This is a genomic window from Streptomyces sp. RLA012, from assembly GCF_056270325.1.
In genome coordinates this window covers 5,549,926-5,607,363 of sequence record NZ_JBWDPA010000002.1, presented here as the reverse complement: position 1 = coordinate 5,607,363, position 57,438 = coordinate 5,549,926, and the positions used below count along the sequence as shown (strand labels likewise).

The 57,438-nt window shown below is 72.4% G+C and carries 47 protein-coding genes and 4 pseudogenes (2 of these 51 cut by a window edge); 28 read left to right on the top strand and 23 right to left on the bottom strand.

Annotated features, from left to right (window positions below; translation table 11 throughout):
• A protein-coding gene (locus RV986_RS25610) for a Cof-type HAD-IIB family hydrolase (protein WP_475919638.1) crosses the window boundary here: on the bottom strand, window positions 1-463 show its 5' portion. The gene continues 374 nt to the left of window position 1, outside the view; only the first 463 of its 837 coding nucleotides appear in the window; the start codon lies at window positions 461-463; its stop codon lies off the left edge, out of view.
• A gap of 93 nt (window positions 464-556) precedes the next feature.
• Window positions 557-2,539, bottom strand: a complete 1,983-nt coding sequence (locus RV986_RS25605; RefSeq protein WP_475919637.1) for a YncE family protein — start codon at window positions 2,537-2,539, stop codon at window positions 557-559.
• 281 nt (window positions 2,540-2,820) lie between these two features.
• Between RV986_RS25605 and RV986_RS25600 the strand changes: the two genes are divergently transcribed.
• The 4 genes from RV986_RS25600 (at window position 2,821) to RV986_RS25585 (ending at window position 6,002) form a co-directional block, all read left to right on the top strand.
• Window positions 2,821-4,044, top strand: a complete 1,224-nt coding sequence (locus RV986_RS25600) for a L,D-transpeptidase (protein ID WP_475919636.1) — start codon at window positions 2,821-2,823, stop codon at window positions 4,042-4,044.
• A gap of 100 nt (window positions 4,045-4,144) precedes the next feature.
• A complete protein-coding gene (locus RV986_RS25595; protein ID WP_475919635.1) occupies window positions 4,145-4,960 on the top strand; it encodes a L,D-transpeptidase family protein in 816 nt (271 codons plus the stop codon).
• A gap of 167 nt (window positions 4,961-5,127) precedes the next feature.
• Window positions 5,128-5,556 (top strand): acyltransferase family protein, encoded by a 429-nt coding sequence (locus RV986_RS25590; protein ID WP_475919634.1) that lies wholly within the window; start codon window positions 5,128-5,130, stop codon window positions 5,554-5,556.
• Complete coding sequence (locus RV986_RS25585) at window positions 5,553-6,002, top strand: hypothetical protein (RefSeq protein WP_475919633.1); 450 nt, start codon at window positions 5,553-5,555, stop codon at window positions 6,000-6,002. Before RV986_RS25590 ends, RV986_RS25585 begins: the two co-directional genes overlap by 4 nt.
• Here the strand turns inward: RV986_RS25585 and RV986_RS25580 are convergent.
• Window positions 5,974-7,311 carry a hypothetical protein gene (locus RV986_RS25580; protein ID WP_475924426.1) on the bottom strand — a complete coding sequence of 446 codons (1,338 nt, stop codon included), beginning with the start codon at window positions 7,309-7,311 and terminating at the stop codon, window positions 5,974-5,976. The genes RV986_RS25585 and RV986_RS25580 overlap by 29 nt on opposite strands.
• A 266-nt stretch (window positions 7,312-7,577) precedes the next feature.
• Between RV986_RS25580 and RV986_RS25575 the strand changes: the two genes are divergently transcribed.
• The gene (locus RV986_RS25575; RefSeq protein ID WP_475919632.1) at window positions 7,578-8,822 is read left to right on the top strand and encodes a molybdopterin-dependent oxidoreductase; all 1,245 of its coding nucleotides are present in this window, start codon (window positions 7,578-7,580) and stop codon (window positions 8,820-8,822) included.
• Window positions 8,823-9,189: 367 nt separating this feature from the next.
• Here RV986_RS25575 and RV986_RS25570 read toward each other — a convergent pair whose 3' ends face one another.
• From RV986_RS25570 to RV986_RS25560, 3 genes are read right to left on the bottom strand one after another with little or no spacing between them, the layout of a single operon-like run.
• A complete protein-coding gene (locus RV986_RS25570) occupies window positions 9,190-10,047 on the bottom strand; it encodes a class I SAM-dependent methyltransferase (protein WP_475919631.1) in 858 nt (285 codons plus the stop codon).
• Window positions 10,044-10,664: a TIGR04282 family arsenosugar biosynthesis glycosyltransferase gene (locus tag RV986_RS25565; RefSeq protein ID WP_475919630.1), complete on the bottom strand. Its 621-nt coding sequence runs from the start codon at window positions 10,662-10,664 to the stop codon at window positions 10,044-10,046. The genes RV986_RS25570 and RV986_RS25565 overlap by 4 nt, the downstream gene beginning before the upstream one ends.
• On the bottom strand, window positions 10,661-11,494 hold the full coding sequence (locus RV986_RS25560; protein ID WP_475919629.1) for a glycosyltransferase family 2 protein: 834 nt from the start codon (window positions 11,492-11,494) through the stop codon (window positions 10,661-10,663). Before RV986_RS25560 ends, RV986_RS25565 begins: the two co-directional genes overlap by 4 nt.
• Window positions 11,495-11,597: 103 nt before the next feature.
• Here RV986_RS25560 and RV986_RS25555 point away from each other — a divergent pair, with 103 nt between their 5' ends.
• The gene (locus RV986_RS25555; protein WP_475919628.1) at window positions 11,598-12,452 is read left to right on the top strand and encodes a response regulator transcription factor; all 855 of its coding nucleotides are present in this window, start codon (window positions 11,598-11,600) and stop codon (window positions 12,450-12,452) included.
• Between the two features lie 20 nt (window positions 12,453-12,472).
• Window positions 12,473-13,585, top strand: a complete 1,113-nt coding sequence (locus tag RV986_RS25550) for a sensor histidine kinase (protein WP_475924425.1) — start codon at window positions 12,473-12,475, stop codon at window positions 13,583-13,585.
• A gap of 21 nt (window positions 13,586-13,606) precedes the next feature.
• On the opposite strand, the gene RV986_RS25545 is transcribed toward RV986_RS25550, so the two are convergent.
• The 7 genes from RV986_RS25545 to RV986_RS25515 all read right to left on the bottom strand — a co-directional run bounded on the left by RV986_RS25545 (window position 13,607) and on the right by RV986_RS25515 (window position 23,601).
• The gene (locus tag RV986_RS25545) at window positions 13,607-14,605 is read right to left on the bottom strand and encodes an NAD-dependent epimerase/dehydratase family protein (RefSeq protein ID WP_475919627.1); all 999 of its coding nucleotides are present in this window, start codon (window positions 14,603-14,605) and stop codon (window positions 13,607-13,609) included.
• Window positions 14,606-14,694: 89 nt separating this feature from the next.
• Complete coding sequence (locus RV986_RS25540; RefSeq protein ID WP_475924424.1) at window positions 14,695-15,174, bottom strand: DUF5990 family protein; 480 nt, start codon at window positions 15,172-15,174, stop codon at window positions 14,695-14,697.
• A 552-nt stretch (window positions 15,175-15,726) separates the two neighbouring features.
• The gene (locus RV986_RS25535) at window positions 15,727-16,278 is read right to left on the bottom strand and encodes an SGNH/GDSL hydrolase family protein (RefSeq protein WP_475924423.1); all 552 of its coding nucleotides are present in this window, start codon (window positions 16,276-16,278) and stop codon (window positions 15,727-15,729) included.
• A gap of 45 nt (window positions 16,279-16,323) precedes the next feature.
• Window positions 16,324-17,115, bottom strand: a complete 792-nt coding sequence (locus RV986_RS25530; protein ID WP_475919626.1) for a class I SAM-dependent methyltransferase — start codon at window positions 17,113-17,115, stop codon at window positions 16,324-16,326.
• Complete coding sequence (locus RV986_RS25525) at window positions 17,112-17,864, bottom strand: thioesterase II family protein (protein ID WP_475919625.1); 753 nt, start codon at window positions 17,862-17,864, stop codon at window positions 17,112-17,114. Before RV986_RS25525 ends, RV986_RS25530 begins: the two co-directional genes overlap by 4 nt.
• The gene (locus tag RV986_RS25520) at window positions 17,864-20,944 is read right to left on the bottom strand and encodes a type I polyketide synthase (protein ID WP_475919624.1); all 3,081 of its coding nucleotides are present in this window, start codon (window positions 20,942-20,944) and stop codon (window positions 17,864-17,866) included. The genes RV986_RS25525 and RV986_RS25520 overlap by 1 nt, the downstream gene beginning before the upstream one ends.
• Window positions 20,941-23,601 (bottom strand): non-ribosomal peptide synthetase, encoded by a 2,661-nt coding sequence (locus RV986_RS25515; RefSeq protein WP_475919623.1) that lies wholly within the window; start codon window positions 23,599-23,601, stop codon window positions 20,941-20,943. Before RV986_RS25515 ends, RV986_RS25520 begins: the two co-directional genes overlap by 4 nt.
• Window positions 23,602-24,037: 436 nt before the next feature.
• On the opposite strand from RV986_RS25515, the gene RV986_RS25510 reads away from it, so the two are divergent.
• Window positions 24,038-25,270 (top strand): helix-turn-helix domain-containing protein, encoded by a 1,233-nt coding sequence (locus RV986_RS25510; RefSeq protein ID WP_475919622.1) that lies wholly within the window; start codon window positions 24,038-24,040, stop codon window positions 25,268-25,270.
• Between the two features lie 66 nt (window positions 25,271-25,336).
• Here RV986_RS25510 and RV986_RS25505 read toward each other — a convergent pair whose 3' ends face one another.
• A complete protein-coding gene (locus RV986_RS25505; RefSeq protein ID WP_475924422.1) occupies window positions 25,337-26,596 on the bottom strand; it encodes an MFS transporter in 1,260 nt (419 codons plus the stop codon).
• Window positions 26,597-26,770: 174 nt separating this feature from the next.
• Here RV986_RS25505 and RV986_RS25500 point away from each other — a divergent pair, with 174 nt between their 5' ends.
• A complete protein-coding gene (locus RV986_RS25500; protein ID WP_475919621.1) occupies window positions 26,771-30,055 on the top strand; it encodes an amino acid adenylation domain-containing protein in 3,285 nt (1,094 codons plus the stop codon).
• A 10-nt stretch (window positions 30,056-30,065) separates the two neighbouring features.
• Window positions 30,066-31,259, top strand: coding sequence for a cytochrome P450 (locus RV986_RS25495; RefSeq protein ID WP_475919620.1), 1,194 nt, complete (start codon window positions 30,066-30,068; stop codon window positions 31,257-31,259).
• A gap of 250 nt (window positions 31,260-31,509) precedes the next feature.
• Here the strand turns inward: RV986_RS25495 and RV986_RS25490 are convergent, their stop codons facing one another.
• Entirely contained in the window at window positions 31,510-32,745 is a 1,236-nt protein-coding gene (locus tag RV986_RS25490) for a helix-turn-helix domain-containing protein (protein ID WP_475919619.1), read from the bottom strand.
• 304 nt (window positions 32,746-33,049) lie between these two features.
• Between RV986_RS25490 and RV986_RS25485 the strand changes: the two genes are divergently transcribed.
• The 12 genes and pseudogenes from RV986_RS25485 to RV986_RS25430 form a co-directional block, all read left to right on the top strand.
• Window positions 33,050-33,271, top strand: coding sequence for a hypothetical protein (locus RV986_RS25485; protein WP_475919618.1), 222 nt, complete (start codon window positions 33,050-33,052; stop codon window positions 33,269-33,271).
• Between the two features lie 44 nt (window positions 33,272-33,315).
• The gene (locus RV986_RS25480) at window positions 33,316-34,203 is read left to right on the top strand and encodes an aminoglycoside phosphotransferase family protein (RefSeq protein ID WP_475919617.1); all 888 of its coding nucleotides are present in this window, start codon (window positions 33,316-33,318) and stop codon (window positions 34,201-34,203) included.
• A gap of 291 nt (window positions 34,204-34,494) precedes the next feature.
• On the top strand, window positions 34,495-35,304 hold the full coding sequence (locus RV986_RS25475; RefSeq protein WP_475919616.1) for a phytanoyl-CoA dioxygenase family protein: 810 nt from the start codon (window positions 34,495-34,497) through the stop codon (window positions 35,302-35,304).
• Between the two features lie 11 nt (window positions 35,305-35,315).
• Window positions 35,316-36,365 (top strand): polysaccharide deacetylase family protein, encoded by a 1,050-nt coding sequence (locus RV986_RS25470; protein ID WP_475919615.1) that lies wholly within the window; start codon window positions 35,316-35,318, stop codon window positions 36,363-36,365.
• A complete protein-coding gene (locus RV986_RS25465) occupies window positions 36,362-37,639 on the top strand; it encodes an FAD-binding protein (protein WP_475919614.1) in 1,278 nt (425 codons plus the stop codon). Before RV986_RS25470 ends, RV986_RS25465 begins: the two co-directional genes overlap by 4 nt.
• On the top strand, window positions 37,621-38,613 hold the full coding sequence (locus RV986_RS25460) for an aldo/keto reductase (protein ID WP_475919613.1): 993 nt from the start codon (window positions 37,621-37,623) through the stop codon (window positions 38,611-38,613). The genes RV986_RS25465 and RV986_RS25460 overlap by 19 nt, the downstream gene beginning before the upstream one ends.
• Window positions 38,614-38,680: 67 nt before the next feature.
• Window positions 38,681-39,472 (top strand): SDR family NAD(P)-dependent oxidoreductase, encoded by a 792-nt coding sequence (locus RV986_RS25455; RefSeq protein WP_475919612.1) that lies wholly within the window; start codon window positions 38,681-38,683, stop codon window positions 39,470-39,472.
• A 64-nt stretch (window positions 39,473-39,536) separates the two neighbouring features.
• Entirely contained in the window at window positions 39,537-40,763 is a 1,227-nt protein-coding gene (locus RV986_RS25450; RefSeq protein WP_475919611.1) for an ATP-grasp domain-containing protein, read from the top strand.
• Window positions 40,764-40,845: 82 nt separating this feature from the next.
• On the top strand, window positions 40,846-42,069 hold the full coding sequence (locus tag RV986_RS25445; protein WP_475919610.1) for a hypothetical protein: 1,224 nt from the start codon (window positions 40,846-40,848) through the stop codon (window positions 42,067-42,069).
• A complete protein-coding gene (locus RV986_RS25440; protein WP_475919609.1) occupies window positions 42,066-43,250 on the top strand; it encodes an ATP-grasp domain-containing protein in 1,185 nt (394 codons plus the stop codon). Before RV986_RS25445 ends, RV986_RS25440 begins: the two co-directional genes overlap by 4 nt.
• Window positions 43,251-43,293: 43 nt before the next feature.
• A complete protein-coding gene (locus RV986_RS25435) occupies window positions 43,294-44,715 on the top strand; it encodes an MFS transporter (protein ID WP_475919608.1) in 1,422 nt (473 codons plus the stop codon).
• 168 nt (window positions 44,716-44,883) lie between these two features.
• Window positions 44,884-45,612 (top strand): annotated as a pseudogene (locus tag RV986_RS25430) (SDR family oxidoreductase); the annotation flags it as partial.
• 18 nt (window positions 45,613-45,630) lie between these two features.
• Here the strand turns inward: RV986_RS25430 and RV986_RS25425 are convergent.
• Together RV986_RS25425 and RV986_RS25420 are read right to left on the bottom strand one after the other, a co-directional pair.
• A pseudogene (locus RV986_RS25425) lies at window positions 45,631-45,738 on the bottom strand (short-chain dehydrogenase); the annotation flags it as partial.
• Between the two features lie 672 nt (window positions 45,739-46,410).
• Window positions 46,411-46,776 carry a helix-turn-helix domain-containing protein gene (locus RV986_RS25420; RefSeq protein WP_475919607.1) on the bottom strand — a complete coding sequence of 122 codons (366 nt, stop codon included), beginning with the start codon at window positions 46,774-46,776 and terminating at the stop codon, window positions 46,411-46,413.
• A gap of 429 nt (window positions 46,777-47,205) precedes the next feature.
• Here RV986_RS25420 and RV986_RS25415 point away from each other — a divergent pair, with 429 nt between their 5' ends.
• Window positions 47,206-47,580, top strand: a complete 375-nt coding sequence (locus RV986_RS25415; protein WP_475919606.1) for a hypothetical protein — start codon at window positions 47,206-47,208, stop codon at window positions 47,578-47,580.
• A 159-nt stretch (window positions 47,581-47,739) separates the two neighbouring features.
• Here the strand turns inward: RV986_RS25415 and RV986_RS25410 are convergent, their stop codons facing one another.
• From RV986_RS25410 to RV986_RS25395, 4 genes are all read right to left on the bottom strand, one after another.
• Window positions 47,740-48,057, bottom strand: coding sequence for an SCO5918 family protein (locus RV986_RS25410; RefSeq protein WP_475919605.1), 318 nt, complete (start codon window positions 48,055-48,057; stop codon window positions 47,740-47,742).
• Between the two features lie 51 nt (window positions 48,058-48,108).
• On the bottom strand, window positions 48,109-48,405 hold the full coding sequence (locus RV986_RS25405) for a CBS domain-containing protein (RefSeq protein WP_475919604.1): 297 nt from the start codon (window positions 48,403-48,405) through the stop codon (window positions 48,109-48,111).
• Window positions 48,406-48,486: 81 nt separating this feature from the next.
• Window positions 48,487-50,013: a DEAD/DEAH box helicase gene (locus RV986_RS25400; RefSeq protein ID WP_475919603.1), complete on the bottom strand. Its 1,527-nt coding sequence runs from the start codon at window positions 50,011-50,013 to the stop codon at window positions 48,487-48,489.
• A 348-nt stretch (window positions 50,014-50,361) separates the two neighbouring features.
• On the bottom strand, window positions 50,362-50,565 hold the full coding sequence (locus RV986_RS25395) for a cold-shock protein (RefSeq protein ID WP_475919602.1): 204 nt from the start codon (window positions 50,563-50,565) through the stop codon (window positions 50,362-50,364).
• 460 nt (window positions 50,566-51,025) lie between these two features.
• Here RV986_RS25395 and RV986_RS25390 point away from each other — a divergent pair, with 460 nt between their 5' ends.
• Both RV986_RS25390 and RV986_RS25385 read left to right on the top strand, forming a co-directional pair.
• Window positions 51,026-52,357, top strand: a complete 1,332-nt coding sequence (locus RV986_RS25390) for a lipase family protein (RefSeq protein ID WP_475919601.1) — start codon at window positions 51,026-51,028, stop codon at window positions 52,355-52,357.
• A gap of 131 nt (window positions 52,358-52,488) precedes the next feature.
• Window positions 52,489-53,679, top strand: a complete 1,191-nt coding sequence (locus RV986_RS25385; RefSeq protein WP_475919600.1) for an MFS transporter — start codon at window positions 52,489-52,491, stop codon at window positions 53,677-53,679.
• 156 nt (window positions 53,680-53,835) lie between these two features.
• Here the strand turns inward: RV986_RS25385 and RV986_RS25380 are convergent, their stop codons facing one another.
• Entirely contained in the window at window positions 53,836-54,549 is a 714-nt protein-coding gene (locus RV986_RS25380) for an LAETG motif-containing sortase-dependent surface protein (RefSeq protein ID WP_475919599.1), read from the bottom strand.
• A 438-nt stretch (window positions 54,550-54,987) separates the two neighbouring features.
• Here RV986_RS25380 and RV986_RS25375 point away from each other — a divergent pair, with 438 nt between their 5' ends.
• The gene (locus RV986_RS25375; protein ID WP_475919598.1) at window positions 54,988-56,103 is read left to right on the top strand and encodes a GNAT family N-acetyltransferase; all 1,116 of its coding nucleotides are present in this window, start codon (window positions 54,988-54,990) and stop codon (window positions 56,101-56,103) included.
• A 203-nt stretch (window positions 56,104-56,306) separates the two neighbouring features.
• Window positions 56,307-57,254, top strand: coding sequence for a hypothetical protein (locus RV986_RS25370; RefSeq protein WP_475919597.1), 948 nt, complete (start codon window positions 56,307-56,309; stop codon window positions 57,252-57,254).
• Here the strand turns inward: RV986_RS25370 and RV986_RS25365 are convergent.
• Window positions 57,226-57,387: pseudogene (locus RV986_RS25365) on the bottom strand (TetR family transcriptional regulator); the annotation flags it as partial. The gene RV986_RS25370 and the pseudogene RV986_RS25365 sit on opposite strands and share 29 nt — an antisense overlap.
• Here RV986_RS25365 and RV986_RS25360 point away from each other — a divergent pair.
• Window positions 57,379-57,438 (top strand): annotated as a pseudogene (locus RV986_RS25360) (aldo/keto reductase) (its annotated part continues 429 nt past the right edge of the window); the annotation flags it as partial. The pseudogenes RV986_RS25365 and RV986_RS25360 overlap by 9 nt on opposite strands.

Sequence of the window (57,438 nt, the reverse complement as noted above, 5' to 3'; positions counted from 1 at the left end):
CGTCGACGGCACTCGCGTCGGCGACGAGCCGCAGCCGTGTGTAGTACTGGCGCACCTCGGCCAGGAAGGGCTGGTCGGTCCGTTCGACGTAGGCGGACCGCTTGCCGCAGACGACCGCGCCGACGTCCACGCCGTCGGCCGCGAGCCGCCGGGTCGTGCTGACGATCCGGGCGGCGACGGACGGGTCCAGGGGATCGGAACTGAGCTCCACGCCGTCCCGTACGACGTAGGTGCCGTTCTCGGCGATGAACACCATGCCCTGCCCCGTGTCGCCGAACTCCTTCTCCAGAGTGGCGTACTGACGCCCGCTCGCGGGGCAGAAGAGCACGTCCCGGCGGCGCAGCTCGGCGAGGACCGGCCACAGGCCGTCGGGTATGCGTTTGGCGTCGTCCAGCAGTGTGCCGTCCATGTCGGTGACGATGAGTCGGATGTCGGCGCCGGTCGCCCTCTGGCGGATCTTCATCCCCGGTACCTTACCCGCGCGGACCAGCGAAGCCCCAGGTCAGAGACCTGGGGCTTCGTCACACTGAGGAGAGAGCTCGGGGAGAGGTACGGACTAGTTCGAGAAGTACAGGTACTTCCAGGGTCCGTACGTCGTCGTGTTCACGTTGTCGCCGGACTTGGTGTCGACGTAGGTCGACCGCATCCGCGCCCTGATCCCGGACTCGCCCGGTGCGCCCAGCCGTACGGCCGACTTGCCGTTCGTGGCGAGCGGGAAGTACTCCGGCGGGTTGTCCGCGTCGACGGTGTCGTACCACGTCCCGGCGTAGTAGACCTGCAGGTCGAAGCGCTGCTTACGGCCCTTGTAGTAGGTCATGGTCGTGGTGAGCACCGGGTCGGTGTTCTTGTGGAACCAGTAGTACGACGTCGAGCCGATCTTGCCCGTCTTGTAGTGCTTGGAGACGGCGGTGGAGATGCTGACCTTGGCGTACGCCGTGGACTTCACGGTCCTGGGCGCGTAGCGGGCGTCTCCCTTGAAGACGGCGGAGACGACCGTGTCCCGGGTCATGTCCACCGTCGCGGAGAGGTTGCCGGCGGAGTTGACCTTGCCGGTCTTCACCAGCTTGTTGGGCTTGTCGGTGCCGTAGGGGTCCACCCAGATCTCGACCGTACGGTTCTTGTACGTCGCGCCGAGGTGGGCGGTGAAGGAGACGTCCTGGCTGTAGGCGTAGATCTTCTTGTGGTTGTTCAGGGTCAGCGTCGGCGTCGCACGGGAGACCTCGACCGTGTCGGAGGCGGTGGCCGGCGTGTGCTCGGCGTCGCCCGCGTAGCTGACCTTGTACGTGACCTTGCTACCGGCCGGCGGGGTGTCGGTGAAGCTGTACGAGCCGTCCGCCTTCACCGTCACGGCGGGCAGCGCCTTGCCGCTCGGGCTGTCCAGGTCGGTGCGGGTGACCTGCAGCTTGACGCCGCTGGGCAGCGGCACCGTCGCGGACAGCTTGCCGGTCACGGTGAGCTGCTTGGCGCGCGTGGCCGTGGCCGGCGCGTTCACGGTCAGGGTCGGGTTGTTCACCGTCGGGTCGGTGAGCACCTTGAGGGTGTAGTCGTTCTCCGGCCCCGAGACCGTGAAGATCCGCGAGGAGTCCGGGGCCCACGTCAGGTCGAGTGTGTCCTGCGTGCCGGCCGTGCCGGTGGTGTAGGTGCGGACCGGCTGGGTGGCGCCGGGCCGGTACACGGCCACCTTGGCGCCGTTGACCTGCGCGATCAGCCCGTTCGCGGCGATGTCGGCGCGCCGCCCGGCGGGGTAGGAGCCGGCGGCGGTGAACGTGCCGCCCGCGTAGGCGTCCCGGTCCTTGCCGTTGACCAGCACCTGCGGGGCGCCGGGCACCAGGTCGATGTCCCCGATGCCCTGGTTCAGCGAGTAGTCGCCGAAGTACCAGGCGGTCAGTCCCGGCGTGGCGCCCGAGACGTCGACGACGGCCATCGAGTCCGTGGAGATGCCGGTCTGGCCGACGGCCAGCGTGTTCGGCGTGGACGGGTCGGTGTCGAGCAGCGCCGGACCCCAGAGCCCCGGGTACGGCTGCGGGAACTGCGCGAGCGTCACCGGGTCGGTGCCGCTCGCCGGGTCCACGGCCGGGTCGACCGAGCCCAGGTCGCCGTCCCACTGGTCGCCGTAGGTGAACCAGACCTTGCCGCCGGCGAAGGCGACGGAGCGGGGTCCGGTGTTGGTGGCCACGGTGTAACGGGTCTTGATGTCGAGGGTGGCCGCGTCGAGCGCCACGATCTCGTGGGTGTCCTGGACGGCCGCGTACAGGGTGGCGCCGTCCTCGGACACCGCGAGGTCGGTGACCTGGCCGAGGCCGCTCACCGAGTCGACGAGCACGCCGTTGAAGTCGGCGGCCTGGATGCTGCCGGCCCTAAGGTCGCCGACGAACACCCGCTGCAGGGCGGCGTCCGCCACGATGCCGCCGGGTGCGGCGACGCGGGCGGTCGCGGCCGAGGCGGACCCGGCCGCGACGACGCTCAGCGCCGCCGAGCTGAAGAGAACCGCGAGCGCCGTTGCCGTCGCTGTCGCGGTCGAGAATCTGCGCGTACGCACAGTCTGATACCCCCACAAAGAATCCCGGTGGTTGACCGGGAGTTGAGTGGCGCCGCGCAACGCCCGTGCGTGACCGCGGGTTCGCGGTGACGCGCGGGGCGCGGCTGCCATCCGGCAGCGTATGGCATGCCGGTGACAATTGAGGAGGGGGTTTTCCGCGGGCTCCGTCCCGTGCGTGCCCGGTGCGCGTCCCGACCCTGACAACTTCCTCATATCCGCACGCCAGCCTGGGCGCACGACTCGGTGGGACATGCCACCCGACGCGCACGACGGAGACGCCCATGCACCGCACCCGCCCGGTTCCGGCCCTCGTGGCCCTGTCGATCTCGGCCTGCCTGCTGGCCGCCTGCAGCACCGGGCCGGAGGCCGGGAACGCCGCTACGACGGGGAACGCCGGTGCGAAGGGAGCGTCGGCCGACCGGGCCGCCGTGGCCACGCCGCGCATCCTGCTGAACGCCACCGACGGCCAGCGGCACGTCTCGGTCGAACGCGGCGGCCGTGTCACGGTCGACACGGGCAGGATCACCGAGGTGTCCCTCACCACCGCGGACGGCCGGGCCGTACCCGGCGAACGCTCCTCGGACGGGCGGACCTGGACCCCGGCCGCGGCCCTCGACCACGGCACCGCCTACCGGCTCGGCGTGGTGGCGGCGGGTGAGGGCGGACGCGAGGTGAAGAAGAACGTCGCGTTCACGACCCTCGCCACGAGCGACCGTTTCACCGGTACGTCCACCGCGGTCGACGGATCCACGGTGGGGGTGGGGATGCCGGTCTCGTTCACCTTCGACAAGGACATCACCGACAAGAAGGCCGTCGAGTCGGCCATCGGGATCAGCTCCAGCAGCGGACAGGCCGTGGTCGGACACTGGTTCGGCGCGCGGCGCCTCGACTTCCGTCCGCAGAACTACTGGAAGGCGCGGTCCACCGTCACCGTCAGGATCCGCCTCGACGGAGTGAAGGGCGCCGACGGAGCCTATGGCGAACAGGACAGGACCGTCAGGTTCACCGTCGGCCGCAGTCAGGTCTCCACGGTGGACGCCGCCGCCCACCGTATGACGGTCGTCCGCGACGGCAGGACCCTGAAGACCATCCCCATCACGGCGGGTGCCCCGAACTCGACCACGTGGAACGGCCAGATGGTGATTTCGGAGAAGCTGATCAGCACGCGGATGAACGGAGCCACGGTCGGGTTCGCCGGGCAGTACGACATACCCGACGTGCCGCACGCGATGCGGCTGTCCACCTCGGGTACGTTCGTGCACGGCAACTACTGGGGCGCGGACTCGGTGTTCGGCCGGTCCAACATCAGCCACGGCTGTGTGGGGTTGAACGACAGCAAGGGCGGCGGCGACCCGGCCCAGGACGGCGCCTGGTTCTACGACCACTCCCTCGTCGGTGACGTGGTCGTCGTACGGAACTCCGACGACAGGACGATCGCCCCCGACAACGGCCTCAACGGCTGGAACATGGCGTGGAGTCAGTGGAAGGCGGGCTCGGCGCGCTGAGCGGACCCGACCCGATGCCGCCCGACCCGATCCCGCCCGTTCCCGCCCGACCCGACCCGACCTGACCAGTTCCTCACATGTCTTCGACAGGCTGACGATCATGGCTTTCTCGACCACCTCCCGCACTGCGCGCATGAGCCGTTCGGCGACATCGGCCGCGGCTCTGCTGCTGACCTTGACGCTCGCCGGATGCGGCGGCTCCGGCGGCACGTCGGACCCGGCGGCCGCCGCCCCCGGCACGACCCAGGCCATGCCCCGGCAGCCCGCCGCGGACACGGCGCAGCCAGCCGCCGCGGACCGGGAGCAGCCCGCCGCCGCGTCCGCCGTCCCGGGGCGGCTGCCGGGCCTGGGCACCCGGACGCTGGCCGCGATACCCGGGAACGCACGGCAGGTCGTCCTGGTCACCGGCCGGGGCAAGGACTCCCCGCTGTCGCAGGTGGTGCTCTACCGGCGTACGGACACGGGCTGGGAACCGGGAGCGACCTGGCCGGCCCACAACGCCCTCAGGGGCTGGACCGACGACCACCACGCCGGCGATCTGCACTCGCCCATCGGCGTGTTCGGCCTCACCGGCGCCGGCGGGCGGCTGTCCGACCCCGGCACCAGGCTGCCGTACGACCGGTCGAGCGGCTTCACCATCGGCGGTACGGGCTTCGAGGGCGAGCCGCTGGCCGGCTCCTTCGACTACGTCATCGCCATCGACTACAACCGCGAGCCCGGCACCTCCCCGCTCGACTCGACCCGCCCGCTCGGCGTGGGCAAGGGCGGCGGCATCTGGCTGCATGTCGACCACGGCGGCCCCACGCACGGCTGTGTGAGCCTGGAGCAGGAGCACATGAAGGAACTGCTGCGCGCGCTCGACCCCGCCCTGCACCCGGTGATCGTCATGGGCGACGCCGAGTCCCTCGGACACTGAGTCCCGCAGGCGCTGAGCGCGCACCGGACTTCGAGCGCGCACCGGACGTCGAGCGCGCACCGGACGTCGAGGCCGGGGTGTGCGGGTGATGTCGTACCGGGCACGAATGGGTTGCGGCCTCGGCGTCCCGCGATTCTTCCGGCGGTTCTGCGGCAGCATGACGACGCATGAGCAGAGACCGCTATGTCGACTTCCTGCGCGCGTGGGCGATCGGCCTGGTGGTGCTCGGCCACTGGCTGATCACCGCCCTGGTCCGGGAGCCCGACGGCCGGATCACCGCGCCGGAACTGCTGGCGACCGTCCCGTGGACCCAGTGGCTGACCCTGGGCTTCCAGATCATGCCGCTGTTCTTCCTGGCCGGGGGCCATGCGGCGGGCGGCTCCTGGGCGCGGGCCCGTGCGGCGGGCGCCCCGGCCGGCGGGTGGGTGGCCGGGCGGGCGCTGCGGCTGCTGCTTCCGGCGGCCGTGTACAGCGGGCTGGTGCTGTCCGCCGTGGGGATCTGCTCGGCGATCGGCGTGGACCCGGACACCTTGGAACTGGTGGGCAGCGGGAGCGGGTGTGGCGGGCGGTGCGCCCGGTGGGCGGTGCCTCCATGACGCTGTATCTGTGGCACATGCTGCCGGTGCTGGTCGTGGCCGCCGCGTTCTATCTCACCGGACTCGCCCCCGAACCCGCGTACGGGTCGGCGGCGTGGTGGGGGCTGCGGGTGCCGTGGCTGCTGGTGCTCGGGATCGTGCTGGCCGGTGTGGTGTGGGCACTGCGGCCGCTGGAGCGCGGACTGGCACTGCTGTACGAGCGGATCCGGCCGGACGCCGTGGATGCCACGCCGGATCGCGGCCGGCCCCTGTGGTGCGGCCTGGCGTTGAGCGTGACCGCGCTGACCCGCTTCGCCGTCCAGGGGTTCGCGCACGACGGCCGGTTCCCCGTCCTGCCCGCGCTGGGCCTGGCGCTGGGCACGGCGCTGCTGACGACCACGCGGCGGCGGACGACGCGCGGAAGCCAGGAGGAGGAGGTCACCACCCCGTCAGCAGCAGGTGGTTGAGGAGCAGGGCCAGGGTGGCCTGCGCGGCGAGCCAGCCGCGGGGCCGGGGCAGGAACGCGCACGCCGGCAGCAGCCACATCGCGAACGGCAGCCAGATCCGTTCCGTCTCCGCCTTGCTCATGCCGGAGAGGTCGGCGACGAGGAGGGCGAGCAGGGCGGCGCACACGAGCAGCGCGAGGCGGGCTTGCGCGCCCGGCCGACAGGACCTGGGCGCGCGGAGCCGGACGCGGACCCCGTCGCGTACGGGAGCGGCGCCGGCCCGCCGCAGGCCCGCCACCGTCGCCGGTCCCACGACCAGCACCGTGCAGGCGAGGTTCGCCCACACCCAGTAGCCGTACGGCCGGGTCCCGCCGATCCCCTCGTAGTAGCGGGTGACCAGCAGGTGGTACGCCTCCCACCAGTCGAAGCCGGCGAGGGTGAACACGACCGGGACCACGGCGAGTCCGGCCAGCAGGAAGGGGAGAGGGCGCAGGCGCCGCGGGCCGAGCAGCAGGACCGTCGCGGCGATCACCGCGAACAGCGCGAGGCCGTACGAGAGATACGCGGTGAGGCCGAGGAGGAGCCCGGAGGCGAGGCCCGTCGCCGGCGGCCGGTGTCCCGTGACCGCGAGGGCGAGGAAGGCGACGGCCCAGGCGGCGACGGCCGCGAAGTACCCGTCCGCGGAGGTGCCCACCCACACGGCGGCCGGGGCCAGGACGAGGAAGGGCGCGGCGCGGCGGGCGAGCGCCTCCCCGGCCAGCACCCGCACGGTGACCAGGACCGCGACCGGCGCCGTCGCCCCGACGGTGATGCACCAGACGCCCGCCCAGCCCCCGCCGCCCAGCCCGATCCGGTCGAGGAGGACGAAGGTGAGGGTGGCGGCCGGGGGATGTCCGGCGATGTGCGCGGGCCAGGGGGCGGGGGAGTGGCTCAGGATGTGGTGGGTGAAGTCCCGCAGGGTGCCGGGGATGTCGTGGAAGCGGTCCACGACCTGCAGGTACTCGTTCGTGGTCGTCAGCCGCCCGGCGATCCCGCGCTGCCATCCGTCGACCAGCGCGAGGGAGAACGTCCAGGCCAGGGCGGTGCCCCAGGCGGTCCACAGCAGCGCCCGCCAGGGCAGCCGGGCGGCGAGGAGAGGCCCGTACGCGACGACGGCGACGGCCAGGGCGATCGCCGCCGGGGTGCCGGGGCCGATGTGTGGCTCCCAGGTGGCGAACACGGGGGGCCAGCGGACGTAGAGGGTGTGGTCGCGCCGTTCGACGGCGGTGCCGACCAGGACGGCCACCGTGACGAGCAGCGCCCCGGCCAGGGCGGCGGACAGGTCCGGCAGAAGACCGCGGGGACGGCTGCCGGGCGGTTCGTGGGACGGGGAGTTCGAGGGGGACGGGGAGTTCGAGGGGGAGTGGGCGCGGGCGTTGTGCGGCTCGCGGGAATGGTCATGGTCATGGTCGTCGAGCGGTTCGCGGGGAAGATCGCGGTTCACACCGGCACGCTAGGCCGGGGACCGCCCGCCGGAGCCGCCGCTGGGGTGGATGTCAGCGTTTCGTCATGGTTCACGGACCCTTTCGGCGGGCTCCCCCGCCCTACGGTCGGGACATGCCACGCAACCCCTCCTCCCCCGCGTTCTGGCGCAGCCCCCTGCGCGGCCCCTGGTTCACCTCGGTGCTCGGCGTCGTGCTGCTCGTCGGGATCACGGTGCTGTTCGTGACGGGGCTCGTGTCGTACGCCGCCTACAACCCGAACCTGGCGCCGGTGAACGACATGACCCCGGACAAGGGCCTGCTCGGCTTCTACCTCTTCTCCTGGCCGACCGACCCGCCCTGGCTCTACCGGCTCACCCAGGGCGTCCATGTCACGCTCGGGATCACGCTGATCCCCGTACTGCTGGCGAAGCTGTGGTCGGTCCTGCCCAAGCTGTTCACGCTGCCGCCCGCGCGCTCGCTCGCGCACGCCCTGGAGCGGATCTCGCTGCTCCTGCTGGTCGGCGGCGCGCTGTTCGAGTTCACGACGGGCGTGCTGAACGTCCAGCTCGACTACGTCTTTCCCGGCTCCTTCTATCCGCTGCACTTCTACGGCGCGTGGGTGTTCTTCGCCGCGTTCGTGGCGCACGCGGTGCTGCGGGTGCCCATGGCGCTGCGCAATCTGCGCCACCTCCGGGAGGACGGCCGGCCCCCGGAGCCGGACGACGAGCTGGTGGCCCCGGACCCCGCCCCGCCCACCGTGGCGCGGCGCGGTGCCCTCGGCTTCGTCGGCGGCGGATCGCTGCTCCTGCTCGCCACGACGGCGGGCCGCAGCTTCGACGGGCCGCTGCGCGAGACGGCCGTGCTCACGCCGCACGGCGGCCCCGAACCGGGCTCCGGTCCCGGCGGGTTCCAGATCAACAAGACGGCCGCGGCGGTCGGCATCGACATGCGGGAGACGGCCGGGGAGGTGTGGCGGCTGGTCGTCCAGGGGCGCGGTCGCACGGTCCGGCTGAGCCGGGACGAGTTGCTACGGCTCCCGCTGTACAGCTCGGCGCTGCCCATCGCCTGCGTGGAGGGCTGGTCGACCTCCGACCAGTGGTGGCGAGGGGTACGGCTGCGGGACCTGGCGGCGCTGGTCGGATACGAGGACGGTACGGCGCCCGATGTGCTGGTGGAGTCGCTGCAGCGGCACGGGGCGTTCCGGCACGCGGCCCTGCGCTACAACCAGGTCCGCGACCCGCGCTCCCTGCTCGCCCTGTTCGCCAACGGCGAGCCCCTGACCCCCGACCACGGCTACCCGGCGCGCGTCATCGTGCCCGCGGCGCCCGGCGTGCTCAACACCAAGTGGGTGGCCCGGATGACGTTCGGAGCCCTGTGATGCGACACGACTGGAGCCCTGTGATGCGACACGACCGGAGACGTGCGATGCGACACGAGTACCGGAAGCTGCTCGGCAGTCCGCTGCAAGTCCTGCTGTTCGCCTGCTCGTTCGCGCTCGCCGGGTACGCGGGGGTGCGGCTGCTCGCGGGGGACTGGTTCGGGGTGGCGCTGTGGTTCGTGGGCGCGGCGGTGCTGCACGACCTGGTGCTGGTGCCGTTGTACGCGGCGGCCGACCGGGCCGTGACGCGGGGGGTGGACGCGGTCGGCCACCGGGAGTGGACGCTCTACGTCCGGTTCCCGGCGGCCTTTTCCTGCCTTCTGCTGCTGATGTGGTTTCCCCTGATCAGCGGGCAGATGGCGGCCCACTACCGGTCCGGCACCGGCCTCTCCGGCGACGGCTTCCTGGCCCGCTGGCTGCTGATCACGGTGGTGCTGTTCGGAGGTTCGGCCGTGCTGCTCGTGTGGCGGTCGCGGCGGTCGTGGTTGCGCAGGGCGACGAAGGAGCGGCCGCCGGCCGTCCACTGACCTGCCGGGCGCCAGCCCGCGCGCGCCGCGCGCCGGAGCAGGGCCGGGGTGCCGAGACGGGCCCAGGGGAAGGCCGGGCCGGCCGCGCTCCGGGGTTCGGCGGCCCGGACGATACGGACGCTGACGCGTTCGTCGACGTCCACGTCCGCGAGGGTCTCGACGATTAACAGCCCGTCGGGAGCGATGAGTTGGGCCATCCGGCGGAGCAGGGCGGCCGGGTCGCCGCCGATGCCGACATTGCCGTCGAGGAGGAGGGCGGTGTCCCAGCGGCCCTCACCCGGGAGCGGTTCGAAGACCGAGCGTCGCAGGGCCTGGCCGCCGAGCCCCACGGTGTGCTCGACGGCCGCCTCGCTGACGTCGATGCCGAGTGCGGGCCGGCCCCGGGCGGCGAGTTCGGCGACGAGCCGCCCCGGCCCGCACCCCACGTCGAGCACGGCCCCCTCGCAGTGGCCCAGCACGGTCAGGTCCACCGCGTCGGCCCGTGCGCACCAGCGTTCCACCTCCAGGGGCAGCAGCCAGCCGTCGGCCCGCCGCAGGAAGAGCGGGCCCCGCCCGGTGACCAGCGCGTCGGAGTAGGGGTCGGCGGACCAGGGTCGCGCGCCGGTGATCCCCGGCGGTGTCGTCGTCCCGTGCGCGGTACTCGCGGTACTCGCGGTACTCGCGGTACTCGCGGTACTCGCGGTACTCGCGGTACTCATCGTCCCGTGGCCGTCCGCAGACGTCCGAGCTCGGCGGCGAACCGGCTGCCGGGCGGCGCGTCGGCGGCGACCTCCGCCGCGTCGGCGGCCGTGTCGACGTCCCGGAGGCGGGGCAGGTCGCGTACGCGCAGTCCGGCCGCGACCAGCCGCTCCCGCTGCGCCGCACCGGTCGTGGGCGTCGACATCGGCACGCCGCGCAGGAGCTCGGGATCGGGGGCGGCGAGCCCGAGGGCCCAGAAGCCGCCGTCCTCGGCCGGTCCGAAGTACGCCCCGCAGTCGGCGAAGTCCACGGTGAGCAGCTCCGGTGTCACCTGCGGTGTGTCCATGCCGATGAGCAGCGCGGGCCCGTCGCAGCCCGCGAACGCGGCGGCCAGCCGGTCGTCGAGCCCGCCCGCGCACTGCGGTACGACCTCGAAGCCGGTCGGCAGCCAGGGGCCCGCGGCTCCGTCGAGCACCAGTACGCGGCGCCGTGCGGGTGTCGCCGCCACCGTACGCAGGGTGTCCACGAGGGCCGCCTCGGCGAGCAGTGCCGCCTCCCGGGGGGTGAACGGCGGGGTGAGCCGGGTCTTCACCCGTCCCGGTCGCGGTTCCTTGGCGATGACGAGGAGGGTCGTCACTGGGCGGTTCCTCCCTGGGAAGGATCGTGGGAAGGATCGTGGGAAGGGGCGTGCGAAGGATCGTCGGCGGGGGGACGGGAAAGGGAAAGGGAACGGGAACGGGAAGGGGCGAGGGACGGGACGGGAGTGCGGGATCCGGGGGCGGGCGGCTCGGCCAGCACGCGCCGCATGTCCCGTACCGCCTGCCAGGTGCCGCGCCAGGTTCCGGTGACCTTGGAGGTGCCGGTGCGCGGCAGATACGGCACGTCGTGCTCGGTGACGCGCCAGCCGGCGTCGGCGGCGCGGACGACCATCTGGAGGGGGTAGCCGCTGCGGCGGTCGGTGAGCCCGAGGGCGAGCAGCGGCTCGCGGCGGGCGGCGCGCAGGGGGCCGAGGTCGTGCAGACGCAGACCGGTGCGGCGCCGGAGCATCCGGGCCAGCGCGAGGTTGCCCGCCCGGGCGTGCAGGGGCCAGGCGCCCCGGCCCTGCGGGCGGCGCCGCCCGAGCACGAGGTCGGCCTCGCCGCCCCGCACCTCGCGCACGAAGGGCACGAGCCGGTACGGGTCCAGTGAGGCGTCGCAGTCGCAGAAGCACACGATGTCGGCGGTCGCGGCCAGCAGCCCGGCGTGGCAGGCGGCGCCGAACCCGCGCCGCGTCTCGCGCACGACCCTCGCGCCGAGACCGCGGGCCAGCTCCGCCGAACCGTCCGTGGAGCCGTTGTCCACGACCAGGGCGCGCCAGCCCTGCGGGATGCGGGCGAGGACCCAGGGCAGCGCCTCGGCCTCGTTCAGACAGGGGAGGACCACGTCGACTTCCGGGTCCGTCGGGGGGAAGGTCGTCACGGCGTTCACCCTACGAGAACGAAAGGGAGATATCGGACTTCGGGTCCTTACGAAACACGGACGTCGCGGCCGGATCGCGGCACGCGGATGCGGCCGGTGGGAGGCTGGATCCATGCAGCAGCCGTACGAATCCGCAGGTGCCGGGCCTTCCGCAGCCCGGGGTGCCGGGCCTTCCGCAGCCCCGGGTGCCGGACCCGCCCCGAGCGGGAACGGGGAGGCGGCCCGTGTCCTCGTCGTCGACGACGACCCCACCGTCGCCGAGGTCGTCTCCGGCTACCTCGACCGCGCCGGATACCTCGTGGACCGGGCCCCGGACGGACCCGCCGCGCTCGCCCGTGCCGCCGCGCACCGGCCGGACCTGGTGGTGCTGGATCTGATGCTGCCCGGGATGGACGGCCTTGAGGTGTGCCGCAGACTGCGCGGCCACGGGCCCGTGCCGGTCATCATGCTCACCGCGCGCGGTGACGAGGACGACCGGATCCTGGGCCTGGAGGTGGGGGCCGACGACTACGTCACCAAGCCCTTCAGCCCCCGTGAGCTGGTGCTCAGGGTGGAGTCGGTGCTGCGCCGCACCCGGCCCGCCGCCGGGGCCCGCCCCCTGCGCCTGGCCGGTCTCACCCTCGACCCCGCCGCCCGCCGCGCCACCAAGAACGGCGAGGAACTCGCCCTCACCATCCGCGAGTTCGACCTGCTGGCCTTCCTTCTGCGCCACCCCGGCCGGGCGTACGGCCGCGAGGACCTGATGCGTGAGGTGTGGGGCTGGGACTTCGGCGATCTGTCGACGGTCACGGTCCACGTACGGCGGCTGCGCGGCAAGGTCGAGGACGATCCGGCGAGACCGCGGCTGATCCAGACGGTGTGGGGCGTCGGCTACCGCTTCCAGGACCCGGCGCCCGGCGAGGATTCGGCGCCCGGCGACGACCCGGCGTCCCGCGAGGACCCGGCGCCCAGCGAGGAGACGGTCTGACCATGCACGCCACGCACTCCCTGCACGACATGCTGCTCATCGTCCTCTACGCCTTCCTCGGCGCCGCCGCGGCCGGACTGCTCGGCGCGGGCGCGCTGTGGCTGCTCCGGCGGCGGTCGCTGACCGCGTCCCTCGCGGTCGTCGCCGCCGTGGCGGTCACCGCGATGCTCGCGGGAACACTGGCCGTGGCCTGGGCGATGTTCCTGTCCTCGCACGATCTGAGCGTCGTCACGACCGTCGTGGCCATGGCGGCCGTCGTCTCGCTGGCCACCGCGCTGTTGCTGGGCCGCTGGGTGGTCGCCCGCAGCCGGGCGCTCACCCTGGCCGCCCGCTCCTTCGGCGAGGGCGGCGACTTCGCGGCCCCCGCCGGGCCGGCCACGGCCGAACTCGCCGCGCTGAGCCGGGAACTGCAGACCACCAGCGCGAAGCTGGCCGAGTCCCGCGAACGCGAACGCGCCCTGGAGACCTCGCGCCGCGAACTCGTCGCCTGGATCTCGCACGACCTGCGCACCCCGCTCGCCGGGCTGCGCGCGATGTCGGAGGCGCTGGAGGACGGCGTGGCGGCCGACCCCGACCGCTACTTCCGCCAGATCCGCACCGAGGTCGAGCGCCTCAACGCCATGGTGGGCGACCTCTTCGAACTCTCCCGCATACACGCCGGGACCCTCGCCCTGTCCCCCTCCCGGATCTCCGTCTACGACCTCGTCGGCGACGCCCTCGCGGGCGCGGACCCGCTCGCCCGCGAGCACGGCGTACGGCTGGTCGGCGACCGGGTCGTGGCGGTGCCGGTCGAGGTGGACGGCAAGGAGATGAGCCGCGTCCTGGGCAACCTCCTCGTCAACGCGATCCGCCGGACACCGGCCGACGGCACGGTCGCGGTCGCCGCCGAGCGGTCCGACGCGGGCGTCGTCCTGTCCGTCACCGACGGCTGCGGGGGTATCCCGGAGGAGGACCTCCCGCGCGTCTTCGACACCGGCTGGCGCGGCACCCACGCGCGTACGCCACCCGGCGGAGCGGGCCTCGGCCTCGCGATCGTCCGCGGCATCGTCGAGGCCCACCAGGGCCGGGCCGCCGTCCACAACGTCCCCGGCGGCTGCCGCTTCGAGGTCACCCTCCCCATGGCGGAGACGTGAGCCGACCCTCCGAGCAACCACTCACTGCTCCCCGTGCAGCCTTGCCGTCGCGAACTCGCGCATTCCCTCCGGGAACCCGACCTCCGGCTTCCACCCCAGCTCGGCCCGCAGCCGCGAGGAGTCCGCCGTGATGTGGCGTACGTCCCCCAGGCGGTACTCCCCGGTCACGACGGGCTCGGGCCCGCCGTACGCGGTGGCCAGCGCCCGCGCCATCTCGCCGACCGTGTGCGGCTCCCCGCTCCCGGTGTTGTACGCCGTGAGCGCCCCGTCACCCGAACCCGCCTCCAGGGCCACCACATTGGCCGCCGCCACATCCCGTACGTGCACGAAGTCCCGTCGCTGCCCGCCGTCCTCGAAGACACACGGCGCCTCGCCCCGCGCGAGCGCGGACCGGAAGAAGGAGGCGACCCCGGCGTACGGGGTGTCGCGCGGCATCCCCGGGCCGTACACGTTGTGGTAGCGCAGCGACACCGCCGAGCCGCCCGTCGACCGGGCCCAGGCCGCCGCCAGATGCTCCTGGGCCAGTTTGGTCGTCGCGTACACGTTCCGGGGGTCGACCGGAGCGTCCTCGCCCACCAGCCCGGGCGTCAGTTCCTCACCGCAGCGCGGGCACCGGGGCTCGAACCGCCCCGCCGCCAGATCGGCGACGGCCCGGGGGCCGGGCCGTACCGCCCCGTGCCACTCACACCCGTACGAGCCCTCGCCGTACACGACCATCGACCCGGCGAGCACCAGCCGCCGTACGTCCGCGTCCGCCATCGCGGAGAGCAGCACCGCCGTACCGAGGTCGTTGCGCGACACGTACTCGACCGCGTCGCCGAAGCCCGTCCCCAGCCCCACCATCGCCGCCTGATGACATACGGCGTCCACACCCGGCAGGGCGGCCGCGACCGCCTCGGCGTCGCGTACGTCCAGGCCGTCGCGCAGGTCGAACACGACCGTTTCGTGCCCCCGTGCGGTCAGCGCCCGGACGACATGGGACCCGATGAACCCGGCACCGCCGGTGACCAGTACTCGCATACGACGAACGCTAGGACCGCGACCCCACCTCACGACCGCACCGCGCCCGTGATGTCACCGCTCGGTAAGACCTGGGCGCCGGACAGGTCCTAGTGGGCGGGTTCGGCGGTCCAGGTGATGTGCGGGGGTTCGACCCGCGCGCACAAGGGGTGGCCGCCCGCGTCGGTCAGGCCGAGGCGTCCGACCAGCAGACCGTCCTGTGCGGCGGCGGCGAGGACCTCGGCGGGGACGACGTCGAGCATGAGCTTGGCGCGGCGGAACATCGTGAAGAGGCCCGCCTCGTCGACCGTGCCCCACGACAGGTAGATGAACCGGCGGCCCAGACGGTCCTGCACATAGGGGCCTTTGACGTCGGTGCCGGTCGGCGAGGTGACAGCGGTGCACTCCAGGGTCCATGTCGCGGACGCGGCGTCCCCGGGCTGCGGCTCAAGGAGTTCGGCCGGACGGTCCCGGCGCTGCACGGCGACGTGGATGTTGCCGTACGCCGGGACGGCGCTGTCGGCGGGGGCGGGACAGGTGCGGCCGGGCAGGTCGACGGCATCGATTCGGATACGCATACCGGCCATCATGCCGCCGCCGTACCCGCCCAGGATCCACGAAGTGGCGTCGCCCGCCGCCGCGCCCGCCGCCGCGCCCGCCGCCGCGCCCGCCGCCGCGCCCGCCGCCGCGCCCGCCGCCGCGCCCGCCGCCGCGCCCGCCGCCGCGCCCGCCGCCGCGCCCGCCGCCGCGCCCGGCGCCGTGTCCCGCGCGACGTGCCCTGTCGAGAAGACCGAGGTCCCGGCAAGGTTGCTGCAAGACGGCTGCAAGGAAAGCGCCGCGTGCCGCGGGCACCGTTCCTAAGGACTGAGCGGGAGTGAGTCCTGTTGCCAGGTCCCGTGCTCAGCCGCGTGCCCCGGACGGTGTTGGGCACACTGGTCCCCGCGTTCGTTCCGCATCCGGCGCCGACGGATCGTGTCCGTGGTCCGGGAATGCGGGGGCGGGGTACCTCACGCCCAGGGGAGTGGGCGCGACGGCCGGTGCGGGGAGGTCGGGGGCCGGCAGACGGTGAGTGCCTGAGGGAGTCGGTGAGGTGCCGGACCGTGAACGTGCGGTCCGGCACCTGCGTTTTTGGTGGGGGTCGCTCACTCCTGGGTGCCGAGGGTGCGCAGCACGGCGTCGGCCATGCCGCGGGCGCCGCGCTCGTTGGGGTGCATGGGGGCGGCGGGGAGCCGGGGCAGCAGCGGTTCGATCCAGCGGGTGTCCTTGTCCGAGCAGGCGTCACGGCCGAGAGACGGCATGTACGTGTCGGCGTATCCGGCCCCGGCCGCCTCCGCCCGCTTGCGCAGCACGGTGTTGAGCTGCTGTTCCTTGTCGTCGAGATAGGTCGCGTCCTCGGGGGCGATGGTCAGGTCGTCGTCGCAGCCGGTGCCTCGGGACGGCAGGATCGCCGGGTATCCGACGACATAGACCCGGGCGTGCGGGGCGCGGCGCCGCACCTCGGCCGGCGCTTCGGACAGCCGCTCCCCGGCCGTGTCGATCTTCCGCTGTACGTCGTCGGTGTCGCCGGAGACGTACTTGCCCCGGCACGGCGCGTCGTCCCCCGTGTAGGTGCCGCGGCCGGTCGCCTCGTAGAACATGCCCGCCTTGACGCAGGTGGTGATCAGCGAGCTGAAGCCGATGTCGTTGCCGCCGATGCCGGAGCAGGAATCAAGGTTCTTTACAGTTGACCGGCCGAGCCGTCACCCGGCGCGTGTCGCGGTCACCACGATGCGTTGGGTGGTCGGCAGCATGGCGGGCGTCTCCGTGGCCTCGGTGATCAGGACCGCCGCGGCCGCGGCGCCGAGTTCCTCGGTCAGGGCGTCGCGTCGCCACAGGATCTCCTCGTAGACGGCGGTCTGCCGGTCCCGCCAGCCCTCCACGTGCAGCCGGTTCACCTCGGTGAGACCGGCGGCGTCCAGGAACCAGCCGTAGTCCAGGTACTCCGGCTGCCAGGTACTGAAGACGAGCCGGCCACCGGGACGCAGGATGCGGGCGATCTCACGGAACGCGGCCACCTTGTCGGTGATCATCCACAGTGCGTCGATGCTGACGGCGGCGTCGAACGCGTCGTCGGCCTCACCGGTGTCGGTGCAGCTCGCCGCCGTGAAGCGGGCCCGCCCGCGCAGACCGAAGTCGGCCACCCGGGAGCGGGCCTCGGCGATGCCCTCGGGGGCGACGTCGATGCCGACCACCTCGGCGCCCGCCTCCCGGGCCAGCCACATCCCGGGGCCGCCCCGCCCGCAGCCCAGGTCCACCAGCCGGCCGCCGGGCGCCAGCTCAAGCCGGCCGGAGATGTACCGGAGTTCGGACCGGGTCAGAAAGCCGAAGGGGTCGATGTCCTGCGGGTAGTCGGTGCCGTACACGCGCTCGTAGATGTCCCTCAGCGTGGGGCTCTTGGCCTGGTTCTCCAGGACGGGCCGGTAGCGGGCCTCCGCGGCGAGTGTGTCGGTGGCGTGGGTGTCGGTGGCCTGCGTGTCGATGGTCTGGGTCATGTCGGGACTCCTGTTCCGGTGAGCAGGGCGAAGGGCGGCTCGTGGGCGAGATAGAAGTGGTCGCCCGGCACGGTCAGCTGCCGGAACGGACCGTCCGTCACCTCGCGCCAGGCCTCGGACTGGACGGCGTTGACCTGCGGATCCGCGGCACCGACGACGGCGGTGACCGGACACGTCAGGGGTGTGCCCGGGCGGTACGCGTAGGCGTCGAACATGCGGAAGTCGCCCAGGACGTAGGGGAGTACGAGTTCCCGGAACGCCGGGTCGGCCAGGAGTTCGGCGTCCGTGCCGCCGAGGGCCAGCAGCTCCTCGGTGACGGCGTCCGGGTCGTACCCGCCGGTGGCGGAGCCGTCGGCACCGTCGTCGCCGTCGGGCCGCACGCGGCTCAGGCGCGGGCTGCGGGAGCCGGAGACGTACAGGTGCCCGGGGGCGGCCCCACGGTCCTGGAGCAGCCGCGCGGTCTCGAACGCGACCACCGCGCCCATGCTGTGGCCGAAGAGCGTCACCGGCAGGTCGTCGGTGAGCGACTCGACGGCCGTGGCGATCTCCTCGGCCATCGCCGTCAGATCGGTCGGCGGCGGATCGTCGATACGGGCGGCGCGTCCCGGGTAGCAGACCGCGTGGACCTCCATCGCGGGCAGAGCGGATCCCCACCCGTGGTAGAAGGAGGCGGAGCCACCGGCGTGCGGGAAACAGATCAGACGCTGCCGGGCGTACGGGCGGGGGCGCGGGCACTGCAGCCAGGTCATCACGCCACCTCCTGCCTGCCGGGAACCGCGCCGGCCACGAGGTCCTCGACCAGACGCGACTGCCGGGCCAGGGTGCGGGCCGCCATCAGGTCGCGGGGCGGGACCGGCACGCCGAGGTCCTGTCCGAGGCGCCGGGCCACCCTCGTGATCAGCAGCGAGTCACCGCCCCAGTCGAAGAAGTCGGCGTCCGCGGGGATGTCCGTGTGCCCCAGGTACTCCCGCCAGAGGTCCGCCACGAGGAGGCGAGGGGCCACCGGGGCGGACGTCCGCGCGGGGTCCGGCGCGGCCGCCCCGGCACCGCTCACCGCCTCGGGCCGGCGGGGCTCCTCGGATCGGGCGGCGGGCGTGCGACCCGGCGTAGGGACGGACGCCTCCGGCGCGACCAGGGCCGGGCCGTGGAACGGGTATCCGGGCAGATGGGTCAGCCGGCCGGACGGGCACAGCCGCGCCACGTCGACCGCCGCACCGGCCGCCCACAGTTCACCGAGGGCTCCGAGCATCTCCTGGACCGGGTGCGGTCCGCGCCCCGGTGCCAGGGACACGGCCGTCAGTCCGGCCGCCTCGGCCGCCGGCGCCAGCGCGCGCCCCGGTCCGACCTCAAGGGCGACGGCCCCCGGGAAGCGTTCGGCCAGCTCGTCCAGGCCGGGACCGAACAGCACCCTGCCGCGCATCTGCGCCACCAGCGACCGGGGGTCGATCCGGGTTCCGGCGGCGACGATCCCTCCCGTCGCGTTGGCGACGTACGGAATCCCGACGGGGCCGGTACGCAGCTGTTCGGCCGCCCGGCGCACCTCGTCCACCGCGGGTTCGAGCAGGGAGGTGTGGAAGGCGTGGCTGGTGTGCAGGCGGCGGGTCGGGACGCGGCCGGCGAGCCAGTCCCGGAACGCCTCGACGCGGGCCGCCGGACCGCCGACGACGCAACTGTCCGGCGTGTTGACCGCCGCGATCTCCAACTCGCCCCCGATGTGCGGCGCGGCCTGCGCCAGCAGCGCCTCGGCCTGCCGTTCGCTCGCGCCGAGGGCGAGCATGGCGCCCGGCGGGCAGGCCTGCATCGCCCGCCCGCGCGCCGCGACGAAGGCGGCGGCGGAGGGCAGGTCGAGGGCACCGGCCACACAGGCGGCGGTGATCTCGCCGAGGCTGTGACCCGCCAGCGCGGCCGGTTCGACGCCCAGTCCCCGCAGGGCCTGGGCCGCCGCGTACCCGACCGCGAACAGCATGGGCTGGGCGAGTTCGGTCCGTGTCGTCTCCGCCGCCGGGTGGTCCGGGTCGTGGAGGGCAGGCCGCAGCCGTCGCTCCAGGTCCGGGCCGAACGCCCGCAGGCACTCCTCCAGTACGTCGGCGAAGCCCGGGAGCACCTGACCGAACGGACGGGCCATGGCCGGGTACTGGCTGCCCTGGCCCGGCAGCAGGAAGACCACCGGCAACGGACCGGACGCCCGCCGGACGGCCTTCGCGGCGGTGCCGGCGGCGGTGTCCGGGACGCGATCGGCCGCCTCCGTCAGCCGCCGGGCCAGTTCCGCCGGTGCGCGGCCGGTGACCGCGAGCCGGTGCGGGAGCGCCGCCCGCCCGGCCGCCAGGGTGTGGGCGGTGTCGACGACCGACGCGGAGTCCGCAGTCGCCGCGTTCTCCGCCGCCCGGGCGAGAACGGCGGCGACCCGGCGGGCCGAGTCCCGCAGCGCGCGGGGGCTCGCGGCGGAGAGCACCAGCAGACGGTCCTCGTGCGCCGGGTCCGGGGACACCGGACGTGCCGGGGGCTGTTCGAGGACCACGTGGACGTTCGTGCCGCCGACCCCGAAGGAGCTGACCCCGGCGCGGCGCGGCGTCGGCCCGTCCCAGTCGCGGCCGGCCGTCGGCACGCTCAGCGGCGACCCGTCGTCCTCCAGGAGGGGGTTGCGGCGGTGGAACCCGGCCACCGGCGGCACCTTGCCCTCCTTGAGGACGAGCAGCGCCTTCACCAGGGACACCAGTCCGGAAGCGGCGTCCAGGTGCCCGATGTTGGCCTTGACCGCGCCCACGGCGATCTGCCCCGGGCGGGCGCCGATCCCGCGGTAGGCGGCGGTCGCGGCCGACCACTCGATGGGGTCGCCGATCCGGGTTCCGGTGGCGTGCGCCTCCAGATAGCCCAAGGAGTCGGCCGGCACGTCCGCGGCGGACATCGCCGACCGGATGACGGCCTCCTGGCCCTCCGCGGACGGGGCGTGGTAACCCGCCTTCGCCGCGCCGTCGTTGTTCACGGCGGAGCCGAGGATCACGCCGTGCAGCGGCGCGCCGTCCTTGAGGGCGTCCTCGTAGCGGCGCAGCACCACGGCCGCGACACCCGAGCCGGCCAGCGTGCCGTCGGCCTCGGCGTCGAACGGCCGGCAGACGCCGTCGGCCGAGAGGATGCCGCCCGGCACATGGAGGTGGCCGGCCTGCGGGTGGCCGACCGAGGCGGCGACCACGACGGCCTGGTCGCACTCGCCCTGGAGCAGCGACTGCACCGCCAGGTGCACCGCCACCAGGGACGACGAACAGGCGGTCAGCACACTGAGGGCGGGGCCGGTCAGACCGAGCCGGTAGGCGATACGGGTGGCCATGTAGTCGGGCTCGTTGGCCCGCAGCGCCTGCTCGATGCCGGAGTGGTCCAGCGTGCCGGAGGTGAGCATGGCGCGGAGGTAGCCGCTGCTGCTGGCGGACGCGTACACACCTGTGGTCGGTCCGGAGGCGTTCGGCGCGCGGCCGGCGTCCTCCAGCGCGGCCCAGGCGGCCTCCAGCATCAGCCTGTGCTGCGGGTCCATCAGTTCGGCTTCCCGCGGGCTGATGCCGAACAGCTCGTACTCGAAGCGGTGGGGGTCGGCGAGGGCGCCGTGCACGGGCACGTACCCGGGGGCGGTGGAGAGATGGTCCGGCACCCCGGCCGCCGCCAGTTCCTCGGCGCCGAACCGGGTCGTCAGCACCTCGCCGTTCAGGACGGAGCGCCACAGGGACGCGATGTCGGGCGCTCCCGGGAACCGCCCCGACATGCCGGTGACGGCGATGTCCAGCGAGCGGTCGCGGTCCAGGGCGCGGTCGTCGGTCATGGTCTCGCCGCCGCCGGTCACCTCGCCTCCTCCAGACGGGAAGCGCGCTTCCTGCGGGCCTGGAGGGCCAGGTTGCGGCGGTCCCGGCCGCGCGGCTGCGGACCGGTGGAGTCGCCGGTGCCGGTGCCGGTGCCGGTGCCGATGCCGGTGCCGTTGCCGGCGCTCTCACGGACGAGACCGGTCTGGGCGGCGACCGTGGTGTGCCGGAAGAGGTCGACGGGAGAGGGCCGTACGCCGGTGTGCGTCTCCAAGGCGTCCTGGAGCCGGAACATCAGCAGTGAATGCCCGCCGAGGTCGAAGAAGTTGACGGTCGTCGGCACCTCCGGGACCCCCAGCACCTCGGCCCATGCCGCGGCGACACGGGCGGTCAGGTCCGTGGCGGTGGGCGTGGCCGTGGCGGGCGTGGGCGCGGGTGCGTTTGCGGGGGTGGGCTGCTGGGCGGTGCGCGGGGGCGTGTCGTCGGCCATGGCGGCGAGTGCCGCCCGGTCGGTCTTGCCGTTGACGGTGCGCGGGAAGCGGTCCAGGACGCGGATCCGCGAGGGGAGCATGGCGGGCGGCAACGCGTCGGCCAGCGCCGCCCGGAGCTGCTCCGGCTCGGTCCGCGGCGGCGCGAGCACGAAGGCGACGAGTGCGGTGCGGGCGCCGTCCGGCACGACCACGGCGTCGCCGACCTCGGGGATACGGCCCAGTGCGGCTTCCACCGCGCCGAGTTCGACCCGGTGTCCGCGGATCTTGACCTGGTGGTCCCGGCGGCCGACGAATTCCAGGGTGCCCTCGGCGTTCCAGCGGACGAGGTCGCCCGTGCGGTACATCCGTGCCCGGTCGTCGTCGGCGAAGGGGTTGGGGACGAAGGCCCGTTCCGTGGCGTCGGGCCGGCCGAAGTAGCCGCGCGCGACTCCGGCGCCGCCGATGGCGAGTTCGCCGGTCACTCCCCGGGGGAGCAGACGCTGCCGGTCGTCCAGTACGTACAGCTCGGCCCCCGGCACCGGGCCACCGATGTCCGGGCGAGCCGCCCGGCGGAAGTGCCGGTAGCTGGCCCAGACCGTCGTCTCCGTGGGCCCGTACTCGTTGACGAGCGAGACCCCCTCGCCGAGTACGCCGAAGTGACGTGCCGAAAGGTTCTCCGACAGCGGCTCGCCCGCCACCACCACGGTGGTCAGCGAACGCAGTCGATGGGCGCCCAGGCGTTCGGCCGCGTCCAGCAGCACACCGTGCAGCGAGGGGACGCACAGGAGGTGGGTCACCCCGTGCCGCTCCACGAGCGCCACCAGCCGTTCCGGGTCGCGCACCTCGTCGCGCCGCGCGACCACCAGCCGCCCGCCCGCGGTGAGCGTGCCCCACAGCCCCGCCACGGAGGAGTCGAAGGCGAGCGGGGACACCAGCAGGAACACCGGGCGGCCCGGGTAGACGGCGCGCCTGGCCAGGGTCGAGGCGGCCAGCTGGCCGTGTTCGACGACCACTCCCTTCGGCTCGCCCGTGGTGCCGGAGGTGTAGATCAGGTAGGCCGGGTCGTGCGCCCCGCACGGTACGGGCGGGATCCCTCCCCCTTGCTCGTCCCTGTCCCCGTCCCCGTCGCGGTCCGTGCCCGCCTCGGCGTTCTCGGCGCACACGGCCCGCAGGCCGAGCGCGGTGGCGCGCGTCTCCAGTCCGCCGGCGGTGACCACGGCGGCCACCGCGGCATCGGAGAACACCTCCGCCACGCGCTCGTCGGGATGCGAGGGATCCACCGGTACGTAGGCGGCGCCGGCGCGCAGGATGCCCAGCACCCCCGCGACCATCGCGACGGAGGGTTCCGCGAGCACACCGACCCGGTCGCCCGGTCCGACCCCGAGAGCCCGCAGCCGTCCGCTCACGGCCCCCGCCCACGCGTCGAGCGCGGCGTAGTCGATCCGGCCCTCACCGGCCACGACGGCCACGTCTCCCGGGTTCTCGGCGGCGCGCCGCCGCACCGACACGTGCACCGGTTCCCGTTCGGCGGTGGGGAGCAGGGCGCCGCGGCCGAGGGCGAGCAGCTCTTCCCGCTCGGCACCGACGACCAGGGCGATGTCGTCCACCACGCGGTCCTCCGCGGCGGTCAGCGCGCTCAGCGCCGTGCGCAGCTCGCCGAGGAAGCGCCGGACGTCCGCCTCGGCGTACCGCGAACTGTCGTACGCGGCCGTCAGCTCGGCGGCGCCGCCCGTCTCCCGGAGGTCCGTCGTCAGCTCGTACGCGGTGCCGGGAGGGACGAAGACCGGGTCGGAGCCGGCGGCCGTGTGACGGAACAGCACCCGCCGCGCGGGCAGGTCCCGCTGCCCGGCCCGCGGGGTGTCGCGCCGCGTCCCGCTCCCGTCGTACGAGCGCCGGGTCTCGGCGAGCAGGGTGGAGCGCGTGCTTCCCGCCGGTATCCGCACCAGGACCGGTACGGCCTCGGTCCCGCCCGCGGCGAGGGTGTCGGCCACGGCGGGGACCGTGTCGCCGCGGCGGTCGAGGACGACCGCGAGCGCCGCGAGTCCCACCGTGTGCGCCGTGGTGGCGTGCCGGCGGGCGGTGTCGTGCACCGCGTCGTTCAGACGCGCGTCGAGCGGCACCGTCACCGAGCGCACCGCACCCGAGGGCACCGCACCCGAGGGCTCGGCATCGGCATGGGCATCGATGGAGACGAGCGCGCGGCCGTCGGACGCTGGGGAAGGCCATGCCATGGGAACTCCTTGGTTGCGGTCGGTGGGCGGGCGGCGAAGAGAAGGCTCCTGGCGACGCTAGCCATCTGGCACAGGTGTTGGCAATAAGTTTCCAGAGTTTGACAACAAAAATCTGCCAAGGCTCAAAAAAATCGGGCAGGACAACGGGGTCCGTGTGGGCAAGTACTTGCCAAGTGCTTCGGCGGCGCTTAGCGTGGTCGCCGGTGACTACCGTGTCGTCGAGCCTTGCCACCCGTACGGACGTACGAGTCCCGCCCTCTGTGTGGGCACATGAGGTTTGCCACCCGTGCGGGCCGACGAACGGTGTCACCTGTTCCGGCACATCTGTCAGACGGCAACGGGGGGACGTACCACCCATCCGATCGGTGACCCGTCCGATCGGGGTGGAGTGTGTCCTGTTGGGTGCGGCCATCCTTCTACAAATGGTGGAAAGAGCATGGTGGAACAGCCTGCCTTCGGGCGCCGCCTGAGAAAACTGCGTAGGGAAAGGGGGCTCTCACAGACCTCCGTGGCCGGTGACGGCATGTCGACCGGCTATCTGTCCCGGCTGGAGTCGGGCGCGCGTCAGCCAACGGCCCGAGCAGTTGCCTACCTTGCCAAGCGGCTCCAGGTGGACCTGTCCGAGTTCGACGAACCGGCCGCCGGTTCGGTGGCACAGGCGTTGACGCTGGCCATCTCGGCCGACAGCGACGAGGCCCTGCAGGAGCTGGCCGCTGCGCTGGACCGGTCGTCCGCGGTCGACCCGACGCTCCGCTGGCAGGCGTTCTGGCTGCTCTCGGGTGCCGCGGGCCGCCGTGGCGCGCGGGCCGAGGAGATCACGCTCCTGGAGGAACTGGGGTGCGCGGCCGAGGAGTTGATGCTCCCGGAACTGCGCTGCCGGGCCCGCACCCGGCTCGCTCGCTGTCTGCGTTCGCTCGGTGAGATACCCAGGGCCCTCGAAGCCGCGCAGGAGGCGCACCGGCTGGCACGTGAGCACAAGTTGTCGGTCCGGGACACCGGCGCGGCCCTGCTGGCGCTGGTGTCGGCGGAAGCGGAGGCCGGCCGGCTGTCCGAGGCCAGGGCGCACGCCGACGACCTCGTGGCGCTGGCGCAGGGCCGTGCCGACACGCTGCTCGCCGAAGCCCTGTGGGCCGCGGCGACGGTGAGCTTCCGGCAGGGCGACCCGGCGGCTGCCCGCCTGCTCCTCGAACAGGCCATGAAGGAGGTCGACAGCAGGCTCGACCTGGTGCTGTGGATGAGACTGCGGCTGGCCGGGGCCTCGCTGTACCTCCGGCTCTCGCCCCCGCGGCTCGTGGAGTGCAGGCGCTGCCTGGACGAGGCCGAGCCCGCTCTCTTTCTCGTCGGGACTCCGGTGCCGCGCCAGGAGATGCTGACGCTGCGGGTGCACCTCGCCTTCGAGGAGGGCCGGTACGCGCAGGCGCGGGCGGCGCACGACGAACTCGTCCTCGACGAGCTGGGGCTCACCTACCGCGACCGCATCAGACTCGACGTCCTGCACAACCGGCTGCTGATCCTGGAGGGCCACGACCGGGTGGGCATACGGCAGTTGCGACGGCTCGGCGAGCGGGCGCAGCAGACGTCGAACATCGATCTGGCCGCCGAGATCTGGCGGGTCCTCGCGGAGACGCTCGCGGCCGCGCGCGGGGACGACTTCGAGACCCGTCCCTGAGGCGGGACTTGGCGGCCAGGACTTGGCGGCGGCGCCCGGTGGGAGACACCGGGCGCCGCCGCCGTCTCACTCCCCGGCGGCCGCGGAGCGGGACGCGGAGTGAGACGAGGAGTGAGACACGGAGTGAGACACGGAGTGAGACACGGAGTGCGCCGCGAGGCGCGCCCCGGCCGCCGTCAGGAACGCGGCGCAGCCCAGGACCGTCCAGGTCCAGCCGCCCGCGTTGTACAGCCGGACTCCGGCCAGTGAGCCGATCGCTCCGCCGCCGAAGGCGAACAGCATGTAGAGCGTGTTGAGCCGGGCCCGTACCGCCTCGTCGAGCCGGAAGATCCGTGCCTGGTTGGCGATCTGGGCACAACTCGTCCCGTAGACGAGGAGGTTGGTGCCCACCACGAGCGCGACGAGCGACCTCGTCCCCAGCAGTCCGAACACCGCGAGGGCGAGGCCCAGGCAGGCCACGGCCAGGGCGTTGACGCGGGTCGTGCCGTAGGCGTCGCTGAGCTTGCCGGCCGAGTAGGAGAGGACCGCCGCCGGCAGGCTCAGCAGACCGAACAGACCGGCCCACCCGGCCCCCTTGTCGAACGGCGCGTGCGCGAGGTGGAACGGGAGGGTGGCCCAGAAGGCCGCGAAGACCGCGTAGGACGCGGCGCCGAGGAAGGCCGACAGCCGTACCTCGCGGTGGGCCAGCAGCAGCCTGGGCATCGACGCGATGAGCTTGCCGTACCCGACACCGGCACCGGCGCCGTCGCGCGTCGTCGGCATGTGCCGCGGCAGTACGAGGATCAGCGCGGCGGTCAGCACCGCGGCGAGGACATAGGCGCCGCGCCAGCTGCCGCTGAGATCGGCGACGGCCCCGGACAGGGTCCTGGACAGGGTCGAGCCCAGGGTCAGGCCGATGCCCACGGAGGCGACCACCCGGCCGCGCCCGGCCGGACCCGCCATGGAGGCGGCGACGGGCAGGATGATCTGGGGCAGCACGGTGGTCGTGGAGGCCGCCGCGGTGGCGATGATCAGTACGGGGAGGCTGGGAGCCAGGGCCCCGGCCAGCAGCCCGCTCGCGGTCAGCGCCAGGAGCACCGTGGTGAGCCGGCGCAGGTTGCTGCTGTCGGCCAGGGGCACCAGCAGGGAGATGCCCAGGGCGTAGCCGATCTGTCCCGCCGTGGCGACGAGACCGGCGGTCGGCTCGGACACGCTCAGACCGCGTGCCACGGCCTCCAGCAAGGGCTGCGGAAAGTAGATGTTGGAGACGGTGATGCTCCCGGCGACCGCCAGGGCCAGCACGACGCCGCGCTGGACGCCGAGGCCGGGAGCGGCAGGTGTTGCCACGGTTGTCAAGATCTCTTCTCCTCCGCGCGTCGTTACCCCGGCCGTGGGCCGACGGGGCTTCGCACTTTCCATGCAGTCATAGGATGTTGCCATCTTTGGCATCCTTGGGGCAAGCTGTTGCCAAGTCAGGAACGCTCCCGTAGAAGGGATTTGCCCGTGCTGATGGAAGCAGGCATGGAAGCAGCCGGGGCCCCGGCGCTGTCGTCGCCCCGGCCGGCCTCGGGCATGCACGAGGTGACGGCCGACCTCGCACGGCTGCGGCCCGGCGCGCTCGCCCTCGTCCAAGGAGAACGCACCAGGACCTACAGGGAGTTGGACGCGGCGGCCGACGCGTGGGCCGCCCGGCTGGCCGGGGCCGGGGTGGTGAAGGGCTCCCTGGTACCGATCCTGCTGCCGCGCGGCATCGAACTCGTCACCGCGATCCTGGCCGTGCTGAAACTCGGCGCGGCGTACGCGCTCTGCGATCCCGCCTGGCCGGACCGGCGGCTGGAGGAGGTGACCGGCCAACTCGGCGCGCGCCTCCTGGTGACGGACCGGAGCGGTGCGGGACGAGCCGGTCTCCCGGCCTGGCTCCCCCCGGAGGGGGAGGTGGCGGCCCCGGACGGCTTCCGGCCCGTGACCGTCGCCGGCACCGACCCGGCCTGTGTGTTCTTCACCTCCGGCACCACCGGCCGGCCCAAGGGCGTGCTGTCGCCGCACCGCGCGACCACGCGGCTCTTCCACCCGGAGGGCTTCCTCCCGTTCGGCCCCGACACGGTCATGCCGCTGGCCGCCGCCCTCCCGTGGGACGCGTTCTCCCTGGAACTGTGGGCGGTGCTGCTCAACGGCGGCACCTCCGTGATCGTCGACGAGCCGTACCTTTCGGCCCAGGCGCTGCGGGAGGGCACGGCCCGGCACGGGGTGCGGACGGTCTGGCTCACCAGCAGCCTCTTCAACATGATCGTCGACGAGGACCCGGCGGCCTTCGACGGCCTGCGGACCGTGATCACCGGCGGCGAACGGCTGTCCGCCTCCCATGTGCGGGCCTTCCTGCGCCGGCACCCGGACGTACGCCTGGTCAACGGATACGGCCCGGTCGAGAGCACCGTCTTCGTCGCCACCCATGACATCGCGGAGGCCGACTGCGCACTGCCGGACGGCATTCCGGTCGGCCGGCCGGTTCCCGGTACCGGCATCCATGTCCTCAAGGGGACGGTGCCGTGTGCGGTGGGCGAGACGGGCGAGATCTGGGTCACCGGCGAGGGGCTGGCCCTGGGATACCTGGACCACGGCGAGCCGAGCGGTGCGGCCTTCCCGCCCCTGACCGTGGACGGCGGCACCGAACGGGCCTACCGCACCGGCGATCTGGGGTACTGGGACGACCGGGGCGTGCTGCACTACCGCGGCCGGGCCGACCGTCAGCTGAAGATCAGGGGCCACCGGATCGAGCCCGCGGAGATCGAGCGGCAGATCGAGGCACTCCTGCCGTCCGTCCGGACCTGCCGGGTGGTGGCCCGCCGCGACGCCGGGGGAGCGGCCCAGGCGCTGCTGGCGTTCTGTGTGCCGGCCACCCCGGGCGATCCGCTCACGGAGGCGGCGGCCACGCTGCGCTCCGCCCTCGTGCAGTACCAGCGGCCGGAGCTGGTGATCAGCGTCGACGCGTTTCCGCTCACGGCGACGGGCAAACTCGACGAGCGCCGTCTGCTGGCCGGTGTGCCGCGCCCCGGCGACGCCGGCCCGCCGTCCCCGGCCCCGCCCCGCGGGCTGCCCGCGGGAGACGGCGGGGACAGCGAGGACAGCGAGGACAGCAGCGAGGACGGCGGGGACGAGACGGTCCGGCTGGTCCGCGAGGCGTTCGCCGCCGTCCTGGACATCGGCGACGCGGCCGCGCTGCCCACGGACGTGCCCTTCGCCGAACTCGGCGGGACCTCTCTCGCCGCCGGTCGGGTGTGCGCCCGGCTCGCGGCCCGCCTGGGCTTCCCGGTCCCGCTGTCGCGGTTCTTCCGGGACCCGACCGCGGCCGGGGTGGCCGCATGGCTGAGCGGGGAGCGCGGGGCGACGGCCCCGGGACCCGTTTCGGGCGACGCCACCGCGGAAGCCTCTCCGGAGGTGCCGCTGACGCCCATGCAGAGCGTCCATCTCACCCGGCACCTGCTCGATCCCACCGACCGGACCGCGTACTGCATGCTGTTCTGGACGGTCACCGGGCCACTGGACCGCGCCGCGCTGGCCGCGGCGGTCGCCGCTGTGCACCGCTGGCACGAGCCGCTGCACAGCGCCTGTGTCATCGCCCCCCAGCCCTTCGCCCGGCCGACGGACATCGAGGCCCCGGACCTCGAAGTGCTGCCCGCGGAACCTTCGGTGGAGACGGCCGTCGAGAGTCTGCGCACCGAACTCTCCGACCGACTGGAGATCACCGAGGGGGAGATCTGGCGTACGGCGCTCGTGCGGGTCGGCGTGGGGGATACCCCGGTCTTCGGGGACCCCCCGGCCGTCGGGGACCCCCCGGCCGTCGGGGACAGCATGGTCTTCGGGGACCGTCCGGCCGTCGGGGACCCCCCGGCCGTCGGAGACAGCACGGTCTTCGGGGACACCACGGTCTTCGGGTGCGTGGTGCACCACATCGCCTTCGACGGCTGGTCGGAAGCGGTGCTGGCGGAGGAACTGGCGGCCGCCTACAACGCCGTGCTGAGCGGCGGCGAACCCACCGCCCCGCCTCCGCCGACCATGGCTCAGGCCTGGGAACGCCGGACCGCGCGCCGCGAGCGGGCCGATCTGGTGGCCCAACGCACCTTCGTCCGGGCGGAGTTGGCGCAGGTTCCCGAACTGGGCTGGCCCGTCCCCGGGGTGGCCGACGGGCCCCGTACGCCACGGACCGTCGAAGCGCTGCTCACCCCCGCCGAGACGGCCGCGATCGACGCGCGGGCGGCCGACGCCGGTGTCACCCGTTTCGTGGTGCTGCTGGCCGCCTACGCACGGACGCTCGCCGGGATCACCGGACAGCGGGACTTCGCGGTGGGCGTGCCGGTGGCCCAGCGCGCGGACAGCGGTCTCGAACGGGCGATCGGCTGCCATGTGGAGACCGTGTGCGTCCGGCTGCCCGGCCCGGCGACGACCGGCGGCGCCGGCTCCCTCCCGGCCGTCCGCCGGGCCGTCGAGCGGGCCTTCACCGCACAGGACCTGTCGCTGCCGGAGGTCCTGGAAATCGTCAGGCCCCGCAGAAGCGACCGGCCGCCCCTCTTCCAGACCCTGTTCGTCCTCCAGGACAACGCCGCGGCCGACCTCCCGCTCGACGGTCTGCGCACCCGCTTCGTCCGACAGCCCTACCTGGACCTGCCGTTGGAGGCGCACACGGAGGTCTGGCCCCTTCCCGACGGCGGAGCCCGGCTCGTGCTCTCGTTCCGCCCGGACGCGCTCTGCGACCGGACCGCGCACGAACTGCTCAAGCGCTTCGCCGACCACCTGCGAACCGGAACCTGAGGAAACCACGATGACCCTGGCCGTCCCCGCTCCGGCACTCCTGCTCGATCCCGAACTGCACGCCACCGGAGACCCCCACGCGCTGTGGCGCTGGATGCGGGCCCACCAGCCGGTGCACTGGCACGAACCCGGCGCCCTGCCCGGCTTCTGGTCGCTCACCCGTTACGAGCACGTCCGGGCCGTCAGCCGGGACCCCGTGACGTTCAGCTCCGAACAGGGCATCGTGCTGCGGCCCGAGAGCCACGGAAAGGATCCCGGTGGCGGCCGGACGCTCGCGCTGACGGATCCGCCGCGCCACCGGCAACTGCGCGCCGCGGTCGCGGACTGGTTCACCACCCGGTCGGTCCGCTCCCTGGAGGAGTCGATGCGCGGGGTGGTCCGTTCGGTGATCGCGAGAGCCGTCGACATGGGCGGGTGCGACTTCGTCACCGATGTCGCCGCTCGGCTGCCCCTGTATGTGATCTGCCATCTCATGGGGGTTCCCGAGGAGGACCGGGAGACGCTGTTCCAGCTGGCGACCGTGGCGTTCGGCACCGCCGATCCCATCGCGCAGAGCGCGGCCCACCAGGAGATCATGCAGTACTTCGTCGAGCTCATGTACCAGCGGATGGAGGAGCCCGCCGACGACCTGGTCAGCCGGCTGGTGAACTGCACGGTCGAAGGTGAGCTCCTGCCCGAGGACGACATCCTCCTCAACTGTGACAACCTGCTGGTCGGTGGCACGGAGAACGTCCGGCTCGCCACCTCCGGCGGCATGCTCGCCCTCCTGGAGCACCCCGAGGAGTGGCAGCGCCTGTCGGCCGACCCCGGCCTGCTGCCGACCGCGGTCGAGGAGATCCTGCGCTGGACGTCCAGCGCCAATGTCGTCATGCGGGTGGCCACCGCGCCGACGGTGATCGAGGGGCAGCGGATCGAAGCGGGGGACCGGCTCATGCTGTGGATCCCCTCGGCCAACCGCGACGAGCGGGTCTTCGCCGAACCAGATCGCTTCGACCCGGCCCGGCAGCCCAACCGCCATCTCGCGCTCGGCTCGGGCGAGCACTTCTGTCTCGGCGCCATGCTGGCCAGGACGGAGATGCGGGTGCTGTTCGGCGAACTGCTCGACATGGCCGTACGGGTGGAACGGACGGGGCCCGCGGTGCCCGTTCGCTCAATCGTGGTCAACGGGCTGGAGAGCCTGCCCGTGCGGATCGTTCCACGCTGAGTACGGCCGCTGGTTCCGCTCAGTACGGATGCTGTTGGCGAATCCACGGCCGGGGCCGCCCTCCTCGGAAGCCGTGAGCACTAAACCGTTTTAGTGCTCACGGCTTCCGGCACACATGCTGAGGAACCGACAGGACCGACCGGATTCGCCAACAGCATCAGTACGAAGGGGCCTGGACACGGCTACGGGGGTTCGGCCCGCGATCGCTTCGCGGGCCGAACCCCCGTACGCGCGACGGCTCAGGAGGTCGTCAGCGGCCGGTGGCCGGTCTGGACCGGTCGGCGTTCTCCAGGGTCTCGGCCAGGACCCGCCAGATCTCGGCGGCCAGGTCCATGTTCGACGCGCGACGGGCCTCGTCGCCCAACTGCTTGAGCTGGGCGAGCCCTTGTTCCTGCCGGCCCTCCACGATCAGCAACAGGCTGTCGAGCGTCTGCAGCCGGATCCGGTCCCGGTAGGTCAGGACGAGCTTGTCGAAGTCCAACTGCCCGTGGGCCGCCCTGGCGTCCTCGTAGCGGCCCTCCTCGAACGCGAGATGCGCCTGCAGTACCAGCAACTCCTGCTGCTGGACGGGCGTACCGACGAGTGAGAGCGCCGTCTCCGCCTCCGTCAGGCACGTCCGGGCCTGCTCGGTCAGGGCGGGCCTGGACTGCAGATACAGGGAGGCCGCGGCCAGCCGCAGCCGCGCCCACAGCACGGGGTCGACCCGGCTGTCCAGCGCCTGCATCGCCTGCTTCAGGTAGTCGTGGGCCGCCTCGTCGTCCCCGTAGCGGGAGCAGACCGTGGCCGCCGACCAGAGCGCCTCCACACGCAGGGTGCCGGACCTGCCCGCGACGAGTTCGACCAGCTCCTGAGCGTGCGCCCGGGCATCGGGCAGACGGCCGACCTCCGCCTCGACGGAGACGAGCGCCAGCAGCGCGGTCCCGGTGTCGGACACGGACAGCTCGGCCTGCTTCGCCACGTGGTACGCGCTCACCGCGAGTTCGAGCGCTCGGGCGATCTGGCCGCTCGACCGCAGGCAGCGGGCGAGCTGGGTCCTGGACCTGCATTGCAGCGCCGGGAGTTCGAGCTCGTCCGCGACCTTGGACAACTCCTCCGAGGACGCCTGCTCCTCGGTGCGCTCACCGCGCCGGTTCCAGTACCGGGTGATCAACCAGAGGGCCTGCCAGCGCAGCAGCGGATCCTCGTCCTGAGCCGTGGCGAGCACGTTGATGAGGTCGTCGAAGGCCTCGTCGTTGTCCGAGGAGGTGGCGATGCTCAACCCCTGCGCAAGGGAGCTGCTGCCGGGCAGAGTGTCGAAGGCCGAGCGATCGACTTCCAGCTTCTTGGCAAAGTACGCGATCACCCTGTCGGTGGGTTGCCGCGCGCCCGACTCCAGGCGTGACAAATACCCGGTGGAGATCTCCTCGCCGGCCAGGGCTGCTTGGGAAAGTCCACGCTGCAGCCGCAAGGCCTTGAGGCGTGCCCCGAAGGACGACTCTTCTGTCATAGGAGTCCTGCAATCAACTCTCGCATACGGCCATGGACGTGCCCCCGTACGCACGGTCTGCATCGTAGCCTTCCGCCACCGGGCATGGCAAACAGCTTGCCGGAATGATGTCACGCGTGGAGTAGTGCACGCTTCTACGTTGCCTCTACCGGGCGAGATGGTTGGCAATATTTGGCAAGACTGCCTTGCCAAGGAGTCCGTGTGCACCCTAGGTTGATGTACGTCAAGCCGCACCAAGTGCCTGCTCAGCCCGCTGTTTCCACCCCTGTCTGCCTTGCCAGGGGTCTTCTGTTGGGAGAAGTTCATGCGCACACGTGTCATCGCCGCCTCCGCCGCCGCCCTGCTCTCGGCGGCCGTGGCCGTCACGGTCGGAAACTCGACCGACATCGACTGGCCGACGCACCCCGCCACCGCGACCGTCGCCGCCACTGCCGACACCGCCGTCGCCGACACCGCCGTCACCGCCGTCGCCGTCACCGCCGACGGCGTCCAGGTCGACAGAACCGACACCATCGACTGGCCCTGAAGGGCACGCTGATCGGTGACGAGATTGAGGTGATCGGTCAACACATGGCCAAGATGCATGCGGACGAAGCGGACATCGACGGGGACTTAGTCCGGCGGTTGCTCCGTGCCCGGTTCCCCCGCTGGGCGGATCTGCCGGTCCGGCGGCTGGCGTCCGGCGGGACGGTGAACGCGATCTACCGGGTCGGTGCCGAGCTGACCGTCCGGCTGCCGCTCACCGAGGGCGGCTCCGAAGGGCTGGAACGGGAGGCCCGGTGGCTGCCGAAGCTGGCCCCCCTGGTCCCTCTCGCGATCCCGACGGTGGTCGGGATGGGGGAGCCGGCCGAGGGCTACCCCCACGTGTGGGCCGTCCACCGGTGGATCGAGGGCGAGGTCCTGGTCGAGGACCGAGTGGCCGGACCCGGGCCGCTGGCCCGCGACCTCGCGGCCTTCGTCACCGCCCTGCGCGAGGTCGACCTGGACGGCGGCCCCCCGGCGCACCGGGGCGCACCGCTGGCCACCGCCGACGCGGAGACCCGGGACGCGATCGAGGCGCTGCGGCACACGGACGAGCCCTTCGACGCCGGTGCGGCGCTCGCCGCCTGGGAGTCGGCGCTCGCCGTGCCGTGCTGGCCGGCGCCGCCGCGCTGGACCCATTCCGACCTCATGCCCAGCAATCTGCTGGCCACCGACGGCCGGCTGGCCGCGGTGCTCGACTTCGGTACCGCGGGCATCGGTGATCCCGCCATCGACCTCGTCCCGGCGTGGAATCTGCTGCCGTCCCGTGTGCGGCAGGTCTTCCGTGACCGCGTGGACGTCGACGACGACACCTGGGCCCGTGGCCGCGGGTGGGCGCTGTCCATGGCGGTCACCCAGCTGCCGTACTACCGGAACACCAACCCGGTCATCTCCGCCAACGCCCGCCATGTGATCGGCCAGGTCCTCGCGGGCTGAGCGACGGGAAAGCGGGAAGGGGCGGGCGCGGAACATCGCGCCCGCCCCTCTGTCGTGCCGGCGGTTCCCCGGAGGGCGAGTTGCCAACGCTTGGCAATTCATATTGCCAACTATGTTGACCGTGATGGCAAGTCATGTCACGCTCTTACCGGGCAGACCGAGCCGCTCCAGCGAGCGAAGTCCTCCGGTCGCCCGGCATCGCCACTCGATCCAGCCGCGCCCATCGGCGCGCGATTGCCGATTTCACCCACTTTGATCGATTGTCATCCCTCCAGAACGGAGCTCTTACCTGTGTCCGTCCAGACGATCTACGCCCCCGCACGACCGTCCGCCCTGGACGAGGAACAGATCGCGCAGTTCGAGCGGTCCGGTTTCCTCGTGCTGCCAGGGTTCCTCCCCGACGACCTGGTGGCCCGGGTCAAGCCGGAGGTGGACCGCTGGGTCGACACCGGCCTGCGCGCCCGGGCCATCGCGTCCGTGGTGGATCCCGACGCCGACCCGGTCCCGGCGGTGATGGAACTCGACCTGCCCGCGCACGGCGAACTCCTCGCCCACGAACCGCTGTTGCGGGTGATCGGGCAGTTGCTGGGGCCGCGCTTCGTGTTCCACCACATGCACAGCGACCGGCACGCGCCCGACCTCCCCGGGAAGGCGTGGCACCACGACTACGAGCAGCCCGTCCAGTCGCACCGGACCCACACCATGGTCCACGCGCTGCACTACCTCGACGGCATAGACCCCAACATGGCCGGGCTCGCCGTGCTCCCCGGGTCGCACCAGGAGGTGGCGGAGAAGAACGCACGCGCCCACCTGGGCACCGATGAGCTGCCCGGCGAGGTGTTCATCGAGGACCTGCGGCCCGGATCGACCGTGCTGCTGCACTCCGCCCTGTTCCACGCCCGTCGGGCGAAGCCCGAGTACCCGGGCGCGCCGCGCTACTTCGTCGACGCCTCCTACTGCCAGGCCGGAACGCTGTGGCCGCCGGTGAAGCCGTACTGGCGGGAGATGTTGAGCCGGGCGCGGCAGGGCGAGCTGGCCGGCGCGCACTGGCCGGACCTGTTCGCCGAGCGCCACTTCAGCGACTACATGAAGGCCGAGTAGGGGGCGGTGACATGCTGTACGCGGGAATCTCATGGCACGCGGGCGGGTATCGGCTGGCGGTGCTCGGCCCGGACGGCCACCGTGTCCCGGCGCCCGGTGAGTACGCCTCGCACCGCGCGGGCGAGCTGATCACGGAGCTGCGGAAGCTGGGCGACGGGCTCACCGTCGTCGTGGAGAGCACCAACGGCACCCTGGACGGCCGCCTGATGGCGGCGGGCCTGCGCGTCCACCGCGCCGACCCGTGGCTGCTGCCGGACCGGCCGCTGCTCGGCTCGGTCCCGGCGGAGGACCTGGCCCGCGCGAGCCTGCGCGACACCCGGGGCCTGGTGCGGCTGGAGGCCCACCGGGGCACCCAGACCGGCCGCGAGGACGAACTGGCCGCCCAGATCGCGGGATCGGCCGAGGCCGACCGCGAACTCACCGCGGCGGGCCGCTTCTTCAGCCACGGCAGCCGTGACCGCCGCGAGGTCGCGCTCACCTTCGACGACGGCCCGCTGCCGCCGTACACCGGGCAGATCCTCGACATCCTGGAGCGTTACGGGGTGCCGGCGACGTTCTTCTGCGTCGGGATCAACGCGGGCGGCTTCGCCGAGGAGCTGGTGCGCATGCGCGAGCAGGGGCACGCCATCGGCAACCACACCTGGTCGCACCCGTTCCTCCCCGAACTGTCGCGGCCGCAGCTGGCCGAGCAGATCGACCGCACCGCCGAGGCGATCGCCGAGGCGAGCGGGGGCGCGGCCCCCCGGCTGTTCCGGCCGCCGTACGGGGCGCGGACCCCGGAGGTGATGGGCTGGCTCCGGGAGTCCGACACCACCACGGTGCTGTGGGACGTGGCGCCGGACGACTGGGCCCTGCGGCAGGCCCACGCCATCGCGCGCGACGTACTGGTCGATGTCGTGCCCGGTTCCGTCATCCTGCTGCACGACGGCGGCGGCGACCGCTCGCCCACCGTGGCGTCGCTCCCGCCGATCATCGAGGGCCTGCTGGAGCGCGGGTACGAGTTCGTCCGGGTCGACGACCTGCTGGAGCGCGCCGGGTCCGGCCTGGTGGGTGCCTCATGAGGAACTGGGCAGGCAACATCGACTTCGGGACGGCCCGGGTGTCACGGCCCGAGTCCGTCGACGAACTGCGCCGGATCGTCGCGGGCAGCGCACGGGTCCGCGGACTCGGCGCCCGCCACTCCTTCAGCGGGGTCCTGGCGACGGCGGGCGGGATCGTCCGGCTCGACGGGCTGCCCCCGGCCGTCGACATCGACACGGCGGCCGGCACCGCGACGGTGACCGCCGGAATGCGGTACGCCGACGTGGCCGCCGCACTGCACCGGGCGGGCCATGCGCTGGCGAACCTGGCGTCGCTCCCGGACATCTCGGTCGCCGGGGCCTGCGCCACCGGCACCCACGGGTCCGGCGACACCCAGCGGAGCCTCGCGGCGGCGGTGGTCGGACTGGAGCTGGTCGGCCCGCAGGGCGACCTGGTCGAGCTGCGCCGCGACGTCGACCACGACACCTTCGCCGGATCGGTGGTCGCCCTCGGGGCACTGGGTGTCGCCACCCGGGTGACCCTGGAGATCGAGCCCTCGTTCGAGGTGGCCCAGTCGGTGCGGGTGGCGGTGCCGGTCGCGGAGGTGCAGAACCGGTTCGACGACGTGTTCGGCGCCGCCTACAGCGTCAGCGTGTTCACCAAGTGGGCCGACGACGCGACCGTATGGCTCAAGCGGCGCACCGACCGGCCCGTGGTCGACCTGGAACTCGGCAGCCCGGCGCCGGGTCCGCTGAACCCGGTGCCCGGGGGCGACCCGGCGGCGTGCACGGTCCAGCTGGGCGTGGCCGGTCCGTGGCACGAGCGGCTGCCGCACGTCCGCCCCGGCGCCGTACCGCGCGTCGGCGACGAACTCCAGTCCGAGTACTTCCTGCCGCGTACCGCCGCCCCGGCCGCGTTCGCCGCGCTGCGCGAGCTCGGCGGGCTGCTGGGACCGGTCCTGCACGTCGCCGAGGTCCGGACCGTGCGCGGCGACGACCTGTGGCTGAGCCCGGCGTACGAACGGGACTCGGTGACGTTCCACTTCACCTGGGTCAAGGACGCCGCCCGGGTGCTGCCGCTGATCCCCGTCGTGGAGGAGCGCCTGATACCGCTGGGAGCGCGGCCGCACTGGGCGAAGCTGACGGCGATGACCGGCGCCGGGATCCGGTCCGGCTACCGCCGCGCGTCCGACTTCCAGGAGCTGAAGGGGAAGTTCGACCCGGACGGCAAGTTCGGCAACGACTTCGTCGACGAGCTGTTCTCCGCCGAACCCCAATGCGTCCGGGAGGTGTTCCCGTGGAAGAGCGACTTCTGACCAGGACCGGGCGGAAGGTCTCCGCCGTCGGTCTCGGCACCTGGCAGTTCGGCGACGGGTGGAACCAGGTGGAGGAGCGCGACGTCCGCGCCATCCTCGACACGGCCGTCGCATCCGGTGTCGACTTCATCGACACCGCCGACGTCTACGGCGACGGTCGCAGCGAGCGGCTGATCGGGCGGTTCCTCCGTGAGTTCCGTACGACTCCCGGTGAACGGCCCACGGTGGCGACCAAGATCGGGCGCCGCGGCCCGCAGGAGCTCGGCGGGTTCACCCTCGACACCTTCCGCGCATGGACCGACCGTTCGCGGGCGAACCTGGGGGTGGACACGCTCGACCTGGTGCAGCTGCACACCCCGCCGGACGCCGTGTTCGCGTCCGACGCGGTCTTCGACGCGCTCGACGTACTGGTCGAGGAGGGCCGGATCGCGGCGTACGGCGTCAGCGTGGAGACCTGCGCCCAGGCCATGACCGCCCTCGCCCGGCCGAACGTCGCGTCGGTGCAGATCATCCTGAACGTGTTCCGGCGCAAGCCGCTGGAGCGCGTCCTGCCCGCCGCGCGGGCCGCGGGCGTGGGCGTCATCGCCCGGGTCCCGCTGGCGTCCGGCCTGCTGTCCGCGAAGTTCCGGCGGGACACCGTCTTCGCCGCGACCGACCACCGCACCTACAACCGGCACGGCGAGATGTTCGACGTCGGCGAGACCTTCTCCGGCGTCGACTACGAGACCGGTCTCGCGGCCGCGGCCGAGTTCGCCGGCCTGGTGCCCGCGGACGTCACGCCCGCACAGCTCGCCCTGCGCTGGGTCACCCAGCAGGACGGCGTCACCACGGTCATCCCGGGCGCCACCTCGGTCGGCCAGGCGCGGGCGAACGCGGCGGCCGGGTTCATGGCGCCACTGCCCGAGGCGCTCCTCGACCGGCTGCGCGAGCTGTACGACCGCCGGATCCGCGCCCAGGTGCACCACCTCTGGTGACCGCCGATCGCAGGTACGCCTTCCCCTTCCCCTTCCCATGAGCCACTGATTTCCCAGGAGCCACAGGATGAAGATCGCCGGAGAGACCGTGCTCCTCACCGGTGCGACCGGGGGCATCGGCCGGGTGCTCGCCGAACGCCTCACCAGGGCGGGCGCCGACCTGATCGTGACCGGCCGCGACGCCGACGCGCTGCGCGAACTCGCCACCGGGCTCGGTGCCCGGTGGGTGCCCGCCGACCTCGCCGACCCGCGCGATGTCGCCGACCTCGCCGAACGCTGTGCCGGCACCGGCATCCTGGTGGCGAACGCGGCGCTGCCCGCCAGCGGCGACCTCCTTGAGTACACCCCCGAGCAGGTCGAACGGGCCCTCGCGGTGAACCTGGGCTCGGTGGCCGTGCTGGCCCGGCTGCTCGCCCCGGCGATGGTCGCCGCGGGCCGGGGGCACCTCGCGTTCGTGGGGTCGATGTCGGGGAAGGCCGCCACCCGCTACTCGTCGCTGTACACCGCCTCGAAGTTCGGGCTGCGCGGCTTCGCCCACGCCCTGCGCCTCGACCTGCGCGAGGCGGGCGTCGGGGTCTCGCTGATCCAGCCGGGCTTCGTCGGCGAGGCGGGCATGTTCGCCAGGACCGGGGCGCCCCTGCCGCGGGGCGCGCGCACGGTCGCACCGGACCAGGTGGCGTCGGCGGTGCTCCGGGCCGTCGAACGCGACCGCGGCGAGATCAACATCGCGCCGGCCAAACTCCGGCTGCTCTGCGCCCTCGCGGTGCAGTTCCCCGCCGCCGCGGCCTGGATCCAGCGGCAGGGCGCCCCCGACGACACCGCCCGGCGGATCGTCGAGGCGCAACGTGTCGCCCGGTGAGGCGCCGGCGGATGCGCGGCCCCACCAAACCCCCACGAGGAGCGGTCACATGAGGAGTAGCCATATGAAGGAAAGCATTCTCGTCATCGGATCGGGATACCAGCACTTCCGGGAATACGCGCTCCGGGGGCTCGCTCTGCGCCACCGCGTCGTCCTCATCGGACAGCCCTCGCTGGACTGGGAGCTTCGGTATGCGGCCGAGTACCGGGAGGTCGACCTCCAGGACGAGGCCGCGGTGTTCGCCGCCGCCGAGGACCTGGCGGCGGCCAACCAGGTCGTCGGCGTCGTCACCTGGGACGAGATGCTGGTGGCGCGGGCCGCCGAGATCGGCGCCCGGCTGGGTGTGCGGACCATGCCGACGGCGGCGGCGCGGGCGTGCCGCGACAAGGCGATGCAGCGCGAGCGCTTCCGGGCCGCGGGCGTCCCGTCCGCACGGTTCCACCTCGCGGGCTCGGTGGCCGACGCGGTCGCCGCCGCCGACACCCTCGGCTACCCCGTCGTGGTGAAGCCCCGCGGCCAGGCCGCCAGCATCGGGGTGCGGATCGTGCACTCCGAGGCCGAGCTGCGGGAGACGTTCGACGTCGTCCGCGGCGTGGAGAACCCCTCCATCGGGGACGGACTCGTCCTCGTCGAGGAGTTCCTGGCCGGCGCGGAGATCGCCGTGGACAGCTGGGTGCTCGACGGAAGGGTCGAACCCTTCTCGATCTCGGCGAAGCGCACCGACTACCCGCCGTACTTCGAGGAAGTGGCGCATGTCGTCGGCAAGGTCCTCGACAGCGGGACCGAGGCCGCGGTCCGCGCCGTGGTGATCGCCGCGAACAAGGCCCTCGGCGCCGACCGCACGGTCACCCACACCGAGCTGATGCTCACCGCCGACGGGCCCAAGGTGGTCGAGGTCAACGGCCGGCTCGGCGGCGATCTCATCCCGCGCCTGGGCGAGATCGCGATCCCCGGTCTGTCGATCGGGGGCGTTCTCGGCGCGGTCGCCACCGGCCGCGCACCCGACCCGATCCCGGAGCCGGACCGTCTGGTCGGCATCCGCTTCCTGTACCCCGACGCGGACCTGACGTTCGACGACATCGAGGTCCCGGCCGCGCTCGCCGACGAGCCCTGGGTCCACGAGGTACGGCAGGTCAGCGAACCGGGCACCGAACTCCGCCTGCCGCCCCGGCAGTTCCTCGGCCGGGCCGGATACGTCATCGCCACCGGCGCCGACATCGCCGAGATCGACGCGCGGCTGCTGAAGCTCGCGGACGGCGCCGCCGTCGTCGGCGAACCCCTGGCCGTCTGACCCCGATCCAGCCCGACCCGACCCGACCCGACCCGACCCGACTCAACTCAACTCAACTCCACCCCACCACAGGGAGAGACAGATGAAGAAAGCGCTGATCTTCGGCGAGTACAAGATCGCCCGATTCCTGCCGGTCCTGCGCGACCGCGGCTACACGGACTTCGTGGTCTACTCGGCCGTCGAGTTCGACTCGGCCCTCGAATTCGACGACGAGGGCGTCGAGGTCAGGCTGCTGAGCCTCGACTGGGACGCCGACGACGTGATCCGCGCGCTGGAGGCCGAGCGGCCCGACGTCGCGATCGCCAACCCGTACGCCCACGGTCAGGAGCAGCTCCCCATCGTCTACGGCCGGGCCGCCGCCCGCTGGGACGGCCGGTTCGTCGCGCACTCCGCCGAGTTCGCCGAGGTGGCCTGCGACAAGGTCAAGCTGCACGAGACCGGGGTGGAGCGCGGCTGGCCGGTCCCGGCGGGCGCGGTCTGCGCCGACGCCGCCGCGGTCACCGACGCCGCCCGCGAGCTGGGCTACCCGCTCGTGATCAAGGAGGCCCAGGCCCAGGCGGGCGACGGCCGTTTCTACGCGGCATCGGCTCAGGAGCTCGACGCGGTGCTCACCGCGGGCCTGGCGTTCCCCGCGATCGTGCAGACCTTCAAGCGGGGCGTCGAGACCGGTATCGAGCTGATCAGCGCGGGCGGTGCGCTGATGCGCTGGCCGGTGGTGTCGATGGGCCCGCTGGACGCGGGGCTCGACCCGTCGCTGCGGGCGCGGGTCGCGCCGTACGTGCTTCCGGAGCGTGCCGCGGCACGGCTCGACGCGTTCCTCACCGACATCCAGGACAACTTCGCGCCGTTCGGTCCCTGGCAGATCGACTTCGCCGTGGTCGAGGACGACATCGTCGTCCTGGAGATCAACCCGCGCCTCGGCGGCCTGTCCGACCTGGGCCTCACCGGCACCGGCACCGACCCGCACGCGGTGTTCACCACGGCCTCGCTCGGCGAGCCGCTGCCGGAGGTCCGGACGCGCGCGGTGGCGATCGAGCTGCCGTCGACCGAGATGCCCGGCGTCGAGGTGCCCGCGCACCCCGAGGGCGCCGAGGTCATGCGGGTGACCGCGCGCAAGCCCACCAACCGGTGCTTCATCAACACCGACCGTATGCAGCTGGTCACCACGATCGGCGACCTTGAGGCGGGCAGGCGCTGGGTGAAGGAACTCGACGCCGCGGGCCTGCTGCGCTGCTCGGCCGAGTCCGCGTACCGGCAACTGGAGCAGGGCTTCGACGTGTTCGGCGGAAAGGCGGGATCGCTGTGAGGGTGCTCATCGCCGGACTGGGCGACAACAAGGAGTTCGGCCTCAGGTCGCTGCGCGAGGCCGGCCACTTCGTCGGTGTCATCGATCTGCCGCACCGCGTCCCGATCAACCAGTGCGACTGGTGGCGCGCGGGCGACCGGTTCTCGGTCGACTCGATGTTCGAGGCGGCGAGTTCGGCCGACTTCGCGTGGGACGCGATCCTCAGCTGGGAGGAGCTGTCCACCGACATCGCCCGGGAGGTCGCGCGCAAGCTCGGCGTCCCGGCGCCGCGGATGCCCGCCGGGCACTTCCGCGACAAGGGCGTCATGCACGGCAGGCTGCGGGAGGAGGGCGTCCCGTCGCCCCAACTCGGCGTGGCCGTCGCCGTCGAGGAGTGCGAGCGGCTGGCGGAAGGCCGGTTCCCGGTCGTGGTCAAGCCGACCGACTACGGCGGCAGCGGCGGGGTCAAGGTGATCGACGACCCCCGTGATCTCGCCGACGCCTTCCGGGCCGCCGCCGAGCTGTCGGCGAGCGGGCGGGTGGCGGTGGACCGCTATGTGGTCGGACAGGAGTACAGCGTCGAGGCGGTGACCTGGGCGCCCGGTGACACACAGATCGTCGCGATCACCGAGAAGCACCTGACCAGGCCGCCGTACTGCGTCGAGGTCGGCCATGTGTCGCAGGCGACGGTGTCGGACACGGACCGCGAGCTGCTCTCGGCCGCGACGGTCCGCGCGCTCGACGCCCTCGGCATGGAGGCGGGCGTGTGCCACGCCGAGTTCCGTATGACCGACACGGGCCCGGTCCTCATGGAGGTCGCCGGACGCCCCGCGGGCGACCAGATACCCCGGCTGGTCGAGCTGGCCACCGGGTGGAACCTGAACACCGCGGAACTCGCGGCGGTGGTGGGCGACCGGACGACGGCTGCGACACCGGCCGCGGAGTGCGCGGCCATCCGGTTCTTCGTCGGCGACGGCCGCACGCCGTTCCGCCACCGGGTGACGCTGGACGACGCGAGCAGGCCGCCGTTGCTGGGGGCACTGCACGAGCTGCGCTACTTCGCGGCCGAGGGGTCGGTGCCGCGGGTGCCGCGCGGCCCGGAGGACCGGGTGGGGTACGCGCTCTTCGCGGGCACCCGCGCCGAGGTCATGGCGGCGCTGGCCGCGCTCGACAACGGCGCCGAGGTCTACCGCGGTGACTAGCACCCGCGTCGACCCGTTACGCCCGAGCGGACATGGAGGGCAGATGCAGACGTCGAGCGTGTCACCCGCGCCGAGTCGGAACCAGGACGAAGAGCAGAGCCAGAGCCAGGACCTGGACCAGAAGCAGAGCCAGAGCCAGGACCTGGACCAGAAGCAGAACCAGAACCAGAAGCAGAAGCAGAACCAGAAGCAGAACCAGGACCAGAACCAGAAGAAGGGCCAGAGTCTGTGGCGCAACCGCGACTTCCTCAAGCTGTGGTCGGGGGAGACGGTCGGCGCGTTCGGCGCCCAGGTGACCCAGTTGGCGCTGCCGCTGCTGGTGCTGGGCACGCTGGGAGGGAGCCCGTCGCAGGTCGGCGTCGTCGCGGCGATGCAGTACCTGCCCGCGCTGTGTGTGACCCCGTTCGCCGGCCTGGTGATCGACATGTTCGACCGCCGGGCGATCATCCTGGTGGCCAACCTGGTGCGCGCCGCGGCGCTGGCCATGGTGCCGGTGCTCTATCTCACCGACGCCCTGTCCGTCCCGGCGCTGTGTGCGATCGCGTTCGTGGTCGGCGCGGGCACCGCGGTGTTCGACGTCGCCTACATGGCCTATCTCCCGGCGCTGGTGCCCCAGCGGCACCTGGTGGACGCCAACAGCAAGCTGCAGGGCTCCTACTCCGTGGCCCAGATCGGCGGCCCCGGCGTCGGCGGTCTGCTGATCAAGGCGCTCGGCGCGTGGTGCGGGATCCTGCTGAACGTCGCGGCCTACGCGGTGGCGTTCGTGACCATGTTCCGCATCCGCCACCGGGAGCCGCCGCGCGATCCGGAGACGGCGGCCGACCGGCCGCGGCTGGCCGACATCGTCACCAGTTTCGGACTGCTGTGGCGCAGCCGGATCCTGCGCGTACTGACCTTCCAGGCGGGCTGGTTCAACCTGTGCGAGCAGGCGATCCTGACGCTGTTCCTGGTCTACGCGGTGAAGGAACTGGGGATGGACGCGGGCGGGGTCGGCTCCGTGCTCGCCCTCGGCGGTGTCGCCTCGCTCGCCGGTGCGGTGGTGGCCCAGCGGGCCGGGAAGTACTTCGGGTTCCCGAGGATCCTGATCGTGGCCATGGGTGCCGCGTCGCTGGCCCCGGTGCTTCTGCTGCCGACCGGGTCGAGCACGGGCTGGAGCTTCGCGCTGGCGGCGCTGACGTTCGCGGTCTACGGGTTCGGTCTGACCATCTACAACGTCCATGTGGTCGCGTTCCGGCAGTCGGTGATCCCGTCCGAGGTGCTGGGCCGGGCGACCGCGGCGTACCGGATGCTCACCTACGGGCCCTTCCCGCTCGGCGCGTTCCTGGGGGGTGTGCTGGGCGAGCGGTTCGGCCTGTGGAACTCGATCCTCGTCTTCGCGATCGCGTCGGTGGCGGGCTGGTCGCTGTTCGCGTCGGCCTGCTGGAGACTGCCCGCCGCGGCGTCCGCGACGACGCCGACCGGCTAGCCCGCAAAGGAGGTGGTGGTGCGCGACGGTCTTCCTCGTCGCCGCGGCGAGGCCGCGCGAGGGACGGCCCGAACCGGTACGTTGAGGGAGGAAAGGCCCGCTGTTGACGTGCGCCGACCCCGCGTCGCCGGTGCGGGCAACGGGACCAGGCCGATCCCGGAGGTACGGATGCCGGGGAGCGAACCGCACCACGACCGCGAGGTGACCGTCCTCGCCGACCGGACGGTCGTGGTGATCGGCGCAAGCGCGGGCATCGGACTCGACACCGCCCGCCAGGTACGCGCGGCCGGCGGCCGGGTGTTCCTGGTCGGCCGCAACGCCGAACGGCTGGAGTCGGCCGCACGCGAACTCGACCCGGTCGGTACGGCGGCGTTCGACGCCACCGACACCGACCGCCTCCAGCGGTTCTTCCAGGAGCCGCCCGGCCCGGTCGACCATGTGCTGGTCACGGCCGGCGGCCCGTACTACATGCCGTTGGAGAACATGGACCTCGCCGACGCCCGCCGCGCCTTCGACGAGCGCCTCGCCATGACCCTCGGGGTCGCCCTCTACAGCCGTGCGAAGGTCCGGGCCGGTGGCACGCTGCTGTTCATCGGCGGCACCGGCGGCCGGCGCCCCGGTGTCGGCATGGCCGTGGCCTCCGCCGTCACCGCGGCGCTGCCCGCCCTGGTCGCCAACCTGGCGCTCGAACTGGCGCCGATCCGGGTGAACCTCATCGCCGCCGGATTCGTCGACACGCCTCTGTCGGCCGCCCTCCTGGGCGATCAGCTCGATGCCCGGCGCGAGGAACTGCGCGCCACGCTTCCCATCCGACGGTTGGTCGGCCCGGCCGACGTCGCCGCTCTGGCCGTGCACATCATGTGCAACGACGCGCTCACCGGCGGGACGTACGACATCGACGGCGGCCAGCAACTAGCCCGCGTAGACCTTTGCCGCTCCGGCATCGAAGAGTGCCCGTACGAATTGTTCACCGAGGCCGCGATTGGCTCCGGTGACGAGAGCGACAGACTCTTGGACCTTCATGGAAGTACCTCCCCGGCGCCGGGTGGCGTGGCGGTGGACGGGAACCCGCATGACCACCGGTCCTCCACCGAGCCGCTCATGGCCGCCGCGGCGGCCCCTGATCGAGCGGAGGCGGCTGTCCGGCGGGTTGCGCGGGATGTTTCCGCTCGGTCGACGGGCCGCCGAACGGGCGGAGAGCGATGCGGTCGGCGTGCTGTGTGTCGAGCCGGTGGACCACACGCGTCGCCACGGCGGCCAGGATCAACAGGGCGCTGAAGACCATCCCGGTGACCATGGCTCACTTCCCCGTGATCGGGTGGTTCGGCCGGGCCCCGGCGCCAGGCGGGCGGTCGGGGTCCTGAGGGACACGATCCGCGGCGGGGGTTCGGTCGGTGGTCGCGGGCATCGCGCGCACCTGTCTCCGGCCGCTGCTGACGGGCGGCGGCCCGGTGTCGTAGGTCGCCGAGAACGACACCGGCATGGCGGCCGGTGTGCGAAATGCTCTCGACCTCTCCACGCTACTCCCCCGGTACGTCCAACGAACCTCGGCGAAGCACCAGTTCCCACGCTGCCCACCGCGCACCGCGCCGGTCCGGCACGAGGTGTTTTCGGTATTTCAGGGTTGCTCCTGGGCAGTGCCCGCCGGGCGGCCGTAGCGGCGCGGCAGCCGTACGCCCTTCCGCGCCGACGCGCTCAGCCGGCCCCGGAACCGGAATCGGGGGAACTGGAACGACCCGATGCCTCGTTCGCCGCGCGGCGGTACTCCGCGTTGATGCGCTGCGCTTCCTCGAGCTGGTCCTCAAGGATGACGATGCGGCAGGCGGCCTCGACCGGCGTCCCCTTGTCGACGAGTTCGCGGGCGCGCGCGGCGATCCGCAGTTGGTAGCGGGAGTACCGGCGGTGCCCGCCCTCCGAACGGAGGGGGGTGATCAGCCGGGCCTCACCGATGGCCCGGAGGAAGCCGGGGGTGGTGCCGAGCATCTCGGCGGCCCGGCCCATCGTGTACGCGGGGTAGTCGTCGTCGTCCAGGCGGCCACTGAGCGGGGTATCTGCTGTCATTTCACCTCGTTGTGCAACGCGTCGAGGGGCCCCGATGCCGTACGGCACCAGGGCCCCGAAGGAAATTGAACACCATCTGTCGGCACTACTGCTGTGCCGACCTTCTGTTTCCGCTACCCGGCCCGGGAGAGGGGCGGGAGTGCGGGGATCGCGGATGCGTGACCGGGGACCACCTTCCATTCCGGGGTCTTGCGGCACCCGGCCGAATGCTTCACGGGCCGGGCGATCCTGATGGCGTCTGGTCCCTCCGTTCGTTGGGCTGCGTCTATGGGAGAAACTTTAACCACGCGATAGCCCAATGTCTACTCTGACAAAGATAGATTTTTGGTTGCTCAAGGCATAGGTATTCTGCTTCCCGGGAGGTTCGGCAGGTGGCGGCGCGGTCGCGTCCAGGAGGCCCGGACGAGTCGCCGAATAGAATCGGCTCCCATGTCGAACCCTGACGAGCTGCTCGTGGACATCTCCGCCATGGTGGAGTCCGGGCAAAGCAATCAGATGTCGTTGACCGTGGTGGCCGGCGGAGCCGTCATCACCGGTCGCCTGGCTCCCGAAGCCGTGTGGCGGGAGCGCGTGTCGGAGGTCCTGAAGGACTCGGACCGCCTCGGTCCGTTCTCCGGCGTCTTCACCGTCGACCGGGCGGAGGGCCGACCCGGCCACGGCGCCGCGCCCACGCACCTGCACTTCCATCTCGCCCGGATCCTGCAGGGCAATGTCGGGATCCCCGAGACGGGCGGGATGTATCGCGTCGCGATCGAGGACGTCAGCGCCTGGACCGTGGGGGACGTCAGCTACTCCGACCGGTGAGACGCCGTACGGCCTTGACCGTCGGACAGCGTCGGCCATCGGACAGCGTCGACCGTCGGGCACCGTCGACCGTCGTACGGCGACACGCGAATGAGGGCCCTGCCGACGCTTGTCGGCAGGGCCCTCATCGCGGTCCTGGGGGGCGGCTTCCGCCCGATCTCACAGCTGTGGCGGGGCGGGGGTGCCGAGCAGCGCCGACGCGGTCTGGAGGGGCGTGAGCGCCCGCGGGGCGGGTGCGGTGTCCTCGCCGCCCCGGCAGGTGAACCCGAGGCGGGTCATGGCCCGGGTGACCTCCCCGCTGGTGAAGTCGCGGCGGTCCTGCCGGGTGATGACTTCGCCCACCTGCTTGGCGGGGTACTGGCGGCGGCCGATGAGCACGGACTCACCCGTGATGGGCTCGGGCTTGACGCCCTCCATCGAGGCCAGCACCCCGCTCTTGGAGAGGTCGAACGGGAACCGGGCGATGACGCAGCGCATGATGCCTCACAGGGAAGAGGAGGGGGGAACGGGCCGATCCGGTGAGGGGGATCAGCAGGAGAGGGCGAGAGCGCCCAGGGCGGCGGGATGCCGGTACCCCGTCGGGTGCCCGGTGTCGAGTACGTCCCGCACCCGGATCCGGTCCGTGTAGACGGCGCTGTCGCGGACGGCGGTGAGCTGGGCCCGAGTGACCGAGCCCGTGCACTGTTCGTCCTCGTCGCACAGGAGCAGATGCCCGACACGGGCACCGGCCATGACGGACAGGGCCACCTCGACGGTCATGTCGTCACAGACCCGCAGTTCGGATACGTCCGGGGCGTCGGCCACGGCCAGTTGAACCAGTGTCAAAGGGTGCCTCCTGCGGCGAGGGGTGGGCTTTCCGGTCACGAGGGCTCTGGGCCCTGTCGGCCGACAGGGCCTGGGCCTGGCCTAGGCCGCCGTGTCGACGGCGGACGACCGCCGTGCCGTACGGCGTGCCGCCTCGCCGGCGGACCGGCCCTGGCCGGCGCGCCCGCGGCGGCCCCGGGAGGAGGAAGGGGTACCGCGCTTGGCGCGTTCCACCACCGGCGCGGTGATGGTGACCGGGGTGCCCGAGGGGGCCTGGGCGCCCGTGATACGGCTCAACTCCTCTTCGCCCGACCGCACTTGGGTGGTCCGGGGAGTGATCCCGGCGGCAGCCATCAGCCGGCTCATGTCGCGGCGCTGGTTGGGGGTCACCAGGGTGACGACGCTGCCGGACTCGCCGGCGCGGGCCGTACGGCCGCCGCGGTGCAGGTAGTCCTTGGGGTCGCTGGGCGGATCGACGTTCACGACCAGGTCGAGGTTGTCGACATGGATCCCGCGGGCGGCGACGTTGGTGGCCACCAGCACCGTCACGTGCCCGGTCTTGAACCGGGCCAGGGTCCGTGTGCGCTGCGGCTGGGACTTGCCGCCGTGCAGGGCCGCGGCGCGCACTCCGCTGTTCAGCAGGTGCTCGGTCAGCCGGTCCACCGCGTGCTTGGTGTCCAGGAACATGATCACCCGGCCGTCGCGCGCCGCGATCTCGGTGGTCGTCCGCTGCTTGTCCGTGCCGTGCACATGGAGGACGTGGTGCTCCATCGTGGTGACCGCGCCCGCGGACGGGTCGACGGAGTGGACCACCGGGTCGGTCAGATAGCGGCGGACCAGCAGGTCGACGTTGCGGTCCAGGGTGGCCGAGAAGAGCATCCGCTGTCCCTCGGGACGCACCTGGTCGAGCAGCGCGGTGACCTGCGGCATGAAGCCCATGTCGGTCATCTGGTCGGCCTCGTCGAGGACGGTGATGTCGACCTGGTCCAGACGGCAGTCGCCGCGGTCGATGAGGTCCTTGAGCCGGCCCGGCGTCGCGACGACGACCTCCGCCCCGCCGCGCAGCGCACCGGCCTGGCGGCCGATCGACATCCCGCCGACCACGGTGGTCAGCCGCAGTCGCACGGCGCGGGCGTACGGCGTGAGCGCGTCGGTGACCTGCTGGGCCAGCTCGCGGGTGGGGACGAGGACGAGGGCGAGCGGCTGGCGCGGCTCGGCGCGCCGACCGGCCGTACGGGCCAGCAGGGCGAGGCCGAAGGCGAGGGTCTTGCCCGAACCGGTGCGGCCGCGGCCGAGTACGTCACGACCCGCGAGGGCGTTCGGCAGGGTCGCCGCCTGGATCGGGAACGGCACGCTCACGCCTTCGTGGCCGAGCGCGGCGAGCAGCGGCGCCGGCATGGCGAGATCGGCGAACGCCTCGACGGCGGCCAGCGCGGGGGTGATCGTCTTCGGCAGGGCGAACTCACCCTGCGGCGCGGTCTGTCGACGTCCGTGACCCTCGGGACGGCGCGGGGCGCCGGAGCGGCTGGGGGCCGCCGCTCCGAAGCGGTTGCCACCCCACTTGGCACCGGAGTCTCCGGTGCGGGTGCGGGCGAAGCGATCGTTTGTGCGTGTGCGTGCGCGGTTCATGCGGAACCTTCCTTGATGTGGCGCGTATCAAGGAATTCCCGCAGCGAATGAGCGGCGCAGAGAATCGCAAGAACGGGCCGAAGACAGGTCGAAGACTGGCCGAAGCCAACAGGGGGACGAACGGAATCGGCGGGGAATTCTTCCGGGACACGTCGCCGAAGAGAGCGGCGCGGTCCTCGCGGTGGGAACGGTTAATTCCGTGGGGTGGGCCCACGGTCCCCGAATCGGTCCGCGGGTGAAATCGCCGCGGTCCGGCGGGGAGTCGGCGCCGTCCGCGCCCCTGAAATACATCGAGCTGGGGCCCGCACCCCAAAGGTGCGGGCCCCAGCTGCGACGTACGTGCCGGCGTCAGGCGGGAACGATGTTCTCGGCCGTCGGGCCCTTCTGGCCCTGCGCGATGTCGAAGGTCACCTTCTGGCCCTCCGACAGCTCACGGAAGCCGGAGCTGGCGATGTTGGAGTAGTGGGCGAAGACGTCGGCGCCGCCGCCGTCCTGCTCGATGAAGCCGAAGCCCTTTTCCGCGTTGAACCACTTCACGGTGCCATTGGCCATGTCAGATCTCCTTGGGGACGATGTATCGGAGTGCGCACTGTGTGAACTCCGCGTCGCCGTGATGATTACCTCGCCGGAATTCAACCGGAGATACAAACAACTCCACCGGTGTGTGAAACCGGTGAGGGCACTCGCAAGTTTTCGGGAACCACAACTGCAACTTCCATCGACAGTAGCACGCTGCGATCGATCGGGTGCGGTGAATAACTCTGCTCCGCCTGTCGGCCGAGAAATCCTCATCGCGCGTCGCGGCGATTTCTCACTTCACGGCGACAGATATTGGCTCGCCCGGGCCGCAGGATTTCCGGCGAGCGGTACGGGCCGTGCGGCGAGCCCGGGAGGTCCGCGACACGCTCGTCGGATGACACGTTGAGTTACAAGGGCGTTACATTGTGTCACCATGCGCACGTAGTGCCCACGGGCATCAGAAGCACCCACCCGAGCAGAGGCGGTAGGCATCGTGCAGGAAGCCAGGATCGACGTCGAGTTGACGGCGAAGCAGGAGGAAGGGAAGCCCCCGGCGAACGCGTCGGCGAAGCTCGCCGGAGCGCTGAAGCCGGGCGTCTGGTTCGCGAGCCCGGCGTACGCGGCCCGCGGCGGGGACCGGAAGCCGAAAACGTGGAAGTTGCAGTCCGCCCGGCCGTACCGGCGCGAGGTGGCGACCGGAACGGCGGAGGTCTACCTGGCCGACGGGCACAAGACCCTGGAGCGGCCCTTCATCTTCGCGGACGGCTTCAACTACGGCCCCAGCGATCTGCCGGGGCTGTGGGCGCACTTCAACGCGCCCTACAAGAAGGGCAAGCCCGGCCTCTTCGACCAGCTGCTCGCCGCGGGCATCGACATCGTCCTGCTCGGCTTCGACCAGCGGCACACCTACATCCAGGCGAACGCCGGCGTGGTCATCAGCGCCATCCAGCAGGTCATCAGTGAGCGGAAGGGCAAGACGCCGCTGATCGTGGGCGGGGTGAGCATGGGCGGCATGATCACCCGCTATGCCCTGGCCGAGATGGAATCCCAGGACATGAACCACGAGACCGAGACGTACATCTCCTGGGACACCCCGCACAACGGGGCGTGGATCCCGCTGGTGCTCCAGCAGATGGCGTACTTCTTCGAGGCCTTCCCCACCGACGACCCCGACGCGCCCAAGCAGGCCGAACTGATCAGGAGCCCCGCCGCCCAGCAGCTGCTGTGGGCCTGGATCGAGAACGCCAAGTACCACGGCCCGGTCGCCACCAGCAGCGACCTGCGCAAGCAGTTCCTGGCGGAGCTGAAGGAGTACGGCCAGTTCCCGAGGCGGCCCCGCAAGCTGGGCGTGGCCAACGGCACCGGCACCGGCATCGGCCGCGACCTGCCGCCCGGCGAGACCGTGTTCGACTGGCAGCTGCCGCTGATCGCCGCCGCGACGGCCCGTTTCCAGCCCGACGGCGGTGAGCACCGGCCGATCGGCGAGATGAAGGCACTGGGCCAGGTGCGCCGCGGCAACACCTCCCACGTACCCGCCCTCGACGGCGTACCCGGCGGCGGTCTCGACTCCTTCGGCATGATCGCCGACGCGCTGAAGGCCGAGATCCCGCAGAAGTACCGCAGCAGCTGCTTCGTCCCCGCGGTGAGCGCGGTGGCGCTGGACTTCGACCCGGTCACGTGGAACGTGAACCCCTGCGAGGACATCGATTCGCTGCCCGCCGAGAAGAGCTTGCTCGACGAGTTCAAGTGCGACAGCGCGAACACCGAGCACAGCCAGGTCACCGAGACGCTGGCCGACTGGCTCGTGGAGCGCATCGTCGGCTGACGCCGGCGATCCGTGCACCGCGGTCACTCCGGCGGCCCACCCGCCCCCGGAGTGACCGCGGGACCGAGAGGGCGAGGAGCAAGAGGCGCAAGAGGAGCAAGAGCAGCAATGAGGAGCAAGAGGCCCAGACCATGGACGGTGATCGCCGCGGGTGGCGCCCGTGTCTGCTCTGCGGGGCGGTGTTCGCCGTGTGCATGGCCGGTACCACGCTGCCCAGTCCCCTCTACGACCTCTACCAGGAGAAGTTCGGGTTCTCCGAGCTGACGGTCACCGTCGTCTACGCCGTGTACGCCTTCGCGGTCATCGGCGTGCTGCTGCTGGCGGGCAACGCCTCGGACACCGTGGGCAGGCGTTCGGTGCTGTTGTGGGGTCTGGGCTTCGCGGCGGCGAGCGCCGGCTGCTTCCTCGCCGCCACCGGGCTGGGCTGGCTGTATGTGGGACGGCTGCTGTCGGGACTGTCCGCCGGTCTGTTCACCGGGGCGGCCACGGCGTACGTGATGGAACTGGCGCCGTACGGCGGCGCCTCCCGGGCCACGTTCGTGGCGACGGCCGCCAACATGGGCGGCCTCGGCTGCGGTCCGCTGCTCGCCGGAGTGCTCGCGCAGTACGCCCCCTGGCCGCTGTACCTGACCTTCGTCGTGCACCTCGTCCTGGTGGCCTGCTCGGCCGCTGTGGTGCTGCGGCTTCCGGAGACCGTGGGGGAACGGCGGCCGCTGAGCGCCGTACGGCCGAGGCGGCCCGCTCTGCCCCCGCAGGTGCGGGCGGTGTTCGGGCCGGCGGCGATCGCCTCGTTCGTGGGGTTCGCGTTGTTCGGGGTGTTCACGTCGGTCAGCCCGGCATTCCTCGCCCAGTCCCTCGACGTGCGCAACCACGCCGTGAGCGGGCTGGTCGTCGCACTGGCCTTCTTCGCCTCGACCGCCGGGCAACTCGCCGTCGGCCGGGTCGGGTTGGGGCGGTCGCTGCCGGTGGGCTGCGCCGCACTCCTCACCGGGCTGGCGCTGCTCGCGGGCGCACTGCGGTGGGACCTGTTGTCGCTGGTGGTGCTGAGCGCGATCGTCGGCGGGGGCGGGCAGGGGCTGGCGTTTCGCGGGGCGCTGTCCGTGGTGGCCGGGGCGTCTCCCGCGGACCGGCACGCGGCGGTCATCTCGACGCTGTTCGTGGTGGCCTACGCGGGGATCTCGGTGCCGGTGATCGGTGTGGGCGTACTGGCGCGTCCGATCGGTCTGGAGGGCGCGGGGCTGGTGTTCATCGCGTGCATGGCCGTCCTGGTCTCGACCGCGGCCGTCTACCTGCTGCGGCGGCCGGTACCGGCGAGGCCGTGAGCGCGTACGCCTGCCTGTGCCGTACCCCGTCCTTCCCGGAGCCTGCCGGGCGCCCGTCCGATCGATCGAGATCAATCGGACGGGCGCCCGCCGCCGACAGGAACAGTGGCATCAAGAACTTACGGTGACGCAGGTCGGCGGGCCCCGGGCACGCGGTCAGCGATGGGCGCCCGGGCGTCGGCGGGCGAGGAGTACCAGCGCGGCACCGACGAGCGCGACCGCACCGGCCACCCCGGCGACGAGCGGAGTGGAACCGTCGGAACCCGTCTCGGCGAGCGGCGCTGCGGAGTCGGTGGCATCGGCCAGGACGGCGGCCGACGTGGAAGCGGACGACGTGCTCGGTGACGACGTGTCCGACGCCGATCCGCTCGACGCCGATCCGCTCGACGCCGATCCGCTCGACGCGGCGGTGGGGGTGGTGGTTGCGGTGGCCGTGGCCGTGGCGGGTGTCGTGGAGGCCGGGGCCTGCGACGGGCTCGCCGTGCCGCACACCGGAGACGTCCTGGTGTCCTCGAACGAGTAGCCGTCGTCGCTGCCGGCCGTCACCACGATGTGGATCGGCACCGGCTTGGTGTGGCTCGGGATGGTGTACGTCCGGTGGAACTCGTCCCGGAAGGTCAACACCGGTGCCAGGTCCTTGCCGTCGGCCGTGACCTCGACCGTCTGGAGGACGATGGGGTTGTAGCCCGTCAGATCGACGGTCACCTGCGAACAGGTCACCGACCAGTCGTGGGTCGAGGCCGACGTCGAGGCCGAGGCCGGGGTGGCCGCCATGCCGAGCCCGAGCACCGTCGCGGCGGCGGTCGCCGCGAGGGCGGCCGGTCGGTGCCAGGAGGCGGGACGCTCGACGGCCCGGTTCGGTATCTGCATCTGCACGGCTTCTCCGGAAACGCTGTCGGCTGGCACACAAGTGATGTGCGGCGACACGCTACTAGCCGAGAGAACCGCGCTTTCCCTGGGCCCCTCGAACGGCAGGAGGCAGCCGCGCGGGCGCCGTTCCTTTTCCCCACCCCGCCCTTCCGGTCTTCCGCCTGGTCTTCCGCGAAGCGGCACCCGCCCATCCGTCCCCCCATCCGATCCGCACACTTCCGTTACGACAGGCACCCTTGACAGCGTGCGTACTGTTTCGCGACGTTTGAGCATCGCCGAACAGTTCGAAGTGACGGGACGCGGACAGCGCGTCAGGGGGAAATGGGGGGCGGTCGCCCATGCGATCCATGAACGACAACCACGATCCACACGCCTCGCGGGACTGCGCCGCGACCAGCACGTCCCTCGCGGAGCCTGCGGAAGGGCGGTTGATCTGACGTGGACATAACGATCCAGAGACCCGAGGACCTGAGCACCTCGCTCTACGGGGCCTGGCACCGGGCGATGGACGAGTCGCCCGACTACGCGAATCCCTTCCTGACACCGGAGTTCGCGGCCGGGATCGGCAGGTACCGCGGTGGCACGCAGGTGGCGGTGCTGCACGAGGGCGAAGAGCCCGTGGGCTTCTTCCCGTACGAACGCAACTCCTTCGGCGTCGGCCGGGCCATCGGGCTCGGCCTCTCCGACTGCCAGGCCCTCGTGCACCGCCCCGGGGTCACCTGGGACCCCCAGGAACTGCTGCGGGCCTGCGGGTTGTCCGTCTTCGAGTTCGACCACCTCGTCGAGGAGCAGAAGCCCTTCGGCCGATACGTCACCGGGACCTTCGCCTCACCTGTGATCGACCTGAAGGTCGGCGAGGGCAGCTACGCGGAATGGCTGCGCGGCGCGTACCCGGGCCTGGCCAAGACCACGCTGAAGAAGGAACGCCGGCTGGGGCGCGACCTGGGGGAGATGCGGTTCGTCTACGACGAGCGCGACCCGCGGGCGCTGCGCAGGCTCATGGAGTGGAAGTCCGCCCAGTACCGCAGGACGGGACGGATGGACCGGTTCTCGCGGCCGTGGATCGTCGACCTGGTGAACCATCTGTTCCAGGTCCGCGAGGAGCACTTCACCGGTGTGCTGTCCGTGGTGTACGCCGGCGACCGGCCGGTGGCCGCGCACTTCGGACCGAAGTCGCGCACGGTGTTCGCGGCCTGGTTCACCGCGTACGACCCCGAGCTCCACTACTACTCGCCCGGGCTGATCATGCACCTGAGGATGGCCGAGGCGGCGGGCCGGGACGGCGTACGGCTCATGGACATGGGGCGCGGTGACAAGGAGTACAAGGACTGGCTCAAGACCCGCGAGCTGCGCGTGGGCGAGGGGTTCGCGACCCGTCCGCACCCGGTGGCGGCGGCGCACCGGCTGTGGCGCAGGCCGGTGCGGGGCCTGCGGAACACGGTGCTGGCCCATCCCGCGCTGCGGCAGCCCGCCGACCGGCTGCTGAAGACGGTCGGCACACTGCGTACCTCGGGCCGGGCGGACTCCGGCCGGGCGGGACCCCGCGCACACTGAGCACGCTCCGCCGCTCCCGGCTTTCGCGGCGCGGAACTCGTGCGACCGCCACGCGCCGGGAGGCCGGGAGGCCGGCCCTGCCGGGCCGAAGGGCCCGGTCGTCCAAGGGAATCGGCCAGGGCGACGCAGTACGCAGGCGGTACGAGACAGCTGCCGCGACGAGCCTGGACAACAAGCCGGGACCAGGGTGGGGAATGGTCACCGTGACCGATAGCTCGACCCGGGACGCCCAGGACGCCGACTGGAACTCCGAGGTGGCTGCCCGGGCCTACCTCGACGGCTACTACCGCGAGGCGTTGGAGGCCGCCGACCGGGCCGTGAAGCTCACACGCCGGGTCCTCCGTCGCAGGACCGACGACCAGCGGGTGATCGACGTGCTCGTCGACCGGTACCGGTGGCGCGCGCTCATCCACGAGGAACTCGGCAACCGGACGAAGGCGATCGACGACGCGGAGGCGGCGATCACGCTCTGCGGGCGTCTGGAGGACTCACCGCCGCTGCAGATCGCGGCACTGCGGCTCCTGCAGTGCGAGCTGTACGGGCTGCTGGGCGAGGTGGCGGCCGCGCGGGAGGCGGGGCAGGCGGTGGAGGCGTACCGGCAGCAGGCGCGTGAGCGCGACGTCCACCCGCTCGCGATGGCGGAGGCTCTCAGCCGGTACGCCACAGGGATGGCGCTGACAGGTGACGTCGAAGCGGCGCTTGCGGCACGGCGCGAGGCGGTCGACGCCTACCGGGCCGGTCTGGACTCGACCTCCCGCGCGGGGGACCGGCTCCGGTTCTCCCGGACCGTCCAGGAGGTGGCGGCCGACGCCGAGCCGCCGAGCGCGGCCGCGGCGCCGGAGGCGCTGCCGATGTTGAAGGAGGCCGCGGAGCAACGGGTGGCCCTGATCCCGCCGTCGCCGTTCGCGTTCCGCGAGGCGGAGGCGCGCGACCACGGCTTCGCGGTCTGCCAGATCCTGGCGACGCAGGGCCGGTGGCTCGACGCGTGGGGGCACCGAGTACGGCCGCGGTGTTCGAGCATGCGTCGCAGGAGATCCTCCAACTGCCCGCGCCTTGGTGGGACGATCGGCTGCGCAGCCTGCGCGACCTGCTGGAGCGCACACTCGCGGCCGGCGCAGGACACTAGCGCGGTAGGCGCAGTCCTGGGATGAGGAGTTCGACGAGCCGGCGTGGGTCGTAGTGGGGATCGTTGTCCGCGCCGATGCAGAGGTTCCCGACGCCGCGCATGAGCTCGTAGGCCTTGAGGTCGGAGCGGATCTCGCCGGCGGCGGCCGCGTCCTGCAGCGCGGGATCGAGACCGACGTGTTGCCCGTGACCGAGGAGTACGGGCTCGGT

Excerpts from the sequence above, each read along its gene's own strand:
- RV986_RS25600 (WP_475919636.1), top strand. The coding sequence starts at position 2,821 with ATGCACCGCACCCGCCCGGTTCCGGCCCTCGTGGCCCTGTCGATCTCG.
- RV986_RS25595 (WP_475919635.1), top strand. The coding sequence starts at position 4,145 with ATGGCTTTCTCGACCACCTCCCGCACTGCGCGCATGAGCCGTTCGGCG.
- RV986_RS25590 (WP_475919634.1), top strand. The coding sequence starts at position 5,128 with ATGAGCAGAGACCGCTATGTCGACTTCCTGCGCGCGTGGGCGATCGGC.
- RV986_RS25585 (WP_475919633.1), top strand. The coding sequence starts at position 5,553 with ATGACGCTGTATCTGTGGCACATGCTGCCGGTGCTGGTCGTGGCCGCC.
- RV986_RS25575 (WP_475919632.1), top strand. The coding sequence starts at position 7,578 with ATGCCACGCAACCCCTCCTCCCCCGCGTTCTGGCGCAGCCCCCTGCGC.
- RV986_RS25570 (WP_475919631.1), bottom strand. The coding sequence starts at position 10,047 with ATGAGTACCGCGAGTACCGCGAGTACCGCGAGTACCGCGAGTACCGCG.
- RV986_RS25555 (WP_475919628.1), top strand. The coding sequence starts at position 11,598 with ATGCAGCAGCCGTACGAATCCGCAGGTGCCGGGCCTTCCGCAGCCCGG.
- RV986_RS25545 (WP_475919627.1), bottom strand. The coding sequence starts at position 14,605 with ATGCGAGTACTGGTCACCGGCGGTGCCGGGTTCATCGGGTCCCATGTC.
- RV986_RS25540 (WP_475924424.1), bottom strand. The coding sequence starts at position 15,174 with ATGATGGCCGGTATGCGTATCCGAATCGATGCCGTCGACCTGCCCGGC.
- RV986_RS25530 (WP_475919626.1), bottom strand. The coding sequence starts at position 17,115 with ATGACCCAGACCATCGACACGCAGGCCACCGACACCCACGCCACCGAC.
- RV986_RS25525 (WP_475919625.1), bottom strand. The coding sequence starts at position 17,864 with ATGACCTGGCTGCAGTGCCCGCGCCCCCGCCCGTACGCCCGGCAGCGT.
- RV986_RS25515 (WP_475919623.1), bottom strand. The coding sequence starts at position 23,601 with ATGGCATGGCCTTCCCCAGCGTCCGACGGCCGCGCGCTCGTCTCCATC.
- RV986_RS25510 (WP_475919622.1), top strand. The coding sequence starts at position 24,038 with ATGGTGGAACAGCCTGCCTTCGGGCGCCGCCTGAGAAAACTGCGTAGG.
- RV986_RS25500 (WP_475919621.1), top strand. The coding sequence starts at position 26,771 with ATGGAAGCAGCCGGGGCCCCGGCGCTGTCGTCGCCCCGGCCGGCCTCG.
- RV986_RS25495 (WP_475919620.1), top strand. The coding sequence starts at position 30,066 with ATGACCCTGGCCGTCCCCGCTCCGGCACTCCTGCTCGATCCCGAACTG.
- RV986_RS25490 (WP_475919619.1), bottom strand. The coding sequence starts at position 32,745 with ATGACAGAAGAGTCGTCCTTCGGGGCACGCCTCAAGGCCTTGCGGCTG.
- RV986_RS25485 (WP_475919618.1), top strand. The coding sequence starts at position 33,050 with ATGCGCACACGTGTCATCGCCGCCTCCGCCGCCGCCCTGCTCTCGGCG.
- RV986_RS25480 (WP_475919617.1), top strand. The coding sequence starts at position 33,316 with ATGGCCAAGATGCATGCGGACGAAGCGGACATCGACGGGGACTTAGTC.
- RV986_RS25470 (WP_475919615.1), top strand. The coding sequence starts at position 35,316 with ATGCTGTACGCGGGAATCTCATGGCACGCGGGCGGGTATCGGCTGGCG.
- RV986_RS25465 (WP_475919614.1), top strand. The coding sequence starts at position 36,362 with ATGAGGAACTGGGCAGGCAACATCGACTTCGGGACGGCCCGGGTGTCA.
- RV986_RS25455 (WP_475919612.1), top strand. The coding sequence starts at position 38,681 with ATGAAGATCGCCGGAGAGACCGTGCTCCTCACCGGTGCGACCGGGGGC.
- RV986_RS25450 (WP_475919611.1), top strand. The coding sequence starts at position 39,537 with ATGAAGGAAAGCATTCTCGTCATCGGATCGGGATACCAGCACTTCCGG.
- RV986_RS25445 (WP_475919610.1), top strand. The coding sequence starts at position 40,846 with ATGAAGAAAGCGCTGATCTTCGGCGAGTACAAGATCGCCCGATTCCTG.
- RV986_RS25435 (WP_475919608.1), top strand. The coding sequence starts at position 43,294 with ATGCAGACGTCGAGCGTGTCACCCGCGCCGAGTCGGAACCAGGACGAA.
- RV986_RS25420 (WP_475919607.1), bottom strand. The coding sequence starts at position 46,776 with ATGACAGCAGATACCCCGCTCAGTGGCCGCCTGGACGACGACGACTAC.
- RV986_RS25415 (WP_475919606.1), top strand. The coding sequence starts at position 47,206 with ATGTCGAACCCTGACGAGCTGCTCGTGGACATCTCCGCCATGGTGGAG.
- RV986_RS25410 (WP_475919605.1), bottom strand. The coding sequence starts at position 48,057 with ATGCGCTGCGTCATCGCCCGGTTCCCGTTCGACCTCTCCAAGAGCGGG.
- RV986_RS25400 (WP_475919603.1), bottom strand. The coding sequence starts at position 50,013 with ATGAACCGCGCACGCACACGCACAAACGATCGCTTCGCCCGCACCCGC.
- RV986_RS25395 (WP_475919602.1), bottom strand. The coding sequence starts at position 50,565 with ATGGCCAATGGCACCGTGAAGTGGTTCAACGCGGAAAAGGGCTTCGGC.
- RV986_RS25385 (WP_475919600.1), top strand. The coding sequence starts at position 52,489 with ATGGACGGTGATCGCCGCGGGTGGCGCCCGTGTCTGCTCTGCGGGGCG.
- RV986_RS25380 (WP_475919599.1), bottom strand. The coding sequence starts at position 54,549 with ATGCAGATACCGAACCGGGCCGTCGAGCGTCCCGCCTCCTGGCACCGA.